At 42.1% G+C, this 57,671-nt stretch carries 48 protein-coding genes and 2 pseudogenes (1 of these 50 running past the window's edge); 27 read left to right on the forward strand and 23 right to left on the reverse strand.

Annotated elements, in window-relative coordinates; all coding sequences use genetic code 11:
* Window positions 1-404: 404 nt before the first annotated feature.
* Window positions 405-770 carry a VOC family protein gene (locus tag V7K62_RS04655; RefSeq protein ID WP_334862189.1) on the forward strand — a complete coding sequence of 122 codons (366 nt, stop codon included), beginning with the start codon at window positions 405-407 and terminating at the stop codon, window positions 768-770.
* Between the two features lie 23 nt (window positions 771-793).
* Here V7K62_RS04655 and V7K62_RS04660 read toward each other — a convergent pair whose 3' ends face one another.
* Both V7K62_RS04660 and murG read right to left on the reverse strand, forming a co-directional pair.
* A complete protein-coding gene (locus tag V7K62_RS04660) occupies window positions 794-2,089 on the reverse strand; it encodes a hypothetical protein (protein ID WP_334862191.1) in 1,296 nt (431 codons plus the stop codon).
* Between the two features lie 38 nt (window positions 2,090-2,127).
* Window positions 2,128-3,201: an undecaprenyldiphospho-muramoylpentapeptide beta-N-acetylglucosaminyltransferase gene (murG, locus tag V7K62_RS04665; protein ID WP_334862193.1), complete on the reverse strand. Its 1,074-nt coding sequence runs from the start codon at window positions 3,199-3,201 to the stop codon at window positions 2,128-2,130.
* An 84-nt stretch (window positions 3,202-3,285) separates the two neighbouring features.
* Here murG and V7K62_RS04670 point away from each other — a divergent pair, with 84 nt between their 5' ends.
* The gene (locus tag V7K62_RS04670; protein WP_334862195.1) at window positions 3,286-4,125 is read left to right on the forward strand and encodes a nuclear transport factor 2 family protein; all 840 of its coding nucleotides are present in this window, start codon (window positions 3,286-3,288) and stop codon (window positions 4,123-4,125) included.
* Between the two features lie 150 nt (window positions 4,126-4,275).
* On the opposite strand, the gene V7K62_RS04675 is transcribed toward V7K62_RS04670, so the two are convergent.
* A complete protein-coding gene (locus V7K62_RS04675; RefSeq protein WP_334862197.1) occupies window positions 4,276-5,400 on the reverse strand; it encodes an RNA-guided endonuclease InsQ/TnpB family protein in 1,125 nt (374 codons plus the stop codon).
* Window positions 5,401-5,663: 263 nt separating this feature from the next.
* On the opposite strand from V7K62_RS04675, the gene V7K62_RS04680 reads away from it, so the two are divergent.
* The 4 genes from V7K62_RS04680 to V7K62_RS04695 all read left to right on the forward strand — a co-directional run bounded on the left by V7K62_RS04680 (window position 5,664) and on the right by V7K62_RS04695 (window position 12,142).
* A complete protein-coding gene (locus V7K62_RS04680; protein ID WP_334862199.1) occupies window positions 5,664-6,437 on the forward strand; it encodes an SDR family oxidoreductase in 774 nt (257 codons plus the stop codon).
* Between the two features lie 537 nt (window positions 6,438-6,974).
* Entirely contained in the window at window positions 6,975-7,445 is a 471-nt protein-coding gene (locus V7K62_RS04685) for an NADAR family protein (RefSeq protein ID WP_334862201.1), read from the forward strand.
* Between the two features lie 554 nt (window positions 7,446-7,999).
* Window positions 8,000-10,741, forward strand: coding sequence for a GAF domain-containing sensor histidine kinase (locus V7K62_RS04690; protein WP_334862203.1), 2,742 nt, complete (start codon window positions 8,000-8,002; stop codon window positions 10,739-10,741).
* Between the two features lie 630 nt (window positions 10,742-11,371).
* Window positions 11,372-12,142 (forward strand): hypothetical protein, encoded by a 771-nt coding sequence (locus V7K62_RS04695; RefSeq protein WP_334862205.1) that lies wholly within the window; start codon window positions 11,372-11,374, stop codon window positions 12,140-12,142.
* A gap of 94 nt (window positions 12,143-12,236) precedes the next feature.
* Here V7K62_RS04695 and V7K62_RS04700 read toward each other — a convergent pair whose 3' ends face one another.
* Window positions 12,237-13,091, reverse strand: coding sequence for a phosphate/phosphite/phosphonate ABC transporter substrate-binding protein (locus tag V7K62_RS04700; protein ID WP_334862327.1), 855 nt, complete (start codon window positions 13,089-13,091; stop codon window positions 12,237-12,239).
* A 181-nt stretch (window positions 13,092-13,272) separates the two neighbouring features.
* Between V7K62_RS04700 and V7K62_RS04705 the strand changes: the two genes are divergently transcribed.
* The gene (locus V7K62_RS04705) at window positions 13,273-14,187 is read left to right on the forward strand and encodes a Tll0287-like domain-containing protein (RefSeq protein ID WP_334862207.1); all 915 of its coding nucleotides are present in this window, start codon (window positions 13,273-13,275) and stop codon (window positions 14,185-14,187) included.
* A gap of 45 nt (window positions 14,188-14,232) precedes the next feature.
* On the opposite strand, the gene V7K62_RS04710 is transcribed toward V7K62_RS04705, so the two are convergent.
* The gene (locus V7K62_RS04710; RefSeq protein WP_334862209.1) at window positions 14,233-15,609 is read right to left on the reverse strand and encodes a protein kinase domain-containing protein; all 1,377 of its coding nucleotides are present in this window, start codon (window positions 15,607-15,609) and stop codon (window positions 14,233-14,235) included.
* Window positions 15,610-15,940: 331 nt separating this feature from the next.
* On the opposite strand from V7K62_RS04710, the gene V7K62_RS04715 reads away from it, so the two are divergent.
* Together V7K62_RS04715 and mltA are read left to right on the forward strand one after the other, a co-directional pair.
* A complete protein-coding gene (locus V7K62_RS04715) occupies window positions 15,941-16,195 on the forward strand; it encodes a hypothetical protein (protein WP_334862211.1) in 255 nt (84 codons plus the stop codon).
* A gap of 3 nt (window positions 16,196-16,198) precedes the next feature.
* Window positions 16,199-17,482 carry a murein transglycosylase A gene (gene mltA / locus V7K62_RS04720; protein ID WP_334862329.1) on the forward strand — a complete coding sequence of 428 codons (1,284 nt, stop codon included), beginning with the start codon at window positions 16,199-16,201 and terminating at the stop codon, window positions 17,480-17,482.
* 124 nt (window positions 17,483-17,606) lie between these two features.
* On the opposite strand, the gene V7K62_RS04725 is transcribed toward mltA, so the two are convergent.
* Window positions 17,607-18,476, reverse strand: a complete 870-nt coding sequence (locus V7K62_RS04725) for a DUF5895 domain-containing protein (RefSeq protein WP_334862213.1) — start codon at window positions 18,474-18,476, stop codon at window positions 17,607-17,609.
* Window positions 18,477-18,800: 324 nt separating this feature from the next.
* A complete protein-coding gene (locus V7K62_RS04730; protein WP_334862215.1) occupies window positions 18,801-18,995 on the reverse strand; it encodes a hypothetical protein in 195 nt (64 codons plus the stop codon).
* Between the two features lie 196 nt (window positions 18,996-19,191).
* On the opposite strand from V7K62_RS04730, the gene V7K62_RS04735 reads away from it, so the two are divergent.
* From V7K62_RS04735 to V7K62_RS04745, 3 genes are read left to right on the forward strand one after another with little or no spacing between them, the layout of a single operon-like run.
* Window positions 19,192-20,949: a ScyA-related TPP-binding enzyme gene (locus tag V7K62_RS04735; RefSeq protein WP_334862217.1), complete on the forward strand. Its 1,758-nt coding sequence runs from the start codon at window positions 19,192-19,194 to the stop codon at window positions 20,947-20,949.
* Between the two features lie 13 nt (window positions 20,950-20,962).
* On the forward strand, window positions 20,963-22,102 hold the full coding sequence (locus tag V7K62_RS04740) for a 3-oxoacyl-ACP synthase III family protein (protein WP_334862219.1): 1,140 nt from the start codon (window positions 20,963-20,965) through the stop codon (window positions 22,100-22,102).
* A 37-nt stretch (window positions 22,103-22,139) separates the two neighbouring features.
* Window positions 22,140-23,114 (forward strand): SGNH/GDSL hydrolase family protein, encoded by a 975-nt coding sequence (locus V7K62_RS04745; RefSeq protein WP_334862221.1) that lies wholly within the window; start codon window positions 22,140-22,142, stop codon window positions 23,112-23,114.
* A 166-nt stretch (window positions 23,115-23,280) separates the two neighbouring features.
* On the opposite strand, the gene V7K62_RS04750 is transcribed toward V7K62_RS04745, so the two are convergent.
* Both V7K62_RS04750 and V7K62_RS04755 read right to left on the reverse strand, forming a co-directional pair.
* Window positions 23,281-26,961, reverse strand: coding sequence for an NB-ARC domain-containing protein (locus tag V7K62_RS04750; RefSeq protein WP_334862223.1), 3,681 nt, complete (start codon window positions 26,959-26,961; stop codon window positions 23,281-23,283).
* A gap of 33 nt (window positions 26,962-26,994) precedes the next feature.
* Entirely contained in the window at window positions 26,995-27,135 is a 141-nt protein-coding gene (locus tag V7K62_RS04755; RefSeq protein WP_334862225.1) for a hypothetical protein, read from the reverse strand.
* A 266-nt stretch (window positions 27,136-27,401) separates the two neighbouring features.
* Between V7K62_RS04755 and V7K62_RS04760 the strand changes: the two genes are divergently transcribed.
* Window positions 27,402-27,581, forward strand: coding sequence for a CopG family transcriptional regulator (locus V7K62_RS04760; protein ID WP_334862227.1), 180 nt, complete (start codon window positions 27,402-27,404; stop codon window positions 27,579-27,581).
* Between the two features lie 493 nt (window positions 27,582-28,074).
* Here V7K62_RS04760 and V7K62_RS04765 read toward each other — a convergent pair whose 3' ends face one another.
* Entirely contained in the window at window positions 28,075-28,221 is a 147-nt protein-coding gene (locus tag V7K62_RS04765; RefSeq protein WP_094348756.1) for a ribbon-helix-helix protein, CopG family, read from the reverse strand.
* Between the two features lie 1,038 nt (window positions 28,222-29,259).
* On the opposite strand from V7K62_RS04765, the gene V7K62_RS04770 reads away from it, so the two are divergent.
* Window positions 29,260-29,760: a fatty acid hydroxylase gene (locus tag V7K62_RS04770; RefSeq protein ID WP_334862229.1), complete on the forward strand. Its 501-nt coding sequence runs from the start codon at window positions 29,260-29,262 to the stop codon at window positions 29,758-29,760.
* Window positions 29,761-29,766: 6 nt separating this feature from the next.
* Here V7K62_RS04770 and V7K62_RS04775 read toward each other — a convergent pair whose 3' ends face one another.
* A complete protein-coding gene (locus tag V7K62_RS04775; protein WP_334862231.1) occupies window positions 29,767-29,925 on the reverse strand; it encodes a hypothetical protein in 159 nt (52 codons plus the stop codon).
* Window positions 29,926-30,325: 400 nt separating this feature from the next.
* Here V7K62_RS04775 and V7K62_RS04780 point away from each other — a divergent pair, with 400 nt between their 5' ends.
* The 4 genes from V7K62_RS04780 to V7K62_RS04795 all read left to right on the forward strand — a co-directional run bounded on the left by V7K62_RS04780 (window position 30,326) and on the right by V7K62_RS04795 (window position 39,925).
* Window positions 30,326-32,269 (forward strand): GAF domain-containing sensor histidine kinase, encoded by a 1,944-nt coding sequence (locus tag V7K62_RS04780; RefSeq protein WP_334862233.1) that lies wholly within the window; start codon window positions 30,326-30,328, stop codon window positions 32,267-32,269.
* A 13-nt stretch (window positions 32,270-32,282) separates the two neighbouring features.
* The gene (locus V7K62_RS04785) at window positions 32,283-36,035 is read left to right on the forward strand and encodes a PAS domain S-box protein (protein ID WP_334862235.1); all 3,753 of its coding nucleotides are present in this window, start codon (window positions 32,283-32,285) and stop codon (window positions 36,033-36,035) included.
* A 298-nt stretch (window positions 36,036-36,333) separates the two neighbouring features.
* Entirely contained in the window at window positions 36,334-39,270 is a 2,937-nt protein-coding gene (locus V7K62_RS04790; RefSeq protein WP_334862237.1) for a response regulator, read from the forward strand.
* 265 nt (window positions 39,271-39,535) lie between these two features.
* Window positions 39,536-39,925 (forward strand): response regulator transcription factor, encoded by a 390-nt coding sequence (locus V7K62_RS04795; RefSeq protein WP_334862239.1) that lies wholly within the window; start codon window positions 39,536-39,538, stop codon window positions 39,923-39,925.
* Window positions 39,926-40,185: 260 nt separating this feature from the next.
* On the opposite strand, the gene V7K62_RS04800 is transcribed toward V7K62_RS04795, so the two are convergent.
* Window positions 40,186-40,740 carry a pentapeptide repeat-containing protein gene (locus V7K62_RS04800; protein ID WP_334862241.1) on the reverse strand — a complete coding sequence of 185 codons (555 nt, stop codon included), beginning with the start codon at window positions 40,738-40,740 and terminating at the stop codon, window positions 40,186-40,188.
* 324 nt (window positions 40,741-41,064) lie between these two features.
* On the opposite strand from V7K62_RS04800, the gene V7K62_RS04805 reads away from it, so the two are divergent.
* A complete protein-coding gene (locus V7K62_RS04805) occupies window positions 41,065-42,159 on the forward strand; it encodes a phosphotransacetylase family protein (protein ID WP_334862243.1) in 1,095 nt (364 codons plus the stop codon).
* 41 nt (window positions 42,160-42,200) lie between these two features.
* On the opposite strand, the gene V7K62_RS04810 is transcribed toward V7K62_RS04805, so the two are convergent.
* Window positions 42,201-42,422 carry a monooxygenase family protein gene (locus V7K62_RS04810; RefSeq protein ID WP_334862245.1) on the reverse strand — a complete coding sequence of 74 codons (222 nt, stop codon included), beginning with the start codon at window positions 42,420-42,422 and terminating at the stop codon, window positions 42,201-42,203.
* Here V7K62_RS04810 and V7K62_RS04815 point away from each other — a divergent pair.
* The 4 genes and pseudogenes from V7K62_RS04815 to V7K62_RS04830 all read left to right on the forward strand — a co-directional run bounded on the left by V7K62_RS04815 (window position 42,413) and on the right by V7K62_RS04830 (window position 44,280).
* Complete coding sequence (locus tag V7K62_RS04815; protein WP_334862247.1) at window positions 42,413-42,583, forward strand: hypothetical protein; 171 nt, start codon at window positions 42,413-42,415, stop codon at window positions 42,581-42,583. The genes V7K62_RS04810 and V7K62_RS04815 overlap by 10 nt on opposite strands.
* Window positions 42,584-42,667: 84 nt before the next feature.
* On the forward strand, window positions 42,668-43,171 hold the full coding sequence (locus V7K62_RS04820; protein ID WP_041565591.1) for a hypothetical protein: 504 nt from the start codon (window positions 42,668-42,670) through the stop codon (window positions 43,169-43,171).
* A gap of 101 nt (window positions 43,172-43,272) precedes the next feature.
* Window positions 43,273-43,695 (forward strand): annotated as a pseudogene (locus V7K62_RS04825) (MAPEG family protein).
* A gap of 93 nt (window positions 43,696-43,788) precedes the next feature.
* The gene (locus V7K62_RS04830) at window positions 43,789-44,280 is read left to right on the forward strand and encodes a YajQ family cyclic di-GMP-binding protein (RefSeq protein ID WP_292765941.1); all 492 of its coding nucleotides are present in this window, start codon (window positions 43,789-43,791) and stop codon (window positions 44,278-44,280) included.
* A 49-nt stretch (window positions 44,281-44,329) separates the two neighbouring features.
* On the opposite strand, the gene V7K62_RS04835 is transcribed toward V7K62_RS04830, so the two are convergent.
* Window positions 44,330-44,887 (reverse strand): glutathione S-transferase family protein, encoded by a 558-nt coding sequence (locus V7K62_RS04835; RefSeq protein ID WP_334862248.1) that lies wholly within the window; start codon window positions 44,885-44,887, stop codon window positions 44,330-44,332.
* Between the two features lie 6 nt (window positions 44,888-44,893).
* Entirely contained in the window at window positions 44,894-45,358 is a 465-nt protein-coding gene (locus V7K62_RS04840) for a hypothetical protein (protein WP_334862250.1), read from the reverse strand.
* A gap of 432 nt (window positions 45,359-45,790) precedes the next feature.
* Here V7K62_RS04840 and V7K62_RS04845 point away from each other — a divergent pair.
* Window positions 45,791-46,396 (forward strand): annotated as a pseudogene (locus V7K62_RS04845) (tetratricopeptide repeat protein); the annotation flags it as partial.
* 226 nt (window positions 46,397-46,622) lie between these two features.
* On the opposite strand, the gene V7K62_RS04850 reads toward V7K62_RS04845, so the two are convergent.
* The gene (locus V7K62_RS04850) at window positions 46,623-47,033 is read right to left on the reverse strand and encodes a hypothetical protein (protein ID WP_334862252.1); all 411 of its coding nucleotides are present in this window, start codon (window positions 47,031-47,033) and stop codon (window positions 46,623-46,625) included.
* Window positions 47,034-47,457: 424 nt separating this feature from the next.
* Window positions 47,458-47,547, reverse strand: a complete 90-nt coding sequence (gene psaM, locus V7K62_RS04855; protein ID WP_040630342.1) for a photosystem I reaction center subunit XII — start codon at window positions 47,545-47,547, stop codon at window positions 47,458-47,460.
* 200 nt (window positions 47,548-47,747) lie between these two features.
* Here psaM and V7K62_RS04860 point away from each other — a divergent pair, with 200 nt between their 5' ends.
* Window positions 47,748-49,004 carry an FGGY-family carbohydrate kinase gene (locus tag V7K62_RS04860; RefSeq protein WP_334862254.1) on the forward strand — a complete coding sequence of 419 codons (1,257 nt, stop codon included), beginning with the start codon at window positions 47,748-47,750 and terminating at the stop codon, window positions 49,002-49,004.
* A 206-nt stretch (window positions 49,005-49,210) separates the two neighbouring features.
* Here V7K62_RS04860 and V7K62_RS04865 read toward each other — a convergent pair whose 3' ends face one another.
* Window positions 49,211-50,410 (reverse strand): McrC family protein, encoded by a 1,200-nt coding sequence (locus V7K62_RS04865; protein WP_334862256.1) that lies wholly within the window; start codon window positions 50,408-50,410, stop codon window positions 49,211-49,213.
* Window positions 50,401-51,840, reverse strand: a complete 1,440-nt coding sequence (locus tag V7K62_RS04870) for an McrB family protein (protein ID WP_334862258.1) — start codon at window positions 51,838-51,840, stop codon at window positions 50,401-50,403. Before V7K62_RS04870 ends, V7K62_RS04865 begins: the two co-directional genes overlap by 10 nt.
* A 274-nt stretch (window positions 51,841-52,114) precedes the next feature.
* Here V7K62_RS04870 and V7K62_RS04875 point away from each other — a divergent pair, with 274 nt between their 5' ends.
* On the forward strand, window positions 52,115-52,855 hold the full coding sequence (locus V7K62_RS04875; RefSeq protein ID WP_334862260.1) for a dienelactone hydrolase family protein: 741 nt from the start codon (window positions 52,115-52,117) through the stop codon (window positions 52,853-52,855).
* Between the two features lie 26 nt (window positions 52,856-52,881).
* On the opposite strand, the gene V7K62_RS04880 is transcribed toward V7K62_RS04875, so the two are convergent.
* Genes V7K62_RS04880 through V7K62_RS04895 form a run of 4 tightly spaced genes read right to left on the reverse strand, consistent with a single transcriptional unit; the run spans window position 52,882 to window position 56,739 of the window.
* Entirely contained in the window at window positions 52,882-53,841 is a 960-nt protein-coding gene (locus V7K62_RS04880; RefSeq protein ID WP_334862262.1) for an N-acetylglucosamine kinase, read from the reverse strand.
* Between the two features lie 14 nt (window positions 53,842-53,855).
* A complete protein-coding gene (locus tag V7K62_RS04885; protein ID WP_334862264.1) occupies window positions 53,856-55,127 on the reverse strand; it encodes an MFS transporter in 1,272 nt (423 codons plus the stop codon).
* A gap of 30 nt (window positions 55,128-55,157) precedes the next feature.
* Window positions 55,158-56,420 carry a glutathionylspermidine synthase family protein gene (locus V7K62_RS04890; RefSeq protein WP_334862266.1) on the reverse strand — a complete coding sequence of 421 codons (1,263 nt, stop codon included), beginning with the start codon at window positions 56,418-56,420 and terminating at the stop codon, window positions 55,158-55,160.
* Between the two features lie 7 nt (window positions 56,421-56,427).
* A complete protein-coding gene (locus tag V7K62_RS04895) occupies window positions 56,428-56,739 on the reverse strand; it encodes a hypothetical protein (protein ID WP_334862268.1) in 312 nt (103 codons plus the stop codon).
* 189 nt (window positions 56,740-56,928) lie between these two features.
* On the opposite strand from V7K62_RS04895, the gene V7K62_RS04900 reads away from it, so the two are divergent.
* Window positions 56,929-57,671, forward strand: partial view of a valine--tRNA ligase gene (locus tag V7K62_RS04900; RefSeq protein ID WP_334862270.1) — the beginning only. Its footprint extends 2,242 nt past the window's final position; the window shows 743 of its 2,985 coding nt (coding positions 1-743); it begins with the start codon at window positions 56,929-56,931; its stop codon lies beyond the right edge, outside the window.

Here is a 57,671-nt window from a genome sequence, read left to right on the forward strand (position 1 = left end):
CAACCGATGTAGATGCGGTTATTGGTGCTGGTGATCCATTCGCAGAATCGATCCCATACGTTGGCGCTTTCGCGACGTTGTAAGGTTGCTGTCATGGTTTTATAATTGCGGTTATTTATGAATCAGGCGGTTTTGTCTTTGCCTGTGAAACTACTTTACACTGCTTTACAATTTTTAATCAACTTTTATTACTTCAGTAAATCTGATATGACTTATCAGGTTTACTTATTTAATAGACATCGTTTAGTGTTTGCGGGTATTTCAAATACATTGAACACAGATTTAGATATATTTACTCTGGTGTAAGCGCCCAAAAGATAAAATAGAAAGGAACATTGTTGTTATCGACCCTGAAATAGAGAGTTGATATCGATTACTACCAAAATTAGGAGGGAAGGTGTGACATGACAATTACTCTAAATCACACCATAGTGCCGGCACATGACAAAGAAGCATCGGCGAGGTTCTTTGCAAAAATTTTCGGTTTAGAGGTCGAGCTTCCCGTTGGTCACTTCGCTGCTGTGCATATAAATAATGCATTAACGCTCGACTTCGCCGACGCTGAAGCGTTCGAGTCACATCATTATGCGTTCCATGTCAGTGATGAAGAATTTGATGCAATTTTTGCACGCGTCAAAGAGGCAGGTATTGAATATAGTAGCGACCCCATGCATCAGAATAAAGGACAAATTAACCACTGGAATGAAGGTCGTGGCTTCTATTTCTATGACTCCGATGGCCACAACTTAGAATTGTTAACCCGTGCATAGATTTTTGACATCAGGCGAATGCATTACTTTTTGACTAAAAAATATGCTGTAGCATAGTCTGGCAATTGGCCGATATTCTGCCCAAATTCTGTTTTATTCTTAAAAATACCTGCCAAAAAATCGAGCTGATAAAGATTGGGTAAAAATGCTCCGCCTGTATCGGCGATGACTCCCATTTGCAAATGTTTGCGCCCACTCTGAGTATGCTCAATCACAATCACTTTACCTAAACCGATATTCAAAACATCTCCAGCAAAAGTTACTCCGGGTTTGATAGAAATTTTTGTATCTATTTTGTATCCATAGCCTTTAATAGCATCAACTTCTCTAAAATACCAATAACGCTTTTGTGCTGTTGCCTTTAATCCGCGGATATAAGCTATTCCGTTGTTTCTATCTACATTAAAAAATGCCTTATAACCATCTGTAAAATTAATCAGGATTGTTCCTTCCATAATTGCTTCTTCTAAGCCATTTCTGGTTAGATAAGCAAGAGTTGTAACTTTTCCAAATTCTCTACCTCCTGGTTCATAAATACCAGATAAAACATCTTGCTTTGTGTATCGAGTGTAGAACTTATCGTTATTAGAGTTATCTTTTAAGCTATAAATTGGTATATTAAAAGTAGAAGTTTTATTGCGGGAACCAGGGTGAGTAAATACAGCATATTTGGTAATTCGTAATTGTTTTTGCTGTTTACTCTTGGGGTTGTAGGCAGACCATTTAATGACTCGAAAATTGGTATTAATAAAATTAGAGTCTTGTAAACGAGTAGCCCGATTATTAGCAATATCCTCCTTCAAAACAGCAATCATGAAATCCAAAGTTTTGAGGACATCTGGTACAGTAACTCCTTGAGTAGTAAGCACTCCTGGACGCATAATATCTGGATCTTCTGAAGCATAATCTTGAAAATATTTTCTAGTATTAACGAGAACGGTTAACAAATCTCCTTGATTGAACTTAACCTTACTATTTGGTAGTTTTCCTGGAGTAGCAATCTGGCTGCCATTAATGTTAAATTTATATTTTTTGAACTCATCAACAACTGGATAGGATGCAGATGCTGCTAACAAATTCTGTCGAGATGAAAAAGCATTTTTAAACCTTGAGGTAAGTTGATTGGCAGCTTTATTTGAGGTCAGAGAAATCTGTGATTGAAGTAGAGCAGAATTTTCTTGTTGAGTAAATGACTGATTTTGTTGAGCTAGTTGTTTAGTTTTTGAGTGGGTATATAGATAACTACTTGCTAAACTCACAAGTAATAAGGCAGCACAACCTACTGTGAAGCGAAGTTTTTGGCTAAATAACATATTCATAACTTGAAAAATAAATTTCTAATGGTAAATAATTAACGTTATGTTTCTATTACCTCACGCACTAACTGCGCCAACTTTTCGGCACTATCAGGAACTGCGATCGCTTTTGCGTTTTCCCCCATTTTTGCTAACTCTTGCGGTGACTGCAACAAATTCAACACATTACTTTGTAATGCTTCAGTCGTCAACTCAGATTGCTTTAACGTTATCGCCGCACCAGATGAAGTAAATACGTCTGCATTGTAAGATTGATGGTCTTCTGCGGCAAAAGGGTAAGGAATCAAAATCGCTGGCGTCGCACACACTGCTAATTCTGTCAAGCTACCTGCGCCAGAACGGCTAATAGCAAGAGTTGCTCTTTTCAACAACGCCGCCATATTGTTGTAAAAAGGTAAGGCTATGTACTGTGGATGTTTGAGACTATCTGCTTCTGGATCGCGATCGCCAGTTAAATGTACTACATAAATACCAGCATCAAACCAAGCTTTTGCAGATTGGCGCACCAACTTATTCACTGCAACTGCACCCTGACTACCACCAAAAACAACAATTAAAGGAACTCCATCAGGAATAGCTAAATCCAGTGGTGTATTAATTGCCCCATCAAGAAATTGCTCTCTTACGGGAGTACCAACACAGACATTTTTGGCACGGGGTAAATACTTAGCAGCTACTTCAAATCCCAAGGCTACGGCACTACACCAAGGGCCAAAAAAGCGAGTTACTTTACCTGGTAAGGCATTAGATTCGTGGAAAACCACGGGTAAACCAAGGGAACGCGCCGCAATCACGGCAGGCCCGGCAATGTAACCCCCTGTGGTAAACACCCCTTGAAAATTTCCCTGTTTGAGAATTCGTCTGACTTCTAGAATCGAAACGGCGAGTTTACCCATAATGCGAATCGAGGAAAGTCCAAACCCTTGCTGAAACCCTTCAACTGCAATAGTATTCAAGGGATACTGTTTGGGGACAAGTTGAGTTTCTAGCCGATTGGGTACTCCCAGCCATTCTATTTGATAATCTGGAAGTTTTTGGGCCAGTGCGATCGCTGGAAACAAATGTCCACCAGTCCCACTGGCAGCTATTAATAATCGTATCGGTGCGTTTGCCATCAAACCTTTACCGTTTAGGGTCTAGCTTAACTAAGATAAAACAATTTGCTTACTTTCTCTAATCAAATCAGTAAACTCTTACCAATGACTAACATTATTACCGCCTTAGTGAGACGCCAACTCAGATTTCCAGCAAATATCTGGCTAGTTTCCTTCCTGCTGACTATTGGTTTAACAAGTGGTTGGCAACGTACTCAGGCGACGACACCACAGCAATTATCCCAAGCCACTACACCCCAAAATGCACCAGCCGATCTGAAAAATCTGTTGACACAAGTTGATACTGCTGCCAGCCAAGGCGATGTCAAAAGGGTGTTGCAATTCTACAGCCCCAATTTCACTCATGGGGATGGATTAAACCTCCAAACCCTGGAAAAGTCTTTGACTTCACTTTGGCAACGATATCCGAAATTGCAATACAGTACGAAACTGCTATCTTCAAAATCTGAAGCCAATGGGATTATTGCTGAAACAGAAACGAAGATAACTGGCTTACCCTCCAGTAACAGTAATAAGTTGGCTCTGAATGCGACGATTAAATCGCGTCAGCGCATTGAAGGCGGAAAAATAGTCCGCCAAGACATTTTGTCAGAACGTACCCTACTTACCTCTGGCAGCAACCCGCCCCAAATTGATATTAAATTACCACAGCAAGTCCAAGTCGGTCAGAAGTATAATTTTGATGCGATCGTCCAAGAACCACTTGGTGATGATTTTCTATTAGGAACGGCGCTAGAAGAATCTATCCAACCAGATAAATTTCTTAACCCTACACCCGTGGATTTGGAATTACTGACATCTGGCGGACTGTTTAAAGTCGGACAAGCACCATCTACCCCTGGTAGCCAATGGGTTTCTGCTGTCATCCTGCGAGGTAATGGAATGACGATGATAACTCAGCGCTTACAAGTGGTGAAGAAGTAGTTAAGAGCGGAGCCGGATTAGGAGTTAGTACGCTAGGCTACCCCTAGCGGACTAAAAATCTGGATAAAGCATTACTTTTAAAACATTTCCGTGAGATCATCTCTCTATCATTGACATACTCCCCGCCCTATAAGGGCAGGGATTCTAGCTTCAAACAGCAATTGCAGGCGTAGCCTGTCTGACATTACCTAAGCTAACAGTTGATGCCCCGACTGCTTGAATGTTTTTAGCGGCGTTTTTGTCTCTTCCATTAACCGATTGACACTCCTGGCAACGCCACTCTCTCACCGACAAGTCTAGTTTTTCTAGAACGTGTCCACAATGAGAACAAGTCTTACTGCTGGGATACCATTGGTCGATAAACACAACCAATTTGTTTTTCTTCTTAGCAACCCATTCTAATATTTGTAGAAACTCACCAAAGGCTAAGTCTGATATTTTTCTACCCCAAAGACGTTGCATCCCCTTGAGATTTAGGGTTTCAAAGCAGAGAATATCAAACTTGTCAGTTAATTCATGGGCTAATTTCCACGCGCCATCCCGTCTACGGTTAGAAATGTCCTCATACTTGCGTACTAGATTCTTTCTTGCTCGTTCACGATTGGATGACCCCTTTAGTTTTTTGGAATGGCGACGACTTGCGCTCTTGACTATTTTCAGCGATTGCTTGAGGAATTGGGGAGACTCAATTTCAGTTCCATCTGAGCAAGTGAGAAATGTACGCAAACCAAAGTCAAATCCCGCTATCTTACTAGTCGTGAATTTTGCTTCTGGATTGCTACCTTCATCAACAACCACAACCATAAACAACTCACCCAATGGTGTGCGCTTTATAGTTAAAGTTTTGACTGTTCCCTCAATCTCTCTAGACTTCCAAAACTGATAAACACGCAGGCCAATTTTAACTTGATTACCACCCAGAAACTTATAACCCGCTTGTTTTAAAGTGAATGATTTATATTTCCTCACCTTCTTAAATCCTGGCGGTCTTACTCCTTTTTTATTGTGCTTAAAGAATAATTGGTACGCTTTCTCAATGCGTTGACAAATATCTTGCACTGCTTGAGAACCTACATATTGCCAAAACGGGTTTTTCTTCCGCAACTTGGCAATATGTGACTGAAGTTTTGCACAACCCAAGTGCTTGCCCCACATCCGATAGTATCGTTTGTGTATGGCGATGCAACGGTTATAAATCACCCCACTCGCATTAATTATTCGCAAGAGGAGTCTATTCCGCTTGTGCTGATATAACTTAAACTTCAGTGTTTTCATGCTAGTATTCTACCATGAATCAACGGCAATATGACGGCATGAAAAAATTAACAATTAGATGCTCAGATGAAGAATATGAAATGCTCGTAGATTATTGCACAGAAGCAAGTCGTACTCAAAATGATGTACTCAGAGAGTTGATCCGGAAATTAAATAAAAGCCGTCCTAGAAGGACGGGGCTTTAGACCCAGTTTTTCGGTAACTTGCTAAATTGTTAAATTGTGTATTTAAATTAACACTGAGTTCTTGACTTTTGACTAACAATGACTTCACTAAAAAATCAAATCATTTTGATCACTGGTGCAAGCAGTGGTATTGGTACTGCTTGTGCAAGAATCTTCGCTGGTGCGGGTGCAAAACTTATCTTGGCGGCACGACGGTTAGAACGTTTGCAGCAACTAGCAGATACTCTTAGTAAAGATTTTAGTACTGAAATTCATTTATTACAGCTAGATGTGCGCGATCGCAATGCTGTTGAATCTGCCATTGCGACTCTACCCCCCGCCTGGTCTGACATCGACATTCTGATTAACAATGCTGGTCTAAGTCGTGGTTTAGACAAGTTGCACGAAGCCAACTTTCAAGACTGGGAAGACATGATTGATACTAACGTTAAGGGTTTACTTTACGTCTCCCGCAATGTCCTTCCGGGAATGGTAAGTCGCGATCGCGGTCATCTGGTAAATTTAGGTTCTATCGCTGGACATCAAACCTATCCCGGTGGCAATGTCTACTGTGCTACCAAAGCTGCTGTGAGAGCAATTTCTGAAGGTTTAAAACAAGACCTGTTGGGTACTCAAATCCGTGTAACTTCCGTTGATCCTGGGATGGTAGAAACGGAATTTAGCGAGGTGCGCTTTCACGGAAATACTGAACGCGCCAACAAAGTCTACCAGGGAGTTACACCCCTGACAGCAGATGATGTGGCTGATGTGATATTTTTCTGTGTGACGCGATCGCCTCATGTCAATATTAATGAAGTTGTGCTAATGCCTGTTGACCAAGCTAGCGCTACCCTGGTAAATCGGCGAACATAGTAAATATATTTAGCGATGAGAAAACCTTAAAGCTAGGGTATTTTTATAAAAGTAAGATGCTCCCCCTAGGGCTGTTGAAAATTTTATATGCTCATTTTCAAAAAAAACCGTGAGATTCTGGGGCTGAACTTATACCAATTTGAAAAAAGAATGTGACAGATACAAACCTGGAAACCCAGATTAAATTAGGCTTTCTTAATTTTGTTGGCGAGTCCACGTACCCCTCCCCTACTCTTAAGCAAGCTAGCAAGAGCGTCTGTCTGCGACACGCTGGGAAGCGTTCCTAGAGAGCGTCATTTTGAATTGGTATTACCCCTTTTAGTTAACCTACTCAAGGTCTTGCAGTTCATGTTTCAGCTTACGTCTAAGGAGTTTGTTATAGCGTTTCCTAATCACATGAGGTACGTCATGGCCCCCTCCTCGCTTGCGGGGAGGGGGTTGGGGGTGGGGTTCTTGTATCTCACTCAACTGAGAACCGCTATAACGCTTTACCTACTCAGCTAGAGTGAAATTGATATATAAAAGAGCAATTTTCAAATGACCATTTACTTTTATAAGGTTTGGCAGCCTTATGGCTGTTTTTCTAACTTTTCTCTCCACCGAATCCACATCGAGGGTGCTTACTGGCCAACGGTTGAGCATTATTATCAAGCACAAAAGTTTGTCGGCAGCACGGATGCAGCAATTATACCTCTCATCTATGCTGCCGCTACCCCAGAAGAAGCTGCCACTTTGGGAAGATGTAGCACTCGCCAACTCCGTCGAGACTGGGATTTGGTCAAAACTGAAATTATGCGAGAAGCTGTACTCAAAAAGTTTCTCACTCATGCTGATATTAGAGAAGTTCTCCTGATGACAGGTGATGAGATTTTGGTTGAAAACTCCCCAACCGATTCTTTTTGGGGCTGTGGTGCTAATAAAGCGGGTCAAAACCATCTAGGTAAAACTCTCATGAGTGTACGTGAAGAAATCCGTAATTTACGATCTTTAACGGTAATTTACGAATAACTTAATCAAAATAGTTACATTCAATAAAAAGTCAGTAATTCAACGGGGAATAGTCAAATTCCCCAGCCAAAAATATTTTAAAAAGTTACTAATAATTTAGTTATTGCTTTGAAGAAATTTTAATTAATTGAATTAATGGGCAAAAATGGTAAAAAAATATTTTAATTTCAAGAAATTATTCCAGCAGTAATTTAAGTAAAATTACTGGAATAGTTTAATGATTGAGAATATAAAATTAGATAGATGTCAGTGATTAAAATTTACTTAACTTTAAACTTGAGATGAAACTTAAAAAGTCTTTAATGATATAGCCGTTTGATATCTTTCTAAATCAACTTTAAAAGAGTCAAAGCGATCAAGCGAAATATCTGACGCTTTTCAAATATTATCTGATCTATTTCCCAAAATATTTGCAACAGATGTACGCCCCTAGCAACGCATTTGTAGCAATAATTTCTTGAAATGGAATAAAAATCAAGGCATTGTTAAGTTGAAAATTTTCATCAGAGACAATTATAAAAAAAATTATACTTCAGTCATGGTGTATATAGGCAATGACATTCACTGATAAACCAAACGAGTTGCAGCAACACTTTCACCAAGAAAGTTTAGTACACCGGATGACAAAACAGATCAGGCGATCGCTCGACCTTCAAGAGATATTAACGACTACTGTTAGCCAAGTGCGTTTATTTTTGGGTGCAGATCGGGTAAAAATGTATCGCTTTGATGCTGATGGTAGTGGTGAAGTCATTGCAGAATCTATTCATGAGCAACGTTTGCCATCCTTATTGGGGCAACGCTTCCCAACCGATGATATTCCAGAAGCCGCCAGAGAGATGTTTTTGTTAGTGGGGCAACGTTCGATTGTCGATGTGGCAAATGAGAAGATCGGCCTATCGCCTCTACAGTCAAAAGAAACTGGTAAACGTCTACAAACTAATATCCACTATCGGCAGGTAAACCAGTGCCATATTCAATACTTAAAGGCAATGGGCGTGCAGTCTTCGTTGGTAGTACCAATTTTAGATTGCGACCCCCAAGAACAATCGGCAAAGCCTAAATTGTGGGGATTGTTGGTATGTCACCATAGTGAACCGCAAAATATTTTGAAGCGGCAACTAAAAGTATTGCAGCAAGTTGCTGACCAAGTAGCGATCGCGATCGCTCAAAGTAATCTACTCACTGAAGCCCACGCCAAGCAAAAGCGAGAAGCTACTATTAATCGAGTCACCACACTATTGCATAAACTGCCAACAATCCAATTACAAGAAGCGCTAGAAGAAGTTATTACTGCCTTCTGTGGAGTCGGTGGCAGGCTTTACATTGCAGAGAGTCGAGAACTATACACCTGGGGCGACCAACCGACACTCCCCTACGAGTTAGGTAACAGTATTATCGAACAGCATCTCGTATGGGAAAACTGGATGGCTGAGTTTGAACAAGGTAATATTTGGGCAACCACCGACCTTTATAAAGAACCACGTTTGCGAGTTTTGGCTTTAGCATTCCGTTCTACTCAAATTCGCGGACTCATGGTGATTCCCGTGCATTACCGCGAAAAATTTATCGGTGTATTAAGTATTTTTCGCTCTGAATTTGAAACGGAAATCTTGTGGGCGGGACGATGTGAACAAAATCGGCGGCAACTGTTACCCCAGCTTTCCTTTGAGGTTTGGCGAGAGCAGAAAAAGGGGCAAGCACTTGAGTGGAAGTTGGAAGACATCTTATTGGCGCGAGCCTTATACGATCATTTCTCAATGGCAATTCAGCAGCAGCAAATGTATAAACAGGTACAATCCCTGAATACCAACCTAGAACGACGGGTGCAAGAGCAAACTGCTGAACTCGAAAAATCATTATTGTTTACCAAAATAATCAAGCAAGTCACAGAGCATATTCGCCGCACATTGGACTTACAGGCAACCCTGCAATCCATCGTTCGGGAAGTCCGTCCCCTGCTAAATTCAGACCGAGTGCTGATTTTCTACCTGAAGACTAAATCGGTGATTGTAGAAGAGATTAATGGCAATTGGCAGTCAGTTTTGGGCGTGAATTCACCACCGGAATGCTTTCCTGATGAGTATGCGCGTCTATACTCTCAAGGTCGGGTACGGGCAATTAACAACGTTTCAACGGCTTCTTTAAGTGATTGTCATCGAGAGTTTTTGCAGAGTCTACAAGTGCAAGCAAACTTAATAGTTCCGATTAATATTGGTATGGAACTATGGGGCTTATTAATTGTCCATGAGTGTGAGGCTCCCAGAAATTGGCAGGATTCAGAAATTGATTTATTGCAGCAGCTGGCAGATCAGGCTGCGATCGCCATTCAACAAGCGCAACTCTACGAACAAACCTCTAATGCCGAAACTGAAGCCAGAAATCAAGCTGCTCAGTTAGAGCATACCCTACATGAACTCCAAGAAACACAGGCAAGATTGATTCAGACCGAAAAAATGTCCGGCTTAGGACAGTTAGTGGCGGGTGTCGCCCACGAAATCAACAACCCCGTTAACTTTATTTACGGTAATCTGTGCCACGCCAGTGACTACACCGAACAACTGCTAGAAATTTTACGTCTCTACCAGCTACACTATCCCCATCCCGATAGTGAAATTAAAGCCGCGATCGAAGCGATCGATTTTGAATTTTTGGTAGAAGACCTCCCAAAAATCATGACCTCAATGGAAGTAGGAACCGAGCGCATCCGTTCAATAGTGCTGTCGTTACGCAATTTTTCTCGCTTGGATGAGGCTGAAAACAAGCGTGTTGACCTGCATGAAGGCATTGACAACACCTTATTAATTTTGCAACATCGGCTGAAAGGAAATGCTGAATCTCCACGCATTCAAATAATTAAAGATTATGGCAATATCCCACGGGTGGAATGCTATGCCGGTCAAATGAATCAGGTATTCATGAATATTTTCAGCAATGCCATAGATGCTCTAGAAGTAGAGAGTAGGGAATGGCGAGATCGGGGGGACAAGGAGAATAACTCATGCCCAATTCCAACTGTCCAGATTTCCACTAAAGTCTCAGCAGACAACTCTCGTCTGTTAATTCGTATTACTGACAACGGGCCCGGAATGAATGAAGACGTGAAAAAGCGAATTTTTGACCCGTTTTACACTACCAAGCCTGTGGGCAAGGGTACAGGGTTGGGACTAGCAATCAGCTATCAGATTATTGTCGAAAAACATGGGGGAACAATGGAGTGCATTTCAAAACCTGGCAAAGGTACAGAATTCTGGATTGAGATTCCCGTCAAGCCTCCAGCCAAAATAGTTAACTAAAGGTAGAGGAGTAGGGAGTGGGGGATAAGGACACAGGCGAAGAATAACTATTGGTTATTGACCAATGCTATTAGTTTCAAAACTTAAAAATTGCTCAGTCAATTTTTAAACTCATCCAAAAGGTAGATGATAATTTTCTTAATATATAGACTCAATAAAATATCTATAGTTTATCCAGAGTCTGCAATATATTGAATTTGATTACAAACCATTTAAAAGTAAAGTTTAATTGCAAAAAAAGTCTTTCCTATCTACAAGTGATAATTTAATAATTGAAGCTACTAAATAAGCTTCCCTGGCAGATATAACAGCTGCATTTGGAATGTAGTAAGAGGTAAAAGACGCTGTTTAACTTACATCTGTCTCGTGAAAACACAGCAACACCCAACACGAAAACTCCTATTTCCTCAAAGATGGAAGATTAGGGGGCACTGTAACTGATTTTCATTACTTGTTTACAGAAGCGATGAAAGATAGTACATCCCTGGGTAGGATAAACAAAAAGAGGAGATAGTTTAGTGAGTAGAGGTTTGGGTGTTGTTGTGTTTAAAGATAAGTCTGAAATAGATACTCCTCTGGATGTAAGATTATACGAAGTTGAATAGCGAAAAATAGTTGAAATAGCGCCTTATGTCAATAATTGCGCTCAGAGCGTGGTATCTACAGGATTATGAGCCGATTCCCGAACTGGAAAAACGTCCGCCAGACATTCGCTTAAGCAAAAAAAGCCTGCTGAAATCGGCATTGCGAGCAGACTTTTTGGAAGAAAGTGACGAAGTTAAGCAATCAACTTGGTTTGGGCGCTATCTGGAAGGGGAAAATATTGAATTTTATATTGAAGGTAGTGGTGGCTATTGTGTCTCTAACATTGACTTAATTAGTCATGAAATTTATTTCACCAAGCAGGCGGTGTTGGCTCAGTTAGAACCAACGATTTTTTTATCCTATCAAACTGAGTATGCCGCAGCGACAAATGTTCTCAGAGAAGAACTGCGAATAAGTTTGGACAATTTAAACTTGCGATCGCGTCTTCCCCTAACATTAGTAGAATCCTCTCGTCCCAGCGGTGCTACTCTCCGAATTAACCGCACAATCATGCGGAAAATCCGTAAGAGTTTGTTATTTATAGCTGACACCACAGCCATTGCTAGTATTGATGGTAAAGAAACCCCCCAATTAATTCCCAGTCCGAATGTCTGTATTGAGATTGGCTATGCCATCCAAAGTAAGCGTTCAGAACAGATTTTACTCGCGCAAATGCAACGCCCAGACTTTGAAGGTCAATTTCCCTTCGACTTACCGACACAGCAAATTTTGCAGTTCCAAGACACTACAGAACTGAATAAAATCCTCACAGAGACGATTAAAAACCAGCTAGCACGATTCAAATTGTTTTTTTGACCTAAATTTATGCTTAATGCTGAAAATAGAATATTTGAGCATTAGATGAGCATTTTAGAGAAAGCAAAGGCTGAAAGTATTGTTATTGCTTTAATTAGAATAACTGAACAGGCTTATTTTGGAGCTTGGAACTAATTGAGCTTACCCGATCGACCACAGAAATCATGTATTTGTAATCTGGTACTTGTCCATTGGGTACATACCCCACTTCTTGAGCTAAATCTGAAGGCGAATCACTCATCACTTTGCGGATAAACTCTTGACGGTTACGTTCTACATTCGGCCCAATCAAGACCACACCTAATGGTACATAGTGAGGGTCTTTAAATAGTATGCGGAATTCAGTTGGGGCCAACTGTGAACTGTAGAGACTTAATTCCGCCTCCGAGACAGCACAGGCGATCGCTTTTCCTTGAGCGACCAATTCCAGCGCGGCTTTGGGTGTGGGTGCAAATAGTATCTCAGCTAGTGTTGTACCATAAAGATTGTAAAGAGGGAAATAATATCCTGTTGCAGAACCTAACTGTCCTAAAGCCACTGTTTGACCTTGTAGCTGTTTCAAGTCGGTTATCGCATTGTCTTTGCGAACAACAAAGATGGAACGCAAATTACTAATACCTATTAAAGGAAATAGGGGAACATATTGGTGGCGTGCGATCGCAATAGCCGCTAAACCCGGTGGAGCAAATACCAATGACCAAGCACGAGCCTCAAGGCGCTCAACCGCTCTATTTTCATTAAAAACAGGCTCTAGCTGAATATATGCATTTGTCTTTTCACCCAAGTAAGTATTGAATTTAGCATATTGATTAATTATCTGTTCGCCTCCACCATAGTTGATCACACCAACAGTTAAAGTGCCCTCAAAGTCATTTGGTGGTTTGCAGGCAACAAATGTAAAACCTAGCAGATGAAACAGAAATAACCGACGGGGAAATCGCAAAAACATCATTAATTATGGTTAAGGAAATAATTTGGCTTGAAAGACTAATTTAGATAAATTTGACTACTGCCTAAACAGGTTATATTGCAGTTAAAAATTAATATTTATTTAAATATCGTTGAGAGGCTTTCTAACAGGTATAAATAAATATTAGACAAACTCAGATACCACCTTCGTTGCTTAAGTTATGTTGAATAACATTACGTTAAAAAATGTAAAAATAGGTGCTAAATTTAACTTACTTTTAATATTAGTTTTCATAGTCAGTATTGTGGGGAGTGGCGTTGCCTTATCCAGTGTACTGCAAGGGAGAGCGCAAAATGAAGTGGCTTCTCAAGCACAAATTTTGATCGAAATGGTGAACGCAGTTAGAAACTATACACAAAATCGTATAGATCCTCTATTAGAACCTAGACTAGATACTAACCCAACTTTCATGCCTGAAGTAGTACCAACTTTTTCTTCTAAAGAGGTTTTTGAAAATTTTCGGAAAAAGCCTGAATTTAAAAACTTTTTTCATAAAGATGCAACACTTAATCCAACTAATTTAGCAGATAAAGCTGATAATTTTGAAACTCAACTTGTCGAGCGTTTTCGCAATGAACCCAAGACTCTAGAAATTACAGGCTTTCGTAAATTGTCAGAAGGCGAAGTCTTTTACATTGCGCGACCACTAAAGATTACACAAGAGAAATGTTTGCGATGTCATTCTACACCAGATCAGGCTCCTAAGACTCAGTTAGTAAATTATGGCTCGGAAAATGGTTTTGGCTGGCAACTCAATCAGATTGTTTCTGCCCAAATAATCTCTGTTCCTTCTCAAGAAATTTTTGCCAATGCCAAACGGACTTGGATATTGATAATGGGACTTTTAATTACGATCTTTGCCATCGTAGTTTTTTTAATTAACTTCTTAATCACAAAATATGTGATTCAGCGCATCAGAAAAATTGAAAAAATCGCCCAAAAAGTTAGTATTGGTGATATGAGTGCTGATTTTGAAGAAAACTCTAATGATGAAATTGGCGGGTTAGCAGAAGCATTTAATCGGATGAAAGCTAGCTTAAAAATAGCTCTGGAGATGTTGAATAGCCAAAGCTGATCCCATTTGAGATTTTAGATGATCAAAGAGTCATAATTTAAAAAATCAAGAGAGTAGACGTTGCTCAAATTGCAAAGCTTTTTGAGGTTCGGGAATTTGTGATGCTAAAACTTTCACAAATTCTGCACGAGAAATTTGCCCAGAAGATTTAACAGCCTTTTGGACTAAAAACTTAGCTATTGGGCCAATAAAATCAGCCAATTCCCGCTCACACTGATTCACAAAGCTGTCACTAATTACTTGAGGCTCTTGACTTGGTAAAATCTTTGACTTAGTTTCAGACTTAGTAGTAAATTCCTGTAGTAGAGTAGGTTTTTCTAGGAGGAATATTGTTTTCTTCTTAAAATCAATTTGTTGATTTCCTCGAAGATGAAGGGCTAATTGATTAATTAATTCTTCAAAATTGGGCGATGATGCCGCAACTTGTCGTAGTAATCTTGAGGCTACGGGGCCAACAAATTCTAAAAGAATCGTTTCTAAGCGGTTGTAATTTTCCGCAGACAGGATAGAAGCAGGATATCCAATTGAGTTTTGTTGAGAAAGTGAAGTTTGAGGCGGTTGTGTAACAGATGATGGTGGAAGTGATGGCGGTGCTACTTTCGTATCGAGATGCTGAAGCACCAGTAGAACTTCAGCCGCAGATTGATAGCGCTGTTTGAAGTGGTGTAGCACCATCTTAGATAGCACAGATGCCAACTCAGAACTGACATTAGCTTGATGCTGCCAAGAAATTTCTCCTGTATCTCTGTCCTCCTCAAAGTTTATCGGATGTAACCCTGTCAGCGATTGAATACCAATAATACCCAAAGAATAGATATCGCTGTTGGGGCGGGGCTTACCTTGCCCCTGTTCTGTAGACATATATCCTGGGGTGCCAATGATAATAGTAGCCCCCGTGTGCCCTGAAATTGTAAGCAGTTGAGTTTGGACTTGTTTGACAGCACCAAAGTCAATCAGCACTAACTTACCGTCTTGTTGCCGCCTGATTATATTGTCCGGCTTGATATCTCGATGGATAACATCGTGGCTGTGAATAAATTGCAGAATACTCAACACCTGTTGGAGCAGTTGAATTACTTTCTCTTCTGTCCAACGTTGATTGGGGAAAAGTTCCGCTTTCAGAGTATGCCCTTCAATGAACTCTTGCACCAAGAAGAACTCTTGGTTGTCTTCAAAATAGGCTAAAAGCCGAGGAATCTGGTCATGGTTGCCCAGTTGTTCTAGTGTTTCTGCCTCACTGGTAAATAGCCGTCTAGCAGTTTCGAGAAATTCAGGGCTACGAGTGACAGGCTTAAGGTGTTTGACAACGCATTTCGGGAAACCTGGTCGATGGGTGTCTTGGGCAATGTAGGTTTGACTGAATCCACCTCCACCTAAAACTTGGAGGACTTGATAACGTCCGTCTAATAATTGTCCTAACATTGTGTCACAAGCCTTAAGTCCTCAAATTAATCTTGGCACAACTACTAGCTTTGGCGAGGTTTGTTAAGACAGAAACTAGGTAGGTAATGCTGAAATTCCCAGGTTTTTTGAGGATTGTACAAGAGCTAATGTAAACTTACACTTTTTAAGGAACTGGTTAAAGTATTAGCCGTCTAGAGTCAAGAGTCATTGGGTATTGGGCATTGCTTATTTCTTTTGTCTCCCCTGCCCTTCTGCTCTCTTGCTCCCAACCTCCCGTATGCTTACCCTTTTCATTCGGGGGTTAGGTGGTTAACAATGGGTTGAATGTTTTTTTAAATGATTCAACTTTATGGCTAGAACTGCAAATGAATATGCCGTATACCTCCTACTGGAAAGCGGCCACCGGGAAGAAGTACGTTTTCCTACGATTCAAGAGTTTCAGAAGTGGTATAGCGGCGAACTTGTGCCAAAATCTGCTTCTAATGACTTTATTAGCGTGCCGATCAAAAATATTCAAGGGGAATATATGGTAATACGCCCTTCTCGGATCGTGGCAATCCGGGTAGAACCCATTTTTAGTTCCAGTGTTGAAAGATTCAACTAAATGATCAGAAAAACCCTTGCTTTACTTTCCTTGAGTCTAGGAATTGCCCTTGTAAACCCTCTCTGGTCGGCTGTTGCTCAGGTTCCTAACTTACTGCCGTTGCCAATACGGACTACTCCTGATCTTCCACCTCTGCCAGTACCAATCACTCCTGAGTTAACGCCACCGTTAAAACCAATCGCTATCGGAACCGATTGTACGCTCCGGCCGACTTGTTTGGGTTGGGATGACCAAATTTGGGGTCAAATAGGTAAAACAGGCGTTGGCGCTTCGCCCACCGGAGGCGATCGCAATGCGTTGTTAGCTTCCATTGACAACAGTCTGTTTTACCTAACAAAGAAAGAGGCGATCGCAGCATATCAAAATTATCCAGTTCGGGAAATTACCCTTGATCGCGTCCAGAGGAGTTTGCTACGTTTCCGCCAACTGGTTGTCAGTTCTAAGTCAGCAGCGCAACTACAAGCCGCTGTCCGCAGTGAGTTTGTCTTCTACCAATCTGTGGGCAACGATGGCAAGGGTACTGTTAAGTTCACTGCTTACTATGAACCTGTTTACACCGCTAGCCGTGTCAGGACTGCCATCTATAAGTATCCTCTTTATCGGCTACCACCTGATTTCAGCCAATGGCCTAAACCCCACCCAAAACGAATTGATTTGGAAGGGAAGGATGGTTTACAAGGGAATAAGAGCAAGTTACGTGGTTTAGAACTACTTTGGTTTCGCGATCGCCTTGACGCATACATGGTACATATCCAAGGTTCTGCCCAAATTAAATTAACCAATGGCAAAACAACGTCAGTTGGCTATGCAGGTGGAACTGATTACCCCTGGACTAGTATCGGCAAAGAACTAGCCAAAGATGGCAAACTTCCACTGAATGGATTGACGCTACCACGGATGATTGCTTACTTCCGGCGACAGCCGCGCGAGTTGAACAATTATCTGCCACGCTGGGAACGATTTATTTTCTTCCAAGAAACTGGTGGTACCGCAGCTAGAGGCAGTATTCATGTGCCAGTAACAGCAGAACGTTCCATTGCTACAGATAAGTCTCTCATGCCTCCGGGAGCGCTAGCGCTGATTTACAACTCATTTCCCTATCCTGCCAGTGGTGGCAAACTAGAGAGGCGTACTGTCAGCCGCTTTGTGCTTGACCAAGATACAGGAAGCGCCATCAAAGGCCCGGGCCGGGTGGATTATTTCATGGGGTCTGGTAAACTAGCAGGCGATCGCGCTGGCATCACAGGCGGTAATGGTTCACTATACTATTTGCTGCTCAAAGAATAGATATTGGGCATGGGGCATTGGGAATTGGTTATTTTCCTTGTCTCCCTCATCTCACCCAGTCCCCAGTCCCCATTACCCCTTATCCCCAGAGGGGGCCCCACCTTCCCCAATCCCCAGTCCCCAGCTAATATGGCGGATAAGCAAAATCATCTTCATCAGCATAAACGTAAGAATTGGAAACTCCTGCCATTGCCAATTTAGGCGTTTCTGATTTTACAGGTTCCTTACCAAAATCTTTGTATTCTTCAAAAGTCTTACAAATCATTGCAGACTCAAGAGCATCGGAAGCAATTAAATATTGCGTTAAAGTCCCTACCGTAGGATGTTTGTAGTCCACTGTTGAAGCTACTAAAACCGTATTTGGTTCAATACCTCTTTCTTCACATTCAATGATGGGGCAAAAAATCCCGTGAGCGTGGAACAAAGGGCCTTTTGGTGTCAAAGGTTGCTTGCGGTAGACAGCATAAGCTTTTTCTAGTTCAGCAACGAATCCACTAACTACTCTGCCTTGTTGATATTCGCAGTATGTTTTGCTGAAACTCGCTCCAGCTGCACCATTTAGAGTTAGTTGTAGTGGTGATTCATGTAAAAACTTTTTATTCTCACCCACTATAAAAATTAGATAGCGAGTAAAGGTTTTAAATTTAAGTTTGTCGGCTAAAAAAGCATCATAATTATCTTTGAGTGTACCCAGTTTTAGACCACTTTCCCGGTCTTTAACAGACAATGGCCCCCGACGCACTAGAACCAAGCGTGGAGTGGCGGTAATAAAGACTGTTTCGACTCCAGAGCTAAATTCATGCTCCACTTGCTGCCAATTATCATCTGGCACAAAGCCGACAGCATTGGCATTATCCAGCTTAATCGCCAAACCGTGAGATTGTATGCCATCTGTGCCATACCGAGGATTAATCATCTGACACCAGGGAAGGACTTGAGAAGGCGGTGCATTGAATTTCTCGTCTTCAAAGTCGAAATTAGCAGATGCTTTCATCGTTTTAGGCTATCAAAGTGTTTTATTGAACAAGGTTATCGGCAGGGCGCACAGGAAAGGAGAGCCAGTTATGTGCTGTAGTTCCCAAAGTTTAGGAACTTAAACTGGCGTAGTAGTTTTTCCAGAGTAAGACAGAATCAATCTATGTTGCAATCCCTGTTTTGTTTTTTTACAACAGATTCTTACTTTGGCATCTCCCTATCCCCCGCCAATTTTCTGCTATTTTCGGGCGCTAATCTGATCAAATCACTCGATCGGGACTTATGCAAAATACTGCTTAGATGCTACTTTTTTTCCTTCCGTGGTTAAATTAAGATCAGCAAATTACCCTGAACTTAAAGCAGCGAGAGTCTTCAAATCAGGCACTTCTAAATCAGGTTGACTGACGGCTGGTAAGTTAGCACCAACCCCTTGCTCGGCTCGAAGATTTACCCAGACTGTTGATAATCCCAGAGATTTGGCTGTAACTATATCATGATATACACTAGCAGCAACGTGTAATATCTGCTCTAGCGGCAAATCAATTCTCTCAATAGCCAGTCTGAAGTTGTTTAAGGAGGGTTTGTAGCTTTTTGCCTTTTTACCGTTACCACCTACTTAGAGAGCAGTGCTAACCAAAGTTGTATGGGCGTTATCCAAAAAAATTGATATTGCTAAGTTTAGCCTGTGGGATAATGTTATTCCACAAAGGAAATTATTCCTAAGTATAGTTTGTATGAATGTTAAATTTCAGGATACACAAGCGAATACCACTAAACAATTAAACTCAAGTAAACAGTCATCTCATAGCAAGCCATCCAAAACTTTTTCGGTAGCGGAGGCAGTGGTAAAAATCCTGGAAGATATGGGAGTGCAGTATGCCTTTGGTGTATCAGGAGGTGCGATCGCCCCAGTCTGGGCTGCGTTACATCAAAGTTCTATTCAGGTGTTGCACTTTCGGCATGAAGCTGGAGCCGCTTTTGCAGCGATTGAGGCGTACTTTGCTAGCGATCGCCCGGTTGTGGTATTCACTACAAGTGGTTCAGGAATCACCAACGCTTTGACAGGATTGTTAGCTGCCCGTTGGGAGGGTGCTAAGGTGATTCTGGTGGCAGCTTCAACCTCAGCACCACAGCGGGGACGTTGGGCTTTCCAGGAAACCAGCGCATACACTATGCCCAGCATAAATATTTTTAATTCGGGGCAAATATTCGATTACGCGACTAATCTCGAATCTAGTGATGAACTCACAGAGATTTCTCGAAGGCTTGCCCTCGGACTGGCACAACCAGGAGGATTTGTCGCCTATCTAAGTATCCCTACAAATATCCAGATTAGTTCACTAACAACTTCGTTCCCACGAGTAACTCTGTCTCATACTGTGGCAACAGCAAGTGAGGAAACAATTGCAGAATGTGTCCGGTTATTGTCTGAAGGGCCCTTTGCCATCTGGGTTGGCTTCGGTGCGCGCGATGCTGCTGAAGATATTCGCCAACTTGCTGAGAGAACAGGCGCAGCAGTAATGTGTTCGCCACGTGGTAAAGGGATTTTTCCCGAAGATCATCCACAATTTGTAGGAGTCACGGGCTTTGCTGGACACAAGTCTGTTTTGACATATATGCAGAAGTACTATCCTTTGCATACTTTGGTTCTGGGAACGCGCCTTGGTGAGTTTACATCGTTCTGGAACCCTACCATGATCCCCCAGCGAGGATTTTTGCATATTGACATCGACCCAAATGTGCCAGGAGCGGCGTATCCAGATGCCAAAACGTTTGCTATCCAGTCTGATATAAAAGTGTTTATGAAGGAGTTGTTGAAGCACTTTTCTGTAAGTAATAGTCGCCCAACAGCGGTAAGGCTGCCTCGACCTGAACTTGATTTAATCAAGCCATGTACCAGTGGTTTAGTGCGACCCAAAGTACTTATGGATCTGATTCAAGACGTGATTGTTGAAGGAAGCGATGCAGTAGTAATGGCTGAATCGGGTAACTCGTTTGCCTGGGGAATTCACCATCTACGATTTACTAAACCAGGCCGTTTTCGGGTTAGCACTGGCTTCGGGTCTATGGGGCATTTCGTTACGGGCGTTGTCGGTGCGGCACTGACAAAAAATAGTAAGGCTATTGCTATTGTCGGGGATGGTGCCATGCTTATGAATAACGAGATCAGTACAGCTGTGCAACACCAGATCCCTGCTGTCTGGATTGTACTCAACGACTCACGCTACAACATGTGCGAGCAAGGTATGGTTTTACTTGGGTTTAAGGGTATACATACACAAATCCCACAGACCGATTTTGTTAAGATTGCCCAGAGCATGGGAGCTGATGGCATCCGCGTTGAAAGTGAGTCTGACATTCAGACAGCACTAGAGAAAGCACTTAGCTCAAATGATCCGTTCGTTGTTGATGTAATCATTGACTCTACCCAAACTGCGCCAATTGGGAATCGTATTCATAACTTGATTTCGCAAGTAACTACAAACTATTAAGAGGAGATTGGACATGGTGCATCCCCCAGTAGGTATCTGTTCGCTTGCATTGAGCTTTCCCAGCATTAGATGTACAAAAGATTACTACAGAGAAAATTACCCAGATTTGCTCGCAACTGTCGAGAACAAAAGCTTGGCAAAGCTGTTTTCGCTTTCTAACTCCACCCCCAGCAATGAGTATGAGTTAGAGATGATGCCATATCTAAAAGACCCCTTTCGTGGCACAGTTGAGCGGCGGATACTTGCTCCCAATGAGTCGTCGCTAACCCTGGAGTATCAGGTAGCAAAAGATGCGATTGAAGCAGCAAAGCTTTCTGCCAACGACGTAGATTTGCTGCTTGTCGCCTCGTTTTTACCTGAACAAATCGGATTTGGCAATGCCGCCTTCCTTGCTCGTCAACTGGGACTTGAGTGTGGCGCATGGAATCTTGATGCATCATGTGCTAGTACTCTGATTGCCCTTCAAACTGCTTGTGCTTTAGTACAAGCAGGAATACATCGTAATGTGCTAGTGGCGATCTCTTGTACGTACTCTCGCTTCTTCGATAAAAACGATACTCTTTCATGGTTTTTTAGCGATGGTGCTGGAGCTTTCTTGGTTAGTTCACTAAAACCGAACCAAGGTATTCTTGGTACAAAGACAGTTAATACCAGTATTTTGTGCGATCAATTCTCTTTTAAACTTACTGAAGACGAACAAGGCAATCAACGGCTTCAGATGCAGGTACCCAAGGGCACAAACAAAGTTATTAGCGAAACGGCTGCGGATCTACTGCTTACTTGTTGTAAAGGGGCTATTGCTGCTGCTGGCGTAACCTTAGAGCAAATTGACTTTTTTATTTTTAATACTCCGACTGCTTGGTTTGCAAGCTTCTGTACGCGTGTATTGGGCATTGATCCAGAGCGCACAATCAATGTCTACCCTCTTTATGCAAACATTGGGCCAGCACTAACCCTAGCCAATTTATACCACGCTGCTCAACTGGGCAAAATTCGCGAAAATGACTTGGTTTTACTCTATGGCTTTGGTGCAGCCAGTTCTGCTTCTGCAAGCGTGATCCGCTGGGGGAGTGTGGCACTAGGCCCTGTTCCGGTCAATGAACCTGAATCAACAGTAAAAAGTTCCGAAACTAGAAGTATCATTCCTTGCTAAGATGTCCAGCAGGATTTAAACCGTAGTCAGAAGTTAAATGAAAAAAACAATTCTGACGACAGGATTTTTCTTGTTGTCTTTTATGTTTCCGCTTAAAATTCTAGCGGCACAGAATTATGAGGATATTTATGTTTTTGGTGACAGCTTTTCTGATACGGGAAATGCATTCAATGCCACAAATAGAACCTTTCCCCCAAGTCCGACATACTTTGATGGACGTTTTTCCAATGGTTCAGTTTGGGTAGAATATCTAGCACAAGACTTAGGATTATCCTTCAATCCTCGCACCAACTTTGCCTTTGGAGGGGCTACCACCGGAGTCGATAACATTAGCGTTCCTGGGTTCCCCGGATTAAAACAGCAAATCGCTAGCTTTACAGCAGAAAATCCATCTGCTAATCCCAACGCCCTCTATATCGTATGGGCTGGTGCTAATGATTACTTCAGTTACTTTGGGGGAGGTGTTCCCAACCCTAATCAGGCAGTTGCAAATATATCCGCAGCAGTTACATCGCTTGCTGCCATAGGCGCTCAAGATATTATGGTAGTTAATCTGCCAGATTTAGGAAAGTTTCCAGTTGCAAACTTCAACAGTCAAATACCCAGCTTGTTCAGTTCGTTGACCGATGCACATAACTCTAGCTTGGACGCGACTATCAACTTTTTGAGCCACCAAGTAAATCCTGATATCAATATCATTCCCTTCAATGTTAATGACTTATTTAGGAGGATAATCGCCGAGCCAGGGGAATTCGGTCTAACGAATGCTACTAACTATTGCATACAAGACTTAAGCGTAATACCCTTAAGTTTACCTACACAACCAATCCCCTGTAATCCTGATCAGTTTTTATTTTGGGATCCAGTCCATCCTACAACTGCTGCTCATCGGCTAATCGCAGAATCAGCACTTTCAGCACTGAATGCAGCTTCTGTCCCTGAACCTTCTGCTGTCTTAGGAATTTTGGCTTTTGGTGCTTTAGGAGCAGTTTTGGTATCGCAACGCGAATAGCTATCAGCAAGCATAGAATAAAACAGCCTCAACGCTAGAATGAAAGCTTGATTCAAGCTCTGTAACCCAAGCAGTAGGCTCACAGTTAAGTCTGTGCTTTTTAGTTAGCCTATATGTTTGTAAAAATAGTCGTGGAATGATGATAGCTAGTTGCTTGCATCAGAATTCAAGCTTCTTCCAGCTTAGTAAGTGTACTACTAGTCCTCTTTATATCAATTGCACCTAAAGCTTTCATAGTAGTAATAGTCCCTTCAGTTATACCTGTAACATCAATGATGTTCATACCTTCATAAGGTCTAGAGCTTCTGAGAGTTTTTAGGCACTCACCAGTCTTTACATTCCATAGCTTAATCGTCTCATCTTCGCTACTACTAACCAGGGTATGACCGTCGGGACTAAAGGCGACCGACCAGACTAACTTGCCATGTCCTGACAAAGTTTTTATACAGCTATTTGTGCGGACATCCCACAGCTTGATCGTTTGGTCTCCACTGGCACTCGCCAGCATCCCACCATCCGGACTAAAGGCGATACAGTACACGGAATTGCTATGTCCTTGCAAAGTTTCAATACACTGACCAGTGCTAACATGCCACAACTTCACTGTTTGGTCACTGCTACCACTCGCCAGCGTCCCGCTATCTGGACTGAAGGCAACTGACCACATCCAATCAGTATGACCCTCCAAAAGCTGCAAGCAACTACCGCTGCGGATATCCCATAGCCTTACTGTTTGGTCATGACAGCCACTAGCCAGCATATTACCGTCTCGGCTGAAGGCAACAACCCATACCCAATGGGTATGCTCCTGCAAGGTCTTGAGACACTGACCAGTACGGACATCCCATAGCCTTACTGTTTGGTCATGACAGCTACTAGCTAGCATATTACCGTCTGGGCTGAAGGCAACTGATGTGATCCGATTACTATGTCCGCGCAAAGTTTTCAGGCATTTACCAGTACTAGCATCCCACAGCTTCACTGAGGAGTCCTCACTGCTACTTGCAATTATAGTACCCTGAGTATTAAAGGTGACTGATGTGACCCGATTACTATGTCCACGCAAAGTTTTCAGGCACTGACCAGTACTCGCATCCCACAACCTCACCGTTTGGTCACCACTACCGCTTGCAAGCATAGTACCTTGAGGGTTGAAGTTAACCGACCAGATGCCATTAACGTAACCCTGCAAAGTTTTAAGGCACTGACCTGTGCTGACATCCCACAGCTTCACCGTTTGGTCTTCACTGCCACTTACTAGTGTATAATTATCTGGACTAAAGGCGACTGACGACACCCTACTACCATGTCCCTCTAGAGTGTTAAAACACTGACCAGTGCTAACATCCCACAACTTTATCGTTTGGTCGTCGCTGCCACTGACTAGTGTATAGCCATCAGAACTAAAAGCAACAGAATTTACGCAGTCACTATGACCCTGTAGAGTCTGAAAGCATTGACTGGTAGTAATATTCCATAACCACACTGTTTGATAATGACAGGCACTAGCCAAAGTTTGACCATCTGGGCTGAATGCAACTGACCTAATTCCACCGTTACGACCCTGTAGAGTCTGAAGGCATTGACCATTCCTAATATCCCATAGCTTCACAGAGGAGTCATCACTACTACTAGCAAGGATATTACCTTGAGGGCTGAAGGCAACTGATGTGACCCGATTACTATGTCCTTCCAAAGTTTTAAGACATTTCCCTGAGCTAGTATCCCACAGTTTCACGGAGGAGTCTTCACTGCCACTGGCAAGCATGGTACCTTGACAACTGAAGGCGACTGACCAGATCCCACCTTTATGCCCCTGTAAGGTGGCGAGGCATTGCCCGGTGCTAGCATCCCATAGTTTCACTGTTTGGTCATCGCTGCCACTGGCAAGAAAATGACCATTGGGGCTAAAGGTAATTGGCCAAATAAAACCCGTGTGTCCCTTGTAGGTAAGCAGTTGTTTTCCATCCGCAACTTGGTACAGGCGAACTTCACTATTAGTATCCCCCGTAGCCAAGAATTTTCCATCAGGGCTGAATGCCACTGAGTGAATGCCTCCCAAGGTTTCAGCAAAAGTACACTTAGCTAGATTGGCATGAGCGAAATTTACATTGTACAAATTTACATTCCGCAGGTCTGCTTGCCAAACAGTCAGATAAGAAAAATCATAGCTATTTAGATTCGTCTCCAGGTGACAAAGCAGATTGAGAATATTGCCCGCCGTATACCCTGGTTCTAGCGGAGATTCTTCTCGCAGTCTTGCAAGAATTTGAGTTAACTGATTTTCAATGTTTTTTTTGCTTCTTAAGCCATGAAGCAATCCATCTAAAACTGGTTTAATGATCAGGCGAACCTGAATATCTTTAACATAGTCTTTACCAGTCGCCTTCATCAAAGCATGACACCTAAACAAATCAATATTCTGAGTGACAATTTCTTCACAGACCTGTTCTATCAATCTACTAGTCATATACTCCATGACCACAGGCTGAAGTGTGAATAGTGCTTCACTTTTTTCAATCAGCGTAGGTGTTGGCATTAGCGTTCGCGCAGTGTCTCCAAGAGTTGCGGTAGCGAGTCCTCTCCCAAGGGGAGACGCCAAGGGCGAACGAACATCAGTCTCTCGTAGAGAAGCCTTCTCGATTAGCGATCGCCTTCCTAAAGATTCCAGAGCCTCTAGTAATTTTGCTTGTGGTACTTGTGATGTAATATCTTTTCGCAATTCTGGAAGCGCCATTGGCTCACGATTAATCGCTAGCCAATACATTATTTCCTTTTCTAAATCTGACAAGCGCTCAAATTGCTGCTCTAAGATATCGCGGATGTCTCCAAAGACAGCCGTGTCTTGTTGCAAAAAGTCAGTCATATTACCATCAAAAACATCTTTAATAGTCGTAGCAACTATCTTTAAGGCTAATGGATTGCCTGCATAACGTTCAATTATTACTTTCCATTCATCCTCTGCCGCCGATAGCCCCTTGACTTTGAGGATTTCTTGCCCTTCTCCCACTTGCAAGCCACTCAGTGGTAATGAGCGAACAGGTAGCGCTTGTCCTTCCAATAATGCTACTTCTCTAGGTTTTTCACGACTAGTGATCACTAAGCAGCTTTGATGAGTTGCCTCTCCTGCTCGTCTTAAAAGCTCACCATATTCCTGATATCCTTCTCGATAAAGTCCGGCGCGGCTGCCACTGCGGAGAATTGATTCTGCATTATCAAGGATTACTAAACAGCGATAATTTTGTAAATAATAGAGTAGTCGTGATACCCGATCGCTAAAACTTTCTGGTAAGTTACCTTCTGTTTCCTGTTCGTCAGATAGAAATTGGATTAGATTACCTAGAATAATTTTAACAGGCGGGGCTTCTCGTAGCGATCGCCAGATCACATACTCAAAGTTGTCCTGAATTTTTTGAGCAAACTTTACAGACAGTGCTGTTTTACCAATGCCTCCTATTCCCAATAATGCGACCAATTGGCAGCGCTCATTGAGAATCCATTGCTCTAGTGTAATAAGTTCTTTTATACGCCCATAAAAAACTGAGTTAAAGATAGCCTCTCCCCAATCTAGACGAGTATTTGAGCTTGAATAGTCACTTTTATCTATTTTTAAGTTAAAAACTGAAAAAAGCTTCTCAATAGTCTGTTTGTCAACTCCTCCTTCCCGATTCAATACTTTCGAGATGGTAGCGGAATATAACCCAGAGCGTACACTCATTTCTTCAAGAGTGTACCTGTTTCCAAAATTTTCCTTTGCTTCTGACTGATGCTTTGCTTCCTTAATTTTTTGTAAACCCTTGGTAGTAAGTGCAACGCCACGCTTACGTCTCCAATTCTGTAAAGTCATGTATTAACTCACTGTTCGTGTAATCACTTTTGACTAAAAGGAATTATCTACTAGGTTGCTATAGATATGAGGTAATAGCCATAACAAACGAATAATCTCATGTTGTAGAGGATTTAAAACAGGTATATTACCAAAATATTCACTGATAAAAACCACCTTTGGCAATCCACTCATCTCGCTAATTCAACACCGCTTGCTCAACAGACAATCTAGACTGTGGGGCATTGCTGACATCATCTCTTCAGCCGAAAGCTTCTTGCACTTGGTAATGGCAGATTTATTACGTGTGGTACTAGTTATTTAATACCTTGAGTTTTCAGTAATATTTTTGGGGCGTAAAGCTTAAGTTCAATCTCAAAATCTCGATTTTCACTGGTAAAGATCGCTCGGAATTGGCAATCTTGATAAGGAAAGTTTGTATATATCTAGCTTATCAATCAATGAATAAAACTGCTGCACTTAAATTTACCCGTTTGACAACGCCCACTAAAAAAAGGGCGCTTAAGCGCATTACCTTAAACTTGACATCAGATGAAGCCCAAAACCTGGAAAAGTATTGTGAACAGACAGGCAGACTAGCAATAGATGTAATTCGGGAACTCATTCAAGCCTTGCCTTGACCGGACTTTTCAGCCTTGGCGTGAAAAGTCCCAGTCCAGAGGAGTCATAGCTGAAGTAGAAGGTGTTGCAAATTTAGGCAAAAGTTTTCAACTTGACTCTGACGCGACTAATTCAAGAGGAATAATCAAAGATTAGCACCTTCACCACTGGATATTTGCTATTTCAATGTCGTTGTTTGTTGGGAAAATTTTAAAAAATAAAGGTTAAAGATTATTCTCTGACGAAAGTGACAACAGAATAAAGATAGTCTCCGAACGAGAGAAACAGTTTGTTACTTTTCATTGTGCAACTTAATAATACTTATCATATCATTTTGTTTTTGGCGTGCTGCGCTCGTTTCCGGCGAGCGTAGCACACCTTCACTGAATTTTTACGCCCTTCTCAATCCTCACAAAAAATTACCACTCGTAAATTTAATACCTCCAATTCAACCAAGTTCTAATGCTTATATCTTGAGAATGAACCAAGGTGAAATGGTTCGCAAATCTACTTTTATTTCGTCAGTGGCAAGGCTCGAATGAGTTCTCGAATCACATCCGTTGCTGGTCTACCAGTTTGTTCACAATATTTTTCAAGGTTCTTGGCTTCATTTGATGCCAGGTTTATAGTGATTCGCTTGACCGCCCATTTTTTGTTCATGCTAAAACAGATAAATCGTGTAATCATCACTTCAAATAATGATTTTACCTTCCAACTGGAAAGTAACCTCAATTTTGGATATACCAAGATACCCTTTTAATAGAATACGTTGTAAATAAATATTGCAAGTGTGCTTTACTGATTTACTAACTTGTTTATAAATGATAATATCCGTACCCGTAGAGTGAACCAAGCTACGCGCAGCAGCGACCACAAGAGAAGGGTGACGCATAGAGTCGCCAGTGTAGACCTCTTACAAAAGTCGCTAACACCCCACCCCCAGCCCCTCCCCGCTCTTCGGGAGGGGAGAATTTGACGTAAGTTAAAGGCGGGGTGGGGTTCTTTTTTTGATTTATGCAACAAGTCTTCTCTACAACAAGAGCGAGCGAATTCAAACGTGCTCGGCAAAAAAGATAAATTCTAAAAGTATCCATATCTTTCCAATGTTCATTCATGATTGAAGACGCGGGTTTAGAGCTACATTCTGGCTCGATTCACGGAAAGCTAACTCTAGATACTCCAAATTTTGCCGCCTTTCAATTGAATTAGAAATCTGCTTTACTCACTTCAATTACCCAGTTTACGTTAGCAGAATACCTCTTGATATCCTTCTGATTAAATTCCTAATTAAAGCCTAATTGCAATTAATTTAGAATTAACAATGTTGAAGAAAGCCTTAACCTAAATTTGTACTATTTTTAACTCAACCTTTGCTTACGCTGTATGCCTTAGTAAGAAGATTGTGTAGTAACTATGGCAAAGTACTATATTCCCATCGGGTTTAAGATGTATTCTTGCCATTAACCCTAAAAGTCAAATTGGAGGTTATTAGGAGTTGCTGTTTACTCCATTAAGGATCGGAGATTCATGAAACTGCAACTGACCCAATTACATATACTCTGAGCCAAATTAACTGGAGCGTAGACATACGAGACTTACAGATGCTGCTTGCATAGCGGAAAACTATGTGTCTACGCCCACAGCATAACATTTGCATATTTTCTGTGGAGTTTTCTTAACTAAACTTGAGGAGTACAAATGCTTGAGGCTATCGCTGTTGCTTGGTTATTACTGTTTTTTGGCGATTTTCTATCTACATTCTTTTACCACCTACCCGAGCACGTTTTTGGTAGCCTTCATTTAAAAACACACCACTCTTGGAAAAAGGACTTCCGCCACTACGCTATTTTGACTTTTAATCCCCAGGTTCTTTTAGATGGTATCTTGGGAGCTTTACCTTATGTACTTATAGCAGTAGTCTTGTGGTCTTTCTCTCCCATTGGCGTTATCTCCGGATTATTGCTTGGTCAGTTTCATGTATGGTGGAGACACATAAGTGTACTGGGTTGGCAAACTCCAAAGCCTGTAAATATTTTATGTCAAATTCTATTTATTACCACTCCTGAGAGACACTGGTTACATCATCACAAAACTAATTTAGGTTTCGGTGATATTTTCACCTTCTTTGAACAACCTGCACAAATGTGGTTGCGCTGGCTGCGATTACTCAGACTTCGTTTTCGCTACTCTCGGATTTAACTGAAACTACCGCTTACCTAAATACTTTTTAAAATTACCAAAAGAAGCTGCGATCGCAGCTTCTTTTTGTACACTAAAGGGGATTATTCCAGTCTCAGAAATGCGCTCACCTACATACTCAAAAAAGCTGATTCCCAATTTACGAGTAGTAGCAACAAGAGACATCAATTAATTATAACTTAAACCTATAAAAATATTTTGTTCTAAAAGTTTTACTTATATTTCTTCGAGAACTTATCAAAAAGTAAGCAAGTTACACAGGCGAAAGGATGCTTCTGGTACGGAATTTAAAGGTATTTGCTACCCCTCAACTTCGCTGTTATATCACCAATTTTTTTGGGAAGACTAGTCTTAATTAGTAAATTATTATATCCCTAGATTTTTATGACAATTCCTCTCTTTTCTAGAGATGGTGGGTATAGCTTACTTATCCCAAGAGCTACGGATAGCTACGGAGAAGAAAGCAGGAGGTTGCAATACAGTGTAGGTAACTCTTGGAGACGCTACGCGAACAGACCGATACTGATTACCAAAAATTTGCAACCTGCTCTAGATGAGGTCTTTTATGTCCGCAGTTAACCTCAGAAAGATGCTCAACAAAAAAGAGTTGCCATCTCTGATTCATAACTTAGTCTACCAGTTCAACATCGCCATTGATGTTGAACTGGTAGACGGCACGAAACTGATTAGCATTGGGGAGCAAACTGGAGAAAACCGATATCCGATCGAGGTTTCAGGAGAAATCATCGGTTGGGTTGTTGGGGAAGAACAGGCAACTCTACTTGCGACTTTGCTCTCCTTTCTGGCAAAGCAGGAAGCTGAGAAGAAAATACTCGCCATAGAATTGCTGGAGCGATACCAGGAAATTGATTTGTTTGACGATATCTCAACTCAACTCACAACAAGTTTAGATACGCGACAGATTGCCCAACTTGTGCTTCAGGAATTGAGTCAATTAATTGAATCGTCTGCGGGGATGATTCTGCTACTGAGTCCTGATGCAACTGCGTTTGAAATCATTGCGGAATTTGGAGTGTTTTTTGACCACAGTCAGCCGGAACCGGGTAAGGGAATTATTGGCAAGATTGTGCAATCCAACCGAGCAGAACTCGTCAATGATGTGCAAGCCGATCCTCGATTAGAGGGGCAAAAAAATATTAATGCACTGATTTGTGTACCTTTGCGAGCCAAGGAGCGGGTACTAGGAGCGATCGCCATTGGAACGCCCAAAACGGACTCATACAAGGCTGAACACCTGAAACTTGTCAGTATCTTTGCCTCTCAAACAGCGATCGCCATTGACAAAGCTGTAATTTACGAGCATAGCACTCAAGTAGCCATCCAGGCAAAAGCCCAGACAGAGAAACTTCAGCAAGCTCTCAATGAATTGCAATTAGCCCAAACTCAGTTGATCCAAAGCGAAAAAATGTCCAGTCTAGGGCAACTCATTGCCGGAGTTGCCCACGAAATCAACAACCCGGTTAACTTTATTTGCGGCAATTTAAAATATGTTGCCGAATACGCCAATGACTTGTTGCACCTGGTGCAAGAGTATCAGAAATTCCTACCTGTTGCTCCTTTAGAGTTGGAATCAGAGCTAGACAAAATCGATCTGGAATTTATCATGGAGGATCTCCCCAAACTGCTGAATTCGATGAAGGTGGGCACTGATCGCATTGTGGAAATTGTGCAATCTCTGAAAAACTTCTCCCGCCATGACGAAGCCGAAATGAAAGCCGTCAACATCCACGATGGCATCGACGGAACGCTGATGATTCTTCACCATCGCCTGAAAGCAGATGTTCGCCGTCCGGTAATTGAAATTATTAAAGACTATGGCAAATTTCCCCTGATTGAATGCTACCCCGGACAGTTGAATCAGGTATTTATGAACATCCTGGCAAATGCCATTGATGCTCTAGAGGAGGGAATGGTCAATGAAAAAATATCTCCCTCTACTGCCCAAATCACTATTCGGACTGAAATCCTCGACAACCAGTTTGTGGTGATTCGCATTGCCGACAACGGCCCAGGGATGAAGGAGGATGTGATTCGACGCATTTACGATCCCTTCTTCACCACCAAAGAAATTGGCAAGGGAACCGGATTGGGTATGGCAATCAGTTACCAAATTATTGTGAACAGACACCGGGGATTTCTCAAGTGCCGTTCTGCGCCAGGTGAAGGGACAGAATTCTGGATTCAGATTCCCATGAATTGTGCAGTGGTGGACGCTGCTGAAGAACAGAATAGCACCTCTGCCTCGCCAACTCCCACTGCCGATGCCGACGGCTTCATTCCATCAACAACTCCAATGCTCAAACCGACGGATTTGCTAATCCGCCATAATCAACTGATTCAGCGACTTTCAGAGCAGAGTCCAAACCTGGGAGCTGCATCACCAGAGCAAATTTACCAGATGTTTCAACGTAACCCAATTTCCTTAAAGCTTTACGCCACTTTATTGTCGTGGTTCAGTTGTCCTAACCCTACCCACATCGACCACTAAAGAAACTTCAATCATGTTTAATCAACTTGATGAATACAACCGTCAGCTATTTGAACAATGCCCCACTGGGCTGGCACTGTGCCGAACAGATGGGACGCTGATTCATATTAACCCCGCCTATGCTGCTATTTTAGGGCGCACTGTTCTAGAAACCTTGAATCTCACCTACTGGCAGATTACCCCAGAAAAATATGCTACCACGGAGCAATCTAGCCTCGAAGACTTGGAACGAACTGGTCGCTATGGGCCTTATGAGAAGGAGTACATCCACAAAGACGGGCACTTGGTTCCAGTCAGGTTATCTGGACTGATGATTGAGAAAGATGGAGAGCAACTGATCTGGTCTAGTGTGGAGAACATTAGCGACCTTCGAGACGCCCAGCAGGAACGCCAACATACTGAACAAATCTTGAAACAGAGTGAAACCCGATACCGCTCTCTGGTGACAGCTACTGCACAAATTGTCTGGGTATGTACACCAGATGGAATTTGCTTTGAACTGGCAAGCTGGATAGCCTATACAGGTCAAAGTCTAGCGGAAGCTGAGAATGGGGGCTGGATTGATGCTGTTCATCCTGACGATCACGCCTATAACGCAGAAGTATGGAGTGCTGCTGTGGTAAACCGGAGCATGTATCAAATTGAATACCGAATTCGTGGCCAGGATGGCAACTATCGCTACTTTTGGGTCTGGGGTGCCCCCGTCCTAGAAGAAGACGGCAGCGTTCGGGAGTGGATTGGCACCTGCACTGATATTCACGATCGCAAGCTGGCAGAAACCGAAAATCAGCGTCTTAAAGAACGATATCGCTCGTTAATAACTGCTACTTCACAGCTTGTCTGGGGAGCTACCCCAGAAGGACTGGGAATAAGCAGTCAAATGCTCACCTGGATGGCCTATACGGGGCAGAGCGAAGCTGAAGTTGAGGGTTGGGGCTGGATTGATCCAATTCACCCCGATGACCGTGCCCACTCCACAGAAGCTTGGAATGCTGCTGTGGCGAACCGAAGTATCCACCAAACCGAATATCGGCTGCGTGGCAAGGATGGCACATACCGCTACTTCTCTGTCTGTGGTACCCCCGTCTTAGAAGCAGACGGTAGCATCCGCGAGTGGATTGGCACCTGCACCGATATTCACGATCGCAAACTAGGAGAACAAACTCTGCAACAGAACGAGCAACGGTTTCGCTCTCTGGTAACTGCCAGCTCCCAAATTGTCTGGGTGGCTACACCTGAAGGACTGGGGGTGAGCAGTGAAATGCTTACCTGGTTAGCGTACACAGGTCAGAGTGCAGATGAAATCGAGGGTTTGGGCTGGCTCGATCCGATTCACCCCGATGACCGTACCCACACAGCCCTGGCCTGGACTACTGCTGTGGCAAATCACAATCTTTTTCAAACTGAATACCGGATGCGTGGCAAAGACGGCAAGTACCGCCATTTTGCTGTGTGCGGTACCCCCGTCTTGGAAGCAGACGGTAGCATCCGGGAATGGATTGGTACCTGCACCAATATTGACGATCGCAAACTAGCAGAAGCCGAAAATCAGCGTCTCATGGATATGTTAAATCATTCCAGCGATGCGATTATTGTCCGCGACATGAGCGACAAAATTTTGTACTGGAATCAAGGTGCAGAAACGCTCTACGGTTGGACGCGTGAGGAAGTGAAAGACCAATGCATTCACGCATTTATCAAAAAAACCTTTCTCAAACCAAAGGAAGAAATTATCGCAGAGTTATTACAGCAAGGTAATTGGGAAGGAGAAGTGGAACATCTTACCCATCATGGCAAATTGATTATCGTCCAGAGCCGATGGACGCTGCAACGGGACATCGACCATCAGCCCTGTGCTGTGCTGGAAATCAATACCGACATCACTGCCCGCAAACAAGCAGAAATCGCTCTGCGGCAACTGAATCAAGAACTGGAAGGCAGAGTTGTAGAGCGGACGGCTGCCCTGCAAAATACCCTAGCAGAAGCGCAGGGATTAAATGCCATTTTAGATAACTTAGCAGATGGTTTATTAGTGGCAGACACCGCAGGACAAATCACCCACTTTAATCCTGCCTTTTTAGCTATGTATGGATTGACAGCTACCGCCCTCAATGGTCACTACCAGGAACTGCCGATATCTGGTTTAGCAGGACTAATTGCACAAACTCAGTCCCATCCCAAAGAAGTATTTTCTGCCGAAGTTGCCCTGACGAAAGAACGCATTGGTCAGGCAGTGGCGACCGCCATTTTCAAAAAGACGGCAGACTCAGAACCCGCTGCATGCTTCGGTTCGGCGCTGCTGATTCGGGATGTGACGGCAGAAAAGGAAATCGACCAAATGAAGACCGACTTCATCTCCACAGTTTCCCATGAACTGCGGACGCCACTAACTTCTGTCCTCGGTTTTGCATCGATCATTCAAGAAAAGCTGGAAACCGATGTCTTCCCAATGATTTCTACCGAAGACCGCAAGCTTCAGAAAACCATCAAGCGGATAGGTGACAATCTCAACATTATTGTGTCGGAAGCAGAACGGCTGACATCTTTGATTAATGATGTCTTAGATATTGCCAAGATGGAAGCAGGTAAGGTGGAATGGCAGATGCAGCCCCTTGATCCCAGCGAATTACTCGATTGGGCAACCAATTCTACCGCCGGGTTATTTGAAACCAATGGCTTGCAGTTGGTGTGCGAGATTGAACCTGGACTGCCTCAGATATTAGGCGATCGCAATCGTCTACTGCAAGTTTTAATCAACCTGATTTCTAATGCCGTTAAATTCACTGAATCCGGTTCTGTGATCTGCCGCGTTAAACAAGAGATCGAAGGTGTTTGCATCAGCGTCATCGACACAGGCGTTGGTATTACACCTGAAGATCAGCCAAAAGTGTTTGAGAAATTCCGCCAAGTTGGCGACACTCTCACCGACAAACCCAAAGGCACAGGGTTAGGACTGCCCATCTGTAAACAAATCGTCGATCATCACGGCGGTAGAATTTGGGTTGAGAGTGAACCAGGGAATGGCAGCATATTCTCCTTCATTATTCCCACCTACGTCAGCGATCAAAAAAGTACTGCTAATCTGAATCTGGATACCCTAGTCAAACAACTCAAAGAACACGTCATCACCACAAACCCTGTGGTCAACCAAAGCCGTAAAACCATCTTGGTTGTAGATGATGACGTTAACATTCGGGAACTGCTCCGTCAACAACTGGAAAACGAAGGCTACAAAGTTCGGGAAGCAAAGGACGGCGTGGATGCAATTCATCAAATCAAAACAGCCCGTCCCGATCTGATTCTCTTGGACGTGATGATGCCCCAAATCAACGGCTTTGATGTGGCAGCCGTTCTCAAAAATGATCCCCACACCGCAGACATTCCGATCATCATTTTATCAATTATTGAAAACAAGGAACGGGGCTACCATATTGGCATTGATCGCTATCTCACCAAGCCCATTGACACAGAGAAACTCCTCAACGAAATTGGCTCACTGCTTTACCAGGGCACTTCTAGTAAAAAGGTATTGGTTGTAGATAAAAATGCATCAACCTTAAAAACCCTATCAGATGTACTGCAAACTCAGGGATACAGCGTGATTGAAGCCTCCGATCCGCAAGAATGCATCTATAAAGCCCTGTCAGCCAAACCTGACATGATCATCATCGATTCTATTTTCTCTCAAGAAGCCGATTTGGTGAAAACCCTACGCTTTGAGAAGGAGTTGGAAAATGTATTTTTTATTATGCTATCTGAACAGTAATTCCTATGACCCTTAACAATTCAAAATTGCCCTGACTGGTTCCTAGCCTGAAGGCTGGGAACCCATCCTGGGAGGGCTGCCGCCTCCTCTTTCTTGGCCAGAGGCAGCAGCCCTCTCGGAATACATTCCCAGCCTCCAGGCTGGGAACGAGGCAACACAAGGCTTTGGGCTTATCTTAGTGCCATTCCCCTATGACCCATAACAATTCAAAATTCAAAATTCAAAAATAACAATTGGCCAGGACAAAAAAATACAAGTATTTTTGTAAACAAACTTAATTTAAGAGTTATCAAGAACAATGCTAAAAAACTCTGAATTATTGAAAATCGCTGACCAAGGAATTCTCAAACAATTCCTGATCACTTTCTTACCACTGTCCGTCCTGGTTGGGGGGGTACTGATGATCATTCACCAGGCAGAGAGTAAAGCTGAACGGGGCGCAATTTCCATCAACGAAACCCGTAACGTTGATATGCAAGCCAAAATAGCTGCTAGAGACTTTAATTTAATTAAGTCTGACTTGATGTTTTTGACTACCCAAAATGAGCTACAGTTCATGCTCAACCGACCTGTGGATGCAACTAAAACACTGGAGTTGAGGCAGGCGATCGCTAAAGAGTATTTTTCCATGTCTGAGCAGAAGCAACTTTATGACCAGATTCGCTTTCTGGACACAACTGGCAAAGAAATTGTCAGAGTCAACTTGAATCAAGGTCAGCCCAACATTGTCCCTGACGAAAAACTGCAAGTCCAAGCAAAGCGTTACTGGTTTAAGGACACCTTACCCCTGAAATCAGGCGAGGTCTTTGTTTCGCCCCTGGATCTAAATATTGAGCGGGGCAAGATTGAACAACCGCTCAAACCAATGATCCGTTTTGGCACTCCTGTATTTGATTCTCAGGGGCAAAAACGCGGCATCGTTGTGCTGAACTATTTAGGTGAGAAATTTATCCAGAATCTGCAAAAAGAAAACTCGACAACTTTAGGCGAAACGCTGCTACTCAATGCTGATGGTTACTGGCTTAAAGGACTAAAGCCAGAGAATGAGTGGGGCTTTATGTACGAAGACCGCAAAGACCAGACCTTTGCAAAAGTCTTTCCTAAAGTCTGGCAGCAAATAGGCACAAGAGAGTCGGGACAGTTTCAAACGGCTGATGGGTTATTCACCTTCAAAACCCTGTATCCGCTACTGGAAGTTCAAAAAGCTCAATCCAGCACGGGGGCGACCCGTGCCTTCGATTCCAGTCAAGGGAAGGTGGATGCCAAATCTTACCATTGGAAAATTGTGACTCTTGTCCCCTCTGCGATCTTAAATGCGCGATCGCAAACTTCTTTTCATCGACTCCTATTTTTCGACATTATTTTGACTGGGTTGATTGGGGTGGGTTCCTGGCTGTTGGCCTTATCCCACTTACGACGGCAACAGGCAGACACAGAACTGCAAGCAACATTTGCTGACCTGACTGCGATTATTGACAATCTAGCAGATGGGTTATTGGTAACTAACACCATCGGCCAAATTACCCGCTTTAACCCGGCGCTGCTAAAAATGTTCCAGCTTGGCGACATTGACATCAAAGGAAAAGACTGCGGAGAAATTTCTCAAGCTAAAATCGCCGATTTGGTAAAGCAGACTCACAAACAATCCAGAGAGATATTCACTGCTGAGATTAATTTAGCAGCAGACCGGGTTGGTCAAGCTCTAGCAACCACCATTTTCAAAGAAGCCTCTAAAGATCAGGCGGCGATGTGGCTAGGTTCGGTAATTCTGATTCGGGATGTGACGGCAGAAAAGGAAATTGACCAAATGAAAACCGACTTCATCTCCACAGTTTCCCATGAGCTGCGGACGCCACTAACTTCTGTCCTCGGTTTTGCATCGATCATTAAAGAAAAGCTGGAAACCGATGTCTTCCCAATGCTTTCTACCGAAGACCCTAAGCTTCAGAAAACGATTAAGCGGGTGGGTGACAATCTCAACATTATTGTGTCGGAAGCAGAACGATTGACATCTTTGATTAATGATGTCTTAGATATTGCCAAGATGGAAGCAGGTAAGGTGGAATGGCAGATGCAGCCTATTGATCCCAGCGAATTACTCGATTGGGCAACCAATTCCACCGCCGGGTTGTTTGAAACCAATGGCTTGCAGTTAGTCAGTGAGATTGAACCTGGACTGCCTCAGATAGTAGGCGATCGCAATCGTCTACTGCAAGTTTTAATCAATCTGATTTCCAATGCCGTTAAATTTACTGAATCCGGTTCTGTGATCTGCCGGGTTAAACAAGAGAACGAAGGTGTTTGCATCAGCGTCATCGACACAGGCGTTGGCATCATACCTGAAGATCAGCCAAAAGTGTTTGAGAAATTCCGTCAAGTTGGCGACACCCTCACCGACAAACCCAAAGGCACAGGGCTAGGACTGCCCATCTGTAAACAAATCATCGATCATCACGGTGGTAGAATCTGGGTTGAGAGTGAACCAGGTAAGGGTAGCACATTCTCATTCATCATTCCTACTGCTGAGAGCGATCGCAAAACCAGTAGCAGTCTGAATTTAGATGCGCTAGTCAAACAACTCAAAGAACACGTCATCACCACAAACCCTGTGCTGAACCAAAACAGCAAAACCATTCTGGTAGTGGATGATGACGGTAACATTCGGGAACTGCTCCGTCAACAACTGGAAACCGAAGGCTATAATGTTCGGGAAGCGAAAGACGGCGTGGATGCGATTCATCAAATCAAAATAGCCCGTCCCGACCTGATTCTCTTGGATGTAATGATGCCCCAAATCAACGGCTTTGATGTGGCAGCCGTCCTCAAAAATGATCCCCACACCGCAGACATTCCGATCATTATTCTGTCGATTCTTGAAAACAAAGAACGGGGCTACCACATTGGCATTGATCGCTATCTTACCAAGCCCATTGACCCAGAAAAACTTCTCAAGGAAATTGGCTCATTGCTTTCCCAAGGTACTTCCAGTAAAAAGGTATTGGTTGTGGATAAAAATGCCTCAACCTTAAAAACCCTATCGGATGTACTAGAAACTCAGGGATACAGCGTGATTCAAGCCTCCGATCCGCAAGAAGGTATCAATAAAGCTCGATCAGCCAAACCTGACATGATCATCATCGATTCTATTTTCTCTCAAGAAGCCGACATGGTGAAAGCCCTACGCTTTGAGAAAGACTTGGAGAATGTATTCTTCATCGTCCTGTCCGATCGCTAATCGAATTTTAGATTTTAAATTTTGGATAATGGAATTGTTGGCGGAGCCTAAGAAGAGAAGATTCAAAATCCCAAATTTCAAAAGGTCTGAACGCGAGAGCGTCTCCTTAGCGCCCAGCCTCTCGTAGAGAAGAGTTTCCCCCGAATTTAAACGCGAGAATAAATCTATTATCCAAACATCTAAAATTAAATGACAGAGAGCTAATGACTTGATTGCTATGAGTCAATCTAAAATCTAAAATCTAAAATCTAAAATCCAAAATTGTATGACCCAGAAAATTCTGATTGTTGACGATGAACCCAATATCTTGATTTTGATGGAACAAGCCCTAGAAGCATTAGAAGATGAGGGCGTTGAACTCCTAACTGCCAGAAATGGAGAAGAAGCTCTCGAAACTATTAAAACTGAAAAACCAAATCTAGTTTTTCTCGATGTGATGATGCCTAAAATGAATGGTCTGCAAGTCTGCCACATTGTTAAACACGACCTGCAAATGACTGATATCTACATTGTGATCTTGACAGCTAAGGGGCAGGAATTTGATAAACAAAAAGGAATTGAGGTTGGTGCAGACTTGTATCTAACGAAACCATTTCGACCCAAAGAAGTACTTGAGAAATCAAAGCAGGTGTTGGGCTTTTCAGGAAAGTGTTAAATGCTTTTCATCTGCGATCGCAGTACTTGGTAGTGCTAATTCATCCGCAATGGGCATAGCTTGCTTCTGCAACTAGGCTATTATGACTTTTAATCACCAAGTTTTTTTAGATAGAACTAAATATTTTTTAAAATTATTAAAATAGCTGCGATCGCATCTAATTTTGATCCCTTATTTTGAAGCTATCCGCACCTTTTATAAACGAGAAAACTATTGAGACGAACATTAACCAAGAGTCTTCAACAGAGAACACTTATTCTTCATTCACAAATTTGGCGACTATGAACAACACTACCATCTAAGCTAGTAGTAGTGGTGTATATAATGGCTCCACTGATGTTGGCATTTTTAACACCAGTCAAATTGGCATCAGTGATGTTAGCACTGTTGAGAGAAGCTCCACTCAAATCAGCGTCGGTGAGATTAGCGCCAACCAAATTGGCAACATTCAAACCCACATTATTGAGACAAGCTCCACTCAGGTTGGCTCCACTCAAAACGGCGGTGAACATTTCGGAACCACTAAAATTAGCACCAACCAAGTTAGCGTCGTTGAAGATACACTCAGTCAAATCGGAAGTACTCAAGTTAGCGTAACTCAAGTCGGCACATTCAAAGGTAGCGGAAATCATCATACTCTTACTGAAGTTAACTCCACTGAGATTAGCATTGGTGAAATCGGTGTAAGTAAAATCGGATTCACTCAAGTCAATCCCACTGAGATTAACACCAGTCAAATCGCTGCCGCTCAAGTCAACGTTCCTAAAATCTCTCTCTCCAGCAGCATACCTTTCCAGCAATTCTTCAATATCCATAACTTACCTCTTGCATCAACTAACACATATAAAGATAACCCACTCAATCTGTGGCAAATCCTCTTTGATCCTACCAACCCTTCCATAGCAACGAAGCTCTTAGTTTTTAGTTTGGTATTTGTTGCTAATGACAAATCTTCAAGGTAGGCGTACAGGTTAGCAGAGCCGACACAAGGAAAGAAAACCTTTCTCCTACCCCTGCTTATTCAGAAGGTAATTCTGGGAAACCTTAATTTGTGAGAGCGAGAGGCTTTTGCCAGAAGGAACTAGAATTAGGAAACACCTAGCTGGGTTCTTCTGACTTTTGAAATTAGGAGTGCATGTGTGCCAAAATCCCCTAAATATTTGCTGATTGGATCAACCGAGAATTACAGCGGTAAATCTGCAACTGTTCTGGGTTTGTCTCATCAGCTACAGCAAAAAGGTCTGGATATTAGCTACGGTAAACCACTCGGTACGTGTTTTAATTCGTCTAGTGGAACCGTAATTGAGGAAGATGTCCAGTTCATCGCTCTTAGCCTCAATTTGCCGGAAAACCGCGTTGCACCTACAATGCTGGCTTTGGATGAACCAAATGTGCAAAAGCGCTTGCGGGGGGAAGACAAAACCGATTATCAGCAGTCCCTAATACAGCAATATTTACATAAGTCTCAAGGAGATTTGGTGTTATTGGAGGGGCCTGGTAATTTATCCGAAGGCAATTTGTTTGACTTGTCTTTGCTGCAAATGGCTGAAGTACTGGATGCTGGTGTGCTGTTAGTAGCCCGCTATAAATCGTTGCTTTCGGTTGAGGCGCTATTGGCTGCAAAACAGCGTGTGGGCGATCGCTTGATTGGAGTTGTGATCAACGATATTCCTGTCACCCAACTAGAAGCGGTTGACACTCTCTTGCGCCCATTTTTGGAACAGCAGGAGATTCCGGTGCTAGCAATGCTGCCGAATAGCGATTTGCTCCGCAGCGTCAGTGTTGGGGAACTAGTCAAGCAGTTAAAGGCTGATGTTCTCTGTCGCAACGATCGCATGGATTTGTTGGTGGAAAGTTTAGCAATTGGAGCGATGAATGTCAACTCAGCTGTGAAATATTTCCGCAAACGCCGGAATATGGCAGTTGTAACAGGAGGCGATCGGGTGGAAATTCAGCAAGCGGCTTTGGAAACTTCTACCCAATGTTTAATTCTCACCGGGCAACTACCACCCCCACCGTTCATTCTCAGTCGCGCTGAAGAGCTAGAAATCCCCATTTTGTCTGTTGATTTAGACACCCTCACTACTGTGGGAATTGTTGACCGCACTTTTGGTCAAGTCCGTGTCAACGAGCCGGTCAAGGTTCAGTATATTCGCCAGTTGATGTCCGAGCATTTTGACATTGACCGCTTGTTATCCAAACTCGGTTTAACTCCCGCAGCGGCATTGTCTTAGATTCATTAACTCAAACTATTAAGAGCATCTATACTCAGTTATCAGTTAGGAGGCTGTATTGCTGGTGAGGGTAGAGATGGCTCGCCGTCACCTCCCAGGCGACCGCGTGCTGTCTCCCTCCGACCCATCGCTGGGACATGCTTAGTTGCAGCAGTTAATCCAAAGACAGGCATATTCCTGTAAACCGCCTCATATCTTCCCGGTTCGATTAAATAAGTTTCGTGCCAAATGCCGACACTGCCATCAGCAAAAATTGTCTGCATACCATAACTTAGAACAGCGTTACTTTCAAAATCCGCAATCACTGCCAGAACTAGGCAAATTTCAGTACTTGACTCTCCTAAATAGCATTAGTTATGAAACACATTGGCTAGTCTGGTGTTACCAAGTAATGGAGTTACTGAACCAAACAATCGAAAATTAGTCGCAATGTTTAACTCAAGTTTTCCTCGCATCTACACGCTGTTTGGTAAAATATCTGGGTCGTTTAATCGGATTATGTCCATCTTTGAGCCAATCAACAGACCTTATTAACCTAGACACATTAGCGCAAGAACTGGCGACAATCCAGCAAACGGGTTCTAAAAGAATCGCCTTGTTGGGTTCTCGTCACGTTCCAATTACGCATCAGAATCTGATTGAAATGATGACTTATGCCCTAGTTTTATCGGGTAATCGCATCATTACTTCTGGTGCTACAGGTACAAATTCAGCCGCCATCAAGGGAGCAACGCGGGCTGATGCAAATTTGTTGACGGTGATTCTACCCCAAAGCCTGGAACGCCAGCCTTTGGAATCGCGCCAGCAACTAGAACAGGTAATGCATCTAGTCGAAAATCCCAGTAATGATAATCTGTCCCTTGCTGAAGCTAGTTACCTGTGCAACAAGGAGATTGTCTCCCGTTGCCAGCAACTAATCTGCTTTGCGTTTCACGACAGCCGCACCCTGTTACAAACGTGTCAAGATGCAGAAGAACAAAGAAAAGTGGTGACGCTTTTCTACTTTGATTAGTCATTTGTCATTTGTCTTTTGTCATTTGTCTTTGGTATTTGACTAATGACTGATGACCGATGACTGATGACTGATGACTAATAACCAATGACTAATAAGTAATGATAATTTTTTTGTACTCGATCGCTGCTGCTGCCGCTCTAATTTATGTGCCATTTTTGCTAGTAGCTTATGCCCGTGTGCGTATTGGGTATGAAATGTTTTCTACTCCTCGCGCGATGTTCGATAAATTGCCACCTTATGCCCAACGAGCTACTTGGGCACATCAGAACACCTTTGAAGCGTTTATGGTGTTTGCCGCCGCCGCATTGATGGCTTATGTAACTGGTGTAAATTCTTTGACAGCCCAAGTAGCTGCGATCGCCTTTGTGGTGGCGCGTTTGCTATACTCAATTTTTTATATTTTGAATATACCCCTTTTGCGTTAGCGTAGCTCCTCTGAAAGAGGCTCGCTCATGTTTGCCATTGGCATCTTTAGCTCTGGTACTCTCATCTTACTGAGCATTATCCAAACTAGTAGTTAATTGGGAAGTGGGGCATAGGGCATGGGATATATGAATCATTACTAATGTTTTATGCCCAATCCAAAATCCAAAATCTAAAATCCAAAATATTTTATGGCTTCTACTTTTTCCTTTGACATTGTGAGCGACTTTGACCGACAAGAGTTGGTTAACGCTGTCGATCAAGTTATACGAGACATCAAAGGTCGTTACGACCTCAAAGACACTCAAACTACTGTCGAGTTAGTCGAAGAAAGCATTAATGTTAGCACTGACAGCGAATTTACCTTAGATTCTATACACGACATCCTCCGGGAAAAAGCTGCCAAGCGTAACCTCTCCCAGAAAATCTTTGATTTTGGCAAAGTTGAATCAGCCAGTGGTAATCGCGTGCGTCAAGAAATCAAACTCAAAAAAGGCATTAGTCAGGAAATCGCCAAACAAATTTCCAAATTGATTCGCGACGAATTCAAAAAGGTACAAGCCTCAATTCAAGGTGATGCTGTGCGGGTTTCTGCCAAATCTAAAGATGACTTGCAAGTTGTCATGCAACGACTCAAACAAGAAGACTACCCAGTTGCTTTGCAATTTACAAATTATCGTTAAAAGATTCGTAATTCGTAGTTAAAAATTTAATTACGAATTACGAATTATTTTAAGCTCCTCCGCCAATACTTTTTTGAAATGCCGGACGCTCAGATAACTGCTTCATATATTTCAACACCTCTGGGTAGGGGCTGAGGTCTAGCTTCAGTATCATGGGAATGTAATTCAGAATAGACCCCACTGCCACATCAGCAACAGTGAACTCATTGCCAAGTAAAAAAGGTTGCCTACTGAAAATTTCATTTAACGGAGTCAACAAGCGGGGCATTTCCCGTTCCCGATTCTCCTCTCCAAAAATCCCTGGAGCAAGGGTAGCATTGGCAAACAACACCCATTGTGAAAATAGAGCATGTTCCTCTGCTGAAAGTGGAGTTTTACTATACTTATCGGCAAGATACAGCAAAATTGCCCCAGATTCCCAAAGCTGAAAATCCCCATCAACAATTGCTGGAACTTTACCAACTGGGTTAATTGCCAAATATTCAGGCTTGAGGTGTTCACCCGTTTGCATATCAAGCTTGACGAATTCATAGGGAATTCCTAATTCTTCTAAGTACCAGTGAACAATTGATGCTCGACTACGAGCGCCACCGTAAAGTTTTAGCATAATTACTTAAAGAACTTTGTGAGTGTGAGAATGCTGTTTAATATTGTCTTCTTTGGTTACAACTCTAGCGGCGTTTAACACCCGCTTGCGCTCAATGGAATATTTAAATTCAGTGTAGTTTGTACTCAAAGGAATTAAAGATTTTGCAGATTCACGACGCTTGTAGGTACGAGCTGCTGCAAATGCCCGTGGCACAAATTCCTCTCCAAACTGAGCCGACTCTGGGAAGCCATCTGGCAGCAGTTGTGAATCGCCATCCAGCACAGATCCCAAAGTTGTCGCATGAGCCAGCTTATAGGAGGTAGGAATGCCCTTTAAAAGCGCTTCCAAAGCCGCAGAGGGAATCGGTTCTATAACTTCTATTTGATAAACTTCTCCATCTTCTTTGACGAAGCAGGTTGCCAAGCCGATAACAATGTAATCATCGGTTGCTAAATCAGGGGCATTGGGATAGGAAATTGCAGTTGTCATCGGGAAATTTCTCAAAATTTAAAAATTGAATCTAGGGAATGGGGCATTGGGCATGGGGCATTGGGCATGGGGCATTGGGCATTAATTATTCTTCCCTTGATTTCCCTGCTTCCTCATCCCCTATTTAATGAACGCCTTGTTGGCATTCTACCAATTTGTCGCTCTCACTACTTGACTAGTCTTTGAGAGGCTGTTTGAAAAGTCCTATTGTAGGTATCAAAACGTTCTAGATCCCCCTAAATCCCCCGATAAATTGGGGGACTTTGATTCCGGTTCCCCCCTTTTTAAGGGGGGTTAGGGGGGATCGCTAAGTGCATAAAATCACAGCAAAATACTTTTCAAACATCCTCTGAGATTGACATTTGCTATTTCTGGAATTCACCTTCGAGATTAAGTATCCATGATTAGGTTTGAGGAGCAATTATTTATTTTTTGAGGTTGGCTCAACAAGGAGATTATACTGAGGCGATCGCACTTTTAAGCCAACTAATCTGCCATCATCCCCAGAATGCCGTTGATTACAATAACCGGGGGCTGATTTATTTTCAAAGTGGCAAAAGCTAAAAAGCCCTGTACGACTACAACACCGCCCTCAAACTTAATCCTTATTTGGCTAGTGCTTATAATAATCACGCAAATTACTACGCTGCTTGTGGAGAGTTAGCAACAGCACTTGCCGACTACGATCAAGCCATTGATTTGAAACCTCACCATGTCCGGGCGTGGATTAACCGAGGCATTACCTGGCGTGATTTGGGGCAATACAAGGTGGCAATTGAGAATTTTGAAGTAGCACTGCTTTTCGGTCAACTAGAAGGTCATATCTGGGCTGAACGCGGCAGGACTTACCATCTTTGGGGCGACTGGGATTGTGCATTAGTGTTCGCGTCGCGTCTGGTAGAGAAGGCATCGCTGATTATCGTCGCGCCCTCACTCAATTGCCCTCTCTCGACAATATGTAAAGATATTACTGGTTGTCGCTTGCGTTTACAACTCGAAAATCGGCTCAACGAGTTGCTATCTGAATCAGCGTCCTAGTTGGTAGATTAGTTCTTCTGGGGAATTCAAAATTCAAAATAATTGATTAAATTTTGAATTAGAGTTTAGTGACGCTGTATCGCTAATGACTAATAGATGATAACTACATAGGTATTCAAAAATTAGCTATTAACCATTATTTATTAGCAATAATATAAATTAACACCCAGTTTATACGTAGCCGGAATCACAAGAAACCTAAATAATCCCAAATTCGCCATTTAATTTAAGGTGATGACTCTGTTTGTTCATCTTCCCGGCGATCCTGATTCATCAACACCACCTGACGCTGACTCGGATCAAATCGGTATCCTTGTTGTTGCCTAATACTTTTAGCTTGTTGCGGATCAAAGTTACGATTAAATTCCGCCTGCAAACCATTGACATGTCCTTCCATCAGCTTGACTTCAGTACTAATTTCTCGCAACTTTTCTTGCTGTAACCAGTGATAAGGCAAAAGTTGTGCTAAGGCAGATGCTGCAACAGCTGTAATCACAAGATTAACCCCAATCTTGGCTGTGCTTTCCAGTGCCATCACCTGGTAAGAACGTTGACGAAGATGCCGCTTTGGTCGAGAAGTGACCCGGCGTTTTTGTATAGGTTGTAACGGTGGTCTGGACGGTTGAATCGCGTTCATGATGCTAAAAGATAACCTCGCTGAGTGAAGGGAAGCACTATCAAGAGTGCTGAGTGCTGAGTAAAAAAATCACTAATCACACTCAGGATCAAATCAGTTCAGAGTAGCTAGTACCTCGGCTGAGAGTGGGAAGATTCATAAGTACTACTTTTATACTCATTACTTCTTCCTGGGCACTCAGCACGGGCTAAACCTTAGCTATCCGCTAACAGCACTCAGAGATTAGCACTCCAGAATGCTTGATTTAGCTGTCATATTACTTCATTTTTTGGAAATGGCTACAAGTGTTGTACCAGTTAAAAAATAACCTGGCTTACGTAAGTGCAAGGTTTCTAGTTACTTATGGCATAAAACCACAAACGTCTGGAAATTGCACCCCGTACTGCCAGGATTATTAGCTTTTTAACTGTGTCACATCGGAGCGTTATTTGTAAAGTTCTGTGGCTAATCGCCAAGCTAGAACTCCTGGGATCAGCGCCACAACTAGAGCGATGTAAACTTGAGTATCTGAGATGGAAGATATCTGAGCGATGTACAGAGTATCTAAGATAGGCATGGCTGAAAACCTCCTAACCTGAATAGATTTTGAACAGTTCGTTTACTACTTTTCCTTGTTTTGCCAAGATTGTGGAATATCTTGTTACAAGATGCAACAAAAGCAGTTATTAGTCAGTAGTCGTTAGTTATTCTCCATTAAAAAAATTTATAAAAATTATGAATTTGTATTTGGGTATCGACTTCGGCACATCTGGCGCACGCGGCGTGGTGATTGACGAGGAAGGTTCTTGTATTCAGGCACAGGTACGATATCCCTTCCAGGACTCACCAGGCGCCGTTACACCAAAAATTTGGCAGGAGGCTTTGTTTGTGTTGGTGGAACAAATACCTGACCAATTGCGGCGAGAAATTAAAGCGATCGCAATTAATGGTACTTCTTCCACCGTCTTGCTGGTCGATGCTGTTGGAAATCCTGTAGATGCACCACTTTTGTACAACGATGCGCGGGGATCATTGGTGCTAGAGCATTTGAAGAGTATCGCACCACCCAATCATACAGTGTTGAGTGCCACCTCCAGCCTAGCCAAACTTTTGTGGATGAGGCAATTACCCTCTTTTAATGAAGCTAGATATTTCCTGCATCAAGCAGATTGGCTGGCGTTTCTCCTACATGGACAGTTGGGTATTAGCGATTACCATAATGCTTTAAAGCTGGGTTATGACGTGGAAGAGTTGAAATACCCAGAATGGCTAGAAAATTTGCAAATACCGATTCAGCTACCCAAAGTTTTAACTCCTGGTACTCCCATTGCCGAATTGCATCCTGAAATTGCGGATAAGTTCGGTTTCCAGCGTGATTGTCTGGTGTGTGCTGGTACAACTGATAGTATTGCTGCTTTCCTCGCTAGTGGCGCAAAATCTCCTGGTGAAGCCGTGACTTCCCTTGGCTCAACGTTGGTACTAAAGTTGTTAAGTCGTACCCGTGTAGAGGATGCGCGATATGGAATTTACAGCCATCGCCTGGGTGATTTGTGGCTGACTGGTGGTGCTTCTAATACTGGGGGTGCAGTGCTTAAGCAATTTTTCACAAAAGCTGAGTTAGAAAGCCTTAGCCGGGAAATTGATGCATCAAAAGCTAGCGATTTAGATTATTATCCATTGTTGAAGGTAGGCGATCGCTTTCCGATTAATGATCCCAATCTACCCCCACGATTGTCACCACGCCCAGATAACCCAGTGGAATTTTTGCATGGGTTGTTAGAAAGTATTGCCCGCATAGAAGCGCGAGGGTATGAATTATTACAGCAAATGGGCGCAGACAATTTGAGCCATGTTTATACTGCTGGCGGTGGCGCGGCGAATGATACTTGGACTACAATTAGGGCGCGTTATTTGCAGATTCCTGTAATAGCGTCAGTATACACAGAAGCTGCTTACGGGACGGCGCTGCTAGCGATGGGTGAACAAGAGTAATTTTGTAACTATCTTTTCGTAGATATCTTTTAAATCAGTATCTATCCCAGTGACAATCGCCATATCTCGGCCCATACTGGGATGATTAGATACCGGACTATAGATTCCAGGTTCATTATCTGGGCAGCTATTCGGGGATGGGTGCTTCGCCACAAGCGAATGTCATCTATCCCCTTTATTAATTGTCGGTGTGAATTCTAAGGTGATTAGTAGAAAAGAAAAAGGTTTTTTAAAAAAATTTGACCTGCGCGATCGAGATTATCATCTAGGCAAAAGGTGAGGCTACGGACTTGGATTTGATCACTTTTAATATCTAATGGCTGTGTCAAGTCTTTGGGGTATATCAAAAAGGCTTGCTTACATTTTGTTGTGTTGGCGTAGCTGATCATTTGATGAATATCTGTATATCCTGCCTGTTCAGGGGCTTTATACTTTGTATCTAAAACTGCTATTGTTTTGCCAGTAGCAGCATCACCCAGTAATATATCTATACGGAAGTGTCGATTATGACTAATTTCTATTGGATATTGCTGTTTGAAAAAATAGCCTTGTGGCGTGTTTTTCTGAAGCCATTCAGCCACAAAAAGTTCATATAAATGTGCCATATCGACGAGAAAGGGTAGGGTTTTATAATTTCCCCTCTCATGACTGGGACTAATGTGTTCCAAAAAGAATCGGCATAAATTATGTAATAGTCGATAGTCTTCATTGAGGCGATTGTACTGTCTTCCAATACAGTCTTCTGCACTACAAGGTTGCAGTGTTATTAATCCTTGTAGAGCGTGATAAGCTTTTCGGATTGTTGGTGATACTCTTTCTGAGCATAAACTGCTACGACCAATGATATAAAGTGTCCATGCCAGTATCTGATTTTCTTTAACATCAGCCGTATGTTCTTCGTAATCGCATTTAAGTTTAACATTCCACGGCTTTTGAATTACCTGTTGCACATCTAGCCTTCCCCGCACATAAGAAAGCTGCTGTGTTTTAGGCAAGTAAGTACGATATAATCCTTTGCGGCATCGTTCTAAAACTTTATGGGCTAATATCTGAGCCAGATTATTATAAAAGTCCTCTAGAGATTCACAATCCATCAGCCCTTCGAGAAAGCGAAAACCTTTCAAATTGTAGGCATATTCCAGCATTTCGAAGAGGTTTTGGATAGGCACTTTCGGATTTATTTTTAGATGCAATTCAGGAGTTACAGGAATGTAACCTACCCATCCTTTAGCTTGAAGTTTCCAATGTCCTCTAGTTTTATAAGTAGGAAATTCTATATCTACTTGTATTTTGTATTTCTCATATAACTCGATCCCTGCTAAATGGGGTATTTCATCAAGCTGAAATGATTTATTTTCGTATTCTGTAATTTCAATAATTTTTAGTTGTACTGGGTTTATATCCATAGTTTATTTTTGATTTCATCCCAGCGAAACTCATCTACTTTTTTTAGCTGGTTAAAAAAGTACTCTTCTAAATATGGCTCAATTTCCATGCGCCATATATCTTCTATGTCTTCACGTAAATTGTCTGTTAAAAAGAATGAAATACCAATTTCGTAGTTTTTATCTGCGATCGCTTGATTTAATTGCTGTAAAATCTTAATTAATTCTTCTACTGCAAAACCTGCTTTCAGGTGATACCGTCGCAGCACATCATAGTTTGGACGAAGTTCAATAAATGCAAAGCGGCGACGGAGTGCATGATCTATATTGGCGATAGACCTATCTGCTGTGTTCATTGTGCCAATAATGCGGACATTTTTCGGGATGCGAAAGCTGTTACCAGCAGCTAGTGGAATTTCTCTATCTCGGTACTCAAGTAAGTACATTAATTCACCAAAAACCTGTGCAAGATTAGCACGGTTTATTTCATCGATAATTAGAACACAAGTATCTTCACGAGACTCAGCTTTTTTACAAAATTCTAAAAATCTTCCTGGAACCAGTGGATATGCTAATATTCCATTTTGGCTTTGAGGACGAATGCCTTGAATGAAATCTTCATAAGAGTATGCTGGATGAAATTGTACCAGTTCTGAGAAACCGTCACCACAACCGATTAAGTATTGAGCAAGTTTTTCAGCAATATAAGTTTTTCCTGTTCCAGGTGAACCATATAAAATCGCTTGATCTTTACGATTAATTGTACGTATCCAGCTTTCTAGGACTGCTTGCGAAACTCCAGTATCTTCAGTACATTGGTCTAAGCTATATTTAGGTTTAATAGGATATATATATTGACAAATAATAGGTATTAGCTCCTTAGATACTGCTTGTAAAAATAAGGGAATATAATCTTGAAACCATTCTTGAAATTTATTAATTAGTTCTTCTTGGGAGGAATTTAATATTTCTATTTGATTAAAATAACAACTATTATGAATATCGGGAAAATCAAACGCATTTATATTTTCAGCAATTTTATTTGCTATCATTACAGGATTTATTTCTGCAATCTTTTTTGCTAAAAATGTACCTGCATTCTCTACGAATCCTATGTCTATCCCTGTATCTATTAATTCTATATATAATAATGAAAATATATCTAAATACTTATGTAGCCTGAAATTACTAGGAGAGACTAGCATATAAATGTCTACCTCAGTTAATCCAGTTTGTTTTATTATATAAAAATTATTGGCTGCGATTTCACATGGTATTTGTTGATGTATCAAGTGACAAAAATTAACAAAAGGCTGCTTTACTGTGTTTAAAAAATCTTCATATTCTTGAGAGTTATAAATATCTTTATCGTTATGCTTATGCTTATATTGTTTAATTACTTCAAAGGGATTACAAGAAAAAAGTGTTTTTGAATTTTGATTATTATCCATAAAAAATCAAAATATTAAAAATAAAATTACTAGTGAGATAAACTAGTAATTTTATTTTACTAAGTTGAATAAAGAAAATCCTAGCGTACAAACACGTAAACAGATGATATAGGTAACGGGTGTATTAAGCCGATCGCAACAAACTTGTCACTAATGATATTAAGCGATCGCAATCATGGCAGAAAAACGCCAAATTGTGGATTTAAACTAACCGGATGCTGCGGCGCTACAGTGTAAAAGCTAATGACAGCAAGCGGAACACGGAGACAAAAAAGTGCAAATCACTAAGCGCAACGTTGAGTTAAGAGTAGATGGTAGTTTAATGCGTGTTTATGTAGCGGCTCCCAAAGCAGCCGGAAAATACCCTGGTATTGTCTTCTACAGTGATATTTATCAGTTAGGTGATGCAATGATTCGTCTAGCTAACTACTTAGCAGGATACGGCTATGTAGTAGCAGCCCCAGAAATTTTTCATCGAATTGAGCCAGTTGGTTTAGTAATTGAGCCAGACGATCTGGGACGGATGCGGGGCAATGATGATGCTCGTCGAACCTCAGTAGCTGATTATGATGCCGATTGCCTTGCTGTGATTGAATTTCTGAAAGGAGAGAGTGCGGTTTCTCCAAATCAAATAGGCACTCTCGGCTTTTGTATTGGTGGACATTTAGCCTTCCGCGCAGCATTTCAAAGCGAAATTCGGGCTTGTGTCTGCTGTTACCCGACTGGTATTCCTAGTGGTAAATTGGGTAAAGAGGTAGCCGATACAATGCAGAGGGTAAGCGAAATCAAAGGCGAGATGCTAATGGTGTTTGGTACTCTTGACCCTCATATACCAGAGAGCGATCGCCAAACCATAATAAAATCAATTGAGAATGCTAACATACCTCACCAAGTCTTCTTGTATGAAGCAGAACATACATTCATGCGCGACGACGGTTATCGTTATGATTCTAATGCTACCACTGCTGCTTGGTCTGAAATAGTAACTTTCTTAGAGCGCATATTTGCAGACTGAAAACTCCTATTATTGCTTTCTTCACGTCAATTTTGAGTTGTCTGCAACGCCAACAAACCAGCACCGTAAGCAGGTTCATATCTCGGATAAATCACCTTTACTTCAGGAAACTTCTTAACAATTGATGCTGTAAATCTTTCATGTATCTTGCATCTACCGCGCCACACACTTCCCGTGGTGACTACTTCTAAAAGTGAGTCAGCATTAAAAACTGCATCAATTACTGTAGATGTAGCTTTTACTAATTCTTTGACAGCATTATCAATTATCATCTTCGCTACTATATCACCTGAAGCTGCTGCCAAATCTACAACTGGTGCTAAAGCAGCTATCTGTTTAACTCCCCATCCTCGCCGATATACTACTTCTATTAAATCTTCTATATTTTCCAAGTCAAGATGCTGTTTGAAACCCTCTACCAAACTCGTTGATATTTCCCGTCCATCATCAGATTTTAATGCTGCATTCATACCTGCGATCGCAATTTTATAGGCGCTACCTTCATCTCCTAAAATATAACCCCAGCCGCCGACTCGCTTGGTATGTCCCTGATGATTTCGCCCGAAAACTATCGAACCAGTACCTGCTGCAACCACAATTCCTACAGGCTGACCAATTCCGCCAACTAAAGCAATTAAAGCATCGTTAACAATTATAATATTCGCTGGCTGTAATGCCCAAGTAATAGACAAAAATTTACTATTCTGCAACTCTTGTACTAAACCTTTGACGACTTCGATATCTGCTGCACGACCTACACCCGCTAAACCCAGACATATCGCATCAATATTCACAGTATTTGTAATTATTGTTGCCTCAACCGCATTGTGAACTGCTAATTGAATAGATTGTAAAGTTGCTTCAATACCTATACTCTGATAATTAGATGGGCCCGCTTCACCACGACCTAGCACTTGACGCAAATCATCCATTAAGACACAAACAGTCTTGCTACCGCCGCCATCTATTCCCAAAACATAATTCATGAACTGTAATAATGTTAATTATTTTGGCGTTTCGGTTCTTCTTTTAAAGGTATAAAAAACAGAGCAATCATCCCAGGAATAGTTAACAAACAAACCAAGACAAAAAATAATGGATAGCCAAAAGTTTTTTGCAGATAACCGCTAATTAAACCGGGTAACATCATTCCTAAAGCCATAATGCCAGTGGAGATAGCAAAATGAGAAGTTTTATATTCGCCTTGGCAAATATACATTAAATAAACACTAAAAGCTGTAAATCCAAACCCATACCCAAATTGTTCTAAAGAAACTAAGGGATATACTAATGTTAGCGAAGGTTTAGTGTAAGCCATATACACATAAAATATATCAGGCAAGTTTAACGCCAAAGCCATAGGAAAAAGACACTTTTTTAATCCATATTTAGAAATTAGCAAGCCTCCTAAAACTCCTCCACAAATCAGGGATATTACCCCAAATGTCCCGTAAACTAATCCGACATCTGATGTTGATAGCCCTAAGCCCCCTACTTCTGGTTTGTCCAATAAAAATAAAGAGGCTATCTTCACAAGCATTGCTTCACCAAGTCTGTAGAGTAAGATAAATGCTAAAATATTTCTAATTTTATCCTGAGCAAAATATGAGCTAATAATTGACCAAAAAGGTATATTTTCCCTAGCTTGTATTTGTCGTTGATTATCAAATTCAGGTAAGGGTAAAATTAGGCGATGGGAAATAAACAGGATTGCTAAAATTAAAGCTGAGAAGCCAATAGCTATAGTCCAGCTTAAAGGAATATTATTGAGAGATACTTCCAGCTGACCTGCTAAAACTACTAATATCCCGGAGCCAAAAATGACAGCCATTCTATAAAACAGTGAGCGAATGCCGACAAAGAAGGCTTGTTGTTCAGGAGATAAAGCCAGCAGATAAAAGCCATCTGTAGCAATGTCATAAGTTGCAGAAATAAATGCTCCTATTGTTAATGTTGCGAGGGAGATGAAAAAGAAATTTGACAGTTGTAAGGAGAAGGCTATTAAACATAAGCAGCAGAACATGGCAAATTGGGTATAAAGTATCCATTTGCGTTTGGTAGAATAAGTATCGACAATTGGGCCCCAAAACATTTTGATGACCCAAGGGAGATAGAGAAAACTTGTCCACAAGGCAATTTGAGTATTATCTATTCCGAGTTTTTTGTAAAAGATTACGGAAACTGTGTTGATGATGACGTAAGGTATACCGGAGGTGAAATATAGGGTGGGTATGTATGTCCAGGGTGAACAGTTGGTGGTTTGAGGATTCATGTTTGCCTCTAATTATCGATGCTGTTAAAATTAGCATCCAATAGGACACCAATAGGATAAGTTATCTGTAATTTCCCCTTCAGAAAGGCGCATTCCTACACCTCCAGATATAAACTTGTCATTACCATTGTTATATAGCCATGCTCCCCAAACCTGAGTCATTGACTTGCCATCAATTTCTAGTTTAGGAAACTCTAATAAGTCTTGATATACATAAGTTTGTTGTGTATACCAAGGGTCATTATTACTACTACGCACAGAGATATTTCCTGAATTAACTGCAAATCCTCCTTCACCTTCTCTTCCTAAAATAGGTTTGGCAAAGTATGAATTACCTATTGCTGTTGCATTCAGTGATGTTTTAGGAAAATATTCCCAGACTGCCCCAGCATCTTTGTCAGAAAAAAAGTCATATCCCAAATCTGTAATTAGGGCAAATACACTCTTTGGTTGCAGTGCAAAAGCAGAACCAAAGTTCACAATCACAATTTTATTCTCAAAAATTAATTGTTCTAGAGCCGGCCATAATCTTTCACCTTTTTCATCAGTATCATGGATTAGCCATTCCACTGGATACCACATAAAGAGTATATCTATTGGTTTTTGTGTTCTCTGGTCAAATAGATATTCACCATCTTTGATGCCAAGATATTCTAAGGGTAAAATGGTACTTTTAGACTCCAAGTAATTGCTCAACCATCGCATAGTACCTAAATCTTCCGCATTATTCAAAGCTGTAAATGCCACGCGACAGTCTGTAATTGGTTTACGTAAATTTAAGGCGGCTCTATCTACATGCTGATTGAGTGTTAGTTTTAAGATTTTTTGAGAATCTAAATCTGGTTTTTGCAATCCAAAATGTCTGGCGACTTTGTTATTCCCGTCCGTACATTCAAACCAAAAACTAGGAGTTTGGGGATTAGTTTCTACTACCTTTTTTATCCCCGTTTCTTGATTCCAGCACCAGTCAAGACGCATACAAAATGGTGCAAGGAAGTCATATTTAACTAACTTGATGGTAGCTTTAGGAAATCCATAGTAAAGTAGTGTATCCTCATCAAGAGTGCGGATAATTTTCCACACTTGGGTTAAAACACTACCGACTAATTCCGATGCTTGCTGAATTTCTTGTATCGTCTGCGGTAAAACTTGATGGCAATAATAAAGAGCGTAAGGTGTTTCTTGGTCAGTTAGAGGTATACCTGTTCCTTCTTCAATAGGAACAAAGTTGTACCAACCCATTTTCATCGACTGAAATAGACGCTTTCGTTGAGGACTGTTGAAAATATTCATAACTCTCTTATCCACCCGCATGACCACCGCGACCGAAACTACCAAAACCACTACGGCCCTTGAAAGAACCCCTGGAAGTACCGACCTCCGATAAATTACCAGAACCGGATCTTCTAATGCTACTACCACCAGAGTAACCACTTGATCTGCCGCTACTATTAGATGAGGGTGGACAGTTATCGGGTTTTTGTTTAGGCTTCGGTGACGTTGTGGAGATGCAATCTGACTGTCTTGCTTCTGGGGTTGTCGCACAAGAAGCAAGTAGCGATACAGTCATAACGAGCACGATGAGTTGAAATAAACCTGGTTTCAATTTCATGAGTTTTTCTGGATGAATATACAGATGTCAGTTACGGAATTTATCCAAGATAACTACAAGGGTTAAGAATAGATTTCGCATTTCCAGATTTTTTAAGGGGTACATCCACGATTTCGAGAATTGCAAAACAAACCCTCTCCAACCCTGTGGCAAAATTTATTAGAGTCCTTCCATAGTTAGTTTTCCCGCATGACCGCAACTATTCCCAATCTCCCTAGTCTTTATGACCCTTTTTCCACTGAAGCCAAGTGGCAAAAATTCTGGGAAGACAACCAAGTTTACAAAGCTGACCCCAACAAAGGCGGCGAACCCTACTGCATCGTCATTCCACCGCCGAATGTCACTGGCAGCTTACACATGGGTCACGCTTTTGAAAGTGCGTTGATTGATACCCTCGTCCGCTACCACCGGATGCAGGGACGCAATACCCTGTGGCTACCCGGAACTGACCACGCCAGCATTGCTGTGCATAGTATGCTGGAAAAGCAACTCAAGACAGAGGGTAAAACTCGCTACGAGTTGGGGCGCGAGAAGTTCTTAGAACGCGCTTGGCAATGGAAGGCGGAGTCTGAGGGAACGATTCTAAATCAGCTACGACGCTTGGGTGTCTCGGTGGACTGGTCACGGGAAAGGTTTACTCTGGATGAAGGTTTATCCAAAGCTGTTGTCGAGGCATTTACTCGCCTCTACGAGGAAGGCTTAATTTATCGTGGTGAATATTTAGTTAACTGGTGTCCGGCTTCTCAGTCGGCTGTGTCTGACGTGGAGGTGGAAAATCAAGAGGTTAATGGGAATCTCTGGTATTTCCGCTATCCCCTCACCGATGGTTCCGGTTTTGTAGAGGTGGCGACAACTCGACCAGAAACGATGCTAGGCGATACGGCTGTAGCAGTTAATCCCAATGACGATCGCTACAAACATCTCATCGGCAA

Origin of the sequence: Nostoc sp., assembly GCF_036917935.1 — a bacterium.
Taxonomy (GTDB): domain Bacteria; phylum Cyanobacteriota; class Cyanobacteriia; order Cyanobacteriales; family Nostocaceae; genus Nostoc.

Coding starts and splice junctions, on each gene's coding strand:
- V7K62_RS04655 (WP_334862189.1), top strand. CDS start 405: ATGACAATTACTCTAAATCACACCATAGTGCCGGCACATGACAAAGAA.
- V7K62_RS04660 (WP_334862191.1), bottom strand. CDS start 2,089: ATGAATATGTTATTTAGCCAAAAACTTCGCTTCACAGTAGGTTGTGCT.
- murG (WP_334862193.1), bottom strand. CDS start 3,201: ATGGCAAACGCACCGATACGATTATTAATAGCTGCCAGTGGGACTGGT.
- V7K62_RS04670 (WP_334862195.1), top strand. CDS start 3,286: ATGACTAACATTATTACCGCCTTAGTGAGACGCCAACTCAGATTTCCA.
- V7K62_RS04675 (WP_334862197.1), bottom strand. CDS start 5,400: ATGAAAACACTGAAGTTTAAGTTATATCAGCACAAGCGGAATAGACTC.
- V7K62_RS04680 (WP_334862199.1), top strand. CDS start 5,664: ATGACTTCACTAAAAAATCAAATCATTTTGATCACTGGTGCAAGCAGT.
- V7K62_RS04685 (WP_334862201.1), top strand. CDS start 6,975: ATGACCATTTACTTTTATAAGGTTTGGCAGCCTTATGGCTGTTTTTCT.
- V7K62_RS04690 (WP_334862203.1), top strand. CDS start 8,000: ATGACATTCACTGATAAACCAAACGAGTTGCAGCAACACTTTCACCAA.
- V7K62_RS04695 (WP_334862205.1), top strand. CDS start 11,372: ATGTCAATAATTGCGCTCAGAGCGTGGTATCTACAGGATTATGAGCCG.
- V7K62_RS04700 (WP_334862327.1), bottom strand. CDS start 13,091: ATGTTTTTGCGATTTCCCCGTCGGTTATTTCTGTTTCATCTGCTAGGT.
- V7K62_RS04705 (WP_334862207.1), top strand. CDS start 13,273: ATGTTGAATAACATTACGTTAAAAAATGTAAAAATAGGTGCTAAATTT.
- V7K62_RS04710 (WP_334862209.1), bottom strand. CDS start 15,609: ATGTTAGGACAATTATTAGACGGACGTTATCAAGTCCTCCAAGTTTTA.
- V7K62_RS04715 (WP_334862211.1), top strand. CDS start 15,941: ATGGCTAGAACTGCAAATGAATATGCCGTATACCTCCTACTGGAAAGC.
- V7K62_RS04725 (WP_334862213.1), bottom strand. CDS start 18,476: ATGAAAGCATCTGCTAATTTCGACTTTGAAGACGAGAAATTCAATGCA.
- V7K62_RS04735 (WP_334862217.1), top strand. CDS start 19,192: ATGAATGTTAAATTTCAGGATACACAAGCGAATACCACTAAACAATTA.
- V7K62_RS04740 (WP_334862219.1), top strand. CDS start 20,963: ATGGTGCATCCCCCAGTAGGTATCTGTTCGCTTGCATTGAGCTTTCCC.
- V7K62_RS04745 (WP_334862221.1), top strand. CDS start 22,140: ATGAAAAAAACAATTCTGACGACAGGATTTTTCTTGTTGTCTTTTATG.
- V7K62_RS04750 (WP_334862223.1), bottom strand. CDS start 26,961: ATGACTTTACAGAATTGGAGACGTAAGCGTGGCGTTGCACTTACTACC.
- V7K62_RS04755 (WP_334862225.1), bottom strand. CDS start 27,135: ATGAGTGGATTGCCAAAGGTGGTTTTTATCAGTGAATATTTTGGTAAT.
- V7K62_RS04760 (WP_334862227.1), top strand. CDS start 27,402: ATGAATAAAACTGCTGCACTTAAATTTACCCGTTTGACAACGCCCACT.
- V7K62_RS04765 (WP_094348756.1), bottom strand. CDS start 28,221: ATGAACAAAAAATGGGCGGTCAAGCGAATCACTATAAACCTGGCATCA.
- V7K62_RS04770 (WP_334862229.1), top strand. CDS start 29,260: ATGCTTGAGGCTATCGCTGTTGCTTGGTTATTACTGTTTTTTGGCGAT.
- V7K62_RS04775 (WP_334862231.1), bottom strand. CDS start 29,925: ATGTCTCTTGTTGCTACTACTCGTAAATTGGGAATCAGCTTTTTTGAG.
- V7K62_RS04780 (WP_334862233.1), top strand. CDS start 30,326: ATGTCCGCAGTTAACCTCAGAAAGATGCTCAACAAAAAAGAGTTGCCA.
- V7K62_RS04785 (WP_334862235.1), top strand. CDS start 32,283: ATGTTTAATCAACTTGATGAATACAACCGTCAGCTATTTGAACAATGC.
- V7K62_RS04790 (WP_334862237.1), top strand. CDS start 36,334: ATGCTAAAAAACTCTGAATTATTGAAAATCGCTGACCAAGGAATTCTC.
- V7K62_RS04795 (WP_334862239.1), top strand. CDS start 39,536: ATGACCCAGAAAATTCTGATTGTTGACGATGAACCCAATATCTTGATT.
- V7K62_RS04800 (WP_334862241.1), bottom strand. CDS start 40,740: ATGGATATTGAAGAATTGCTGGAAAGGTATGCTGCTGGAGAGAGAGAT.
- V7K62_RS04810 (WP_334862245.1), bottom strand. CDS start 42,422: ATGCAGACAATTTTTGCTGATGGCAGTGTCGGCATTTGGCACGAAACT.
- V7K62_RS04830 (WP_292765941.1), top strand. CDS start 43,789: ATGGCTTCTACTTTTTCCTTTGACATTGTGAGCGACTTTGACCGACAA.
- V7K62_RS04835 (WP_334862248.1), bottom strand. CDS start 44,887: ATGCTAAAACTTTACGGTGGCGCTCGTAGTCGAGCATCAATTGTTCAC.
- V7K62_RS04840 (WP_334862250.1), bottom strand. CDS start 45,358: ATGACAACTGCAATTTCCTATCCCAATGCCCCTGATTTAGCAACCGAT.
- V7K62_RS04850 (WP_334862252.1), bottom strand. CDS start 47,033: ATGAACGCGATTCAACCGTCCAGACCACCGTTACAACCTATACAAAAA.
- V7K62_RS04860 (WP_334862254.1), top strand. CDS start 47,748: ATGAATTTGTATTTGGGTATCGACTTCGGCACATCTGGCGCACGCGGC.
- V7K62_RS04865 (WP_334862256.1), bottom strand. CDS start 50,410: ATGGATATAAACCCAGTACAACTAAAAATTATTGAAATTACAGAATAC.
- V7K62_RS04870 (WP_334862258.1), bottom strand. CDS start 51,840: ATGGATAATAATCAAAATTCAAAAACACTTTTTTCTTGTAATCCCTTT.
- V7K62_RS04880 (WP_334862262.1), bottom strand. CDS start 53,841: ATGAATTATGTTTTGGGAATAGATGGCGGCGGTAGCAAGACTGTTTGT.
- V7K62_RS04885 (WP_334862264.1), bottom strand. CDS start 55,127: ATGAATCCTCAAACCACCAACTGTTCACCCTGGACATACATACCCACC.
- V7K62_RS04890 (WP_334862266.1), bottom strand. CDS start 56,420: ATGAATATTTTCAACAGTCCTCAACGAAAGCGTCTATTTCAGTCGATG.
- V7K62_RS04895 (WP_334862268.1), bottom strand. CDS start 56,739: ATGAAATTGAAACCAGGTTTATTTCAACTCATCGTGCTCGTTATGACT.